This window comes from Mesorhizobium sp. M1A.T.Ca.IN.004.03.1.1, assembly GCF_003997555.1.
Taxonomy (GTDB): domain Bacteria; phylum Pseudomonadota; class Alphaproteobacteria; order Rhizobiales; family Rhizobiaceae; genus Mesorhizobium.
The window spans coordinates 100,778-156,696 of the sequence record NZ_RZTV01000011.1 but is presented as its reverse complement, the minus strand read 5'-3'; the positions used below and the strand labels follow the sequence as shown (position 1 = coordinate 156,696).

The 55,919-nt window shown below is 61.5% G+C and carries 57 protein-coding genes and 3 pseudogenes (1 of these 60 cut by a window edge); 30 read left to right on the top strand and 30 right to left on the bottom strand.

The window, feature by feature from the left end; translation table 11 throughout:
• Nucleotides 1-26 precede the first annotated feature (26 nt).
• The gene (locus tag EOD29_RS26245; protein ID WP_245475440.1) at nt 27-212 is read right to left on the bottom strand and encodes a hypothetical protein; all 186 of its coding nucleotides are present in this window, start codon (nt 210-212) and stop codon (nt 27-29) included.
• A 439-nt stretch (nt 213-651) separates the two neighbouring features.
• Here EOD29_RS26245 and EOD29_RS26240 point away from each other — a divergent pair, with 439 nt between their 5' ends.
• A complete protein-coding gene (locus tag EOD29_RS26240; RefSeq protein WP_127248364.1) occupies nt 652-855 on the top strand; it encodes a hypothetical protein in 204 nt (67 codons plus the stop codon).
• A gap of 104 nt (nt 856-959) precedes the next feature.
• Here EOD29_RS26240 and EOD29_RS37300 read toward each other — a convergent pair whose 3' ends face one another.
• The 6 genes from EOD29_RS37300 to EOD29_RS37290 form a co-directional block, all read right to left on the bottom strand.
• Complete coding sequence (locus tag EOD29_RS37300) at nt 960-1,247, bottom strand: hypothetical protein (protein ID WP_245475439.1); 288 nt, start codon at nt 1,245-1,247, stop codon at nt 960-962.
• A 54-nt stretch (nt 1,248-1,301) separates the two neighbouring features.
• On the bottom strand, nt 1,302-1,442 hold the full coding sequence (locus tag EOD29_RS37930) for a hypothetical protein (RefSeq protein ID WP_281059230.1): 141 nt from the start codon (nt 1,440-1,442) through the stop codon (nt 1,302-1,304).
• A complete protein-coding gene (locus tag EOD29_RS37295; RefSeq protein ID WP_281059229.1) occupies nt 1,439-1,741 on the bottom strand; it encodes a hypothetical protein in 303 nt (100 codons plus the stop codon). Before EOD29_RS37295 ends, EOD29_RS37930 begins: the two co-directional genes overlap by 4 nt.
• Before the next feature lie 142 nt (nt 1,742-1,883).
• Entirely contained in the window at nt 1,884-2,018 is a 135-nt protein-coding gene (locus EOD29_RS26230; protein ID WP_127248363.1) for a DUF768 domain-containing protein, read from the bottom strand.
• A gap of 196 nt (nt 2,019-2,214) precedes the next feature.
• Nucleotides 2,215-3,051: a universal stress protein gene (locus tag EOD29_RS26225; protein WP_127248362.1), complete on the bottom strand. Its 837-nt coding sequence runs from the start codon at nt 3,049-3,051 to the stop codon at nt 2,215-2,217.
• 110 nt (nt 3,052-3,161) lie between these two features.
• On the bottom strand, nt 3,162-3,554 hold the full coding sequence (locus EOD29_RS37290; RefSeq protein ID WP_245475438.1) for a hypothetical protein: 393 nt from the start codon (nt 3,552-3,554) through the stop codon (nt 3,162-3,164).
• A 19-nt stretch (nt 3,555-3,573) separates the two neighbouring features.
• Between EOD29_RS37290 and EOD29_RS26220 the strand changes: the two genes are divergently transcribed.
• Nucleotides 3,574-4,593 carry a bifunctional aminoglycoside phosphotransferase/ATP-binding protein gene (locus tag EOD29_RS26220; protein ID WP_245475437.1) on the top strand — a complete coding sequence of 340 codons (1,020 nt, stop codon included), beginning with the start codon at nt 3,574-3,576 and terminating at the stop codon, nt 4,591-4,593.
• Nucleotides 4,594-4,611: 18 nt separating this feature from the next.
• Here the strand turns inward: EOD29_RS26220 and EOD29_RS26215 are convergent, their stop codons facing one another.
• Entirely contained in the window at nt 4,612-7,293 is a 2,682-nt protein-coding gene (locus EOD29_RS26215) for a bifunctional acetate--CoA ligase family protein/GNAT family N-acetyltransferase (protein ID WP_127248361.1), read from the bottom strand.
• 150 nt (nt 7,294-7,443) lie between these two features.
• Here EOD29_RS26215 and EOD29_RS26210 point away from each other — a divergent pair, with 150 nt between their 5' ends.
• The 5 genes and pseudogenes from EOD29_RS26210 to EOD29_RS26190 all read left to right on the top strand — a co-directional run bounded on the left by EOD29_RS26210 (nt 7,444) and on the right by EOD29_RS26190 (nt 11,253).
• Nucleotides 7,444-7,830, top strand: coding sequence for a DUF302 domain-containing protein (locus tag EOD29_RS26210; RefSeq protein WP_127248360.1), 387 nt, complete (start codon nt 7,444-7,446; stop codon nt 7,828-7,830).
• Nucleotides 7,831-7,841: 11 nt separating this feature from the next.
• On the top strand, nt 7,842-9,701 hold the full coding sequence (locus EOD29_RS26205) for a heavy metal translocating P-type ATPase (protein ID WP_127248359.1): 1,860 nt from the start codon (nt 7,842-7,844) through the stop codon (nt 9,699-9,701).
• A 14-nt stretch (nt 9,702-9,715) separates the two neighbouring features.
• Nucleotides 9,716-10,170: pseudogene (trxC, locus tag EOD29_RS26200) on the top strand (thioredoxin TrxC).
• 82 nt (nt 10,171-10,252) lie between these two features.
• Nucleotides 10,253-10,639, top strand: coding sequence for a hypothetical protein (locus EOD29_RS26195; RefSeq protein ID WP_127248358.1), 387 nt, complete (start codon nt 10,253-10,255; stop codon nt 10,637-10,639).
• A gap of 23 nt (nt 10,640-10,662) precedes the next feature.
• Nucleotides 10,663-11,253, top strand: coding sequence for an NAD(P)H-dependent oxidoreductase (locus EOD29_RS26190; RefSeq protein WP_127248357.1), 591 nt, complete (start codon nt 10,663-10,665; stop codon nt 11,251-11,253).
• A gap of 20 nt (nt 11,254-11,273) precedes the next feature.
• Here the strand turns inward: EOD29_RS26190 and EOD29_RS26185 are convergent, their stop codons facing one another.
• Entirely contained in the window at nt 11,274-12,257 is a 984-nt protein-coding gene (locus EOD29_RS26185; protein WP_127248356.1) for a zinc-dependent alcohol dehydrogenase family protein, read from the bottom strand.
• Between the two features lie 471 nt (nt 12,258-12,728).
• Between EOD29_RS26185 and EOD29_RS26180 the strand changes: the two genes are divergently transcribed.
• The gene (locus EOD29_RS26180; RefSeq protein WP_127248355.1) at nt 12,729-13,373 is read left to right on the top strand and encodes a helix-turn-helix domain-containing protein; all 645 of its coding nucleotides are present in this window, start codon (nt 12,729-12,731) and stop codon (nt 13,371-13,373) included.
• A gap of 123 nt (nt 13,374-13,496) precedes the next feature.
• On the opposite strand, the gene EOD29_RS37285 is transcribed toward EOD29_RS26180, so the two are convergent.
• Genes EOD29_RS37285 through EOD29_RS26165 form a run of 3 tightly spaced genes read right to left on the bottom strand, consistent with a single transcriptional unit; the run spans nt 13,497 to nt 17,231 of the window.
• On the bottom strand, nt 13,497-14,600 hold the full coding sequence (locus EOD29_RS37285) for an HAD-IC family P-type ATPase (protein WP_245475445.1): 1,104 nt from the start codon (nt 14,598-14,600) through the stop codon (nt 13,497-13,499).
• Between the two features lie 8 nt (nt 14,601-14,608).
• Complete coding sequence (locus tag EOD29_RS26170) at nt 14,609-16,411, bottom strand: HAD-IC family P-type ATPase (protein WP_245475436.1); 1,803 nt, start codon at nt 16,409-16,411, stop codon at nt 14,609-14,611.
• A gap of 10 nt (nt 16,412-16,421) precedes the next feature.
• Nucleotides 16,422-17,231, bottom strand: coding sequence for a universal stress protein (locus tag EOD29_RS26165; protein ID WP_127248354.1), 810 nt, complete (start codon nt 17,229-17,231; stop codon nt 16,422-16,424).
• A gap of 261 nt (nt 17,232-17,492) precedes the next feature.
• Between EOD29_RS26165 and EOD29_RS26160 the strand changes: the two genes are divergently transcribed.
• Both EOD29_RS26160 and fixJ read left to right on the top strand, forming a co-directional pair.
• A complete protein-coding gene (locus EOD29_RS26160; RefSeq protein WP_127248390.1) occupies nt 17,493-18,980 on the top strand; it encodes a PAS domain-containing sensor histidine kinase in 1,488 nt (495 codons plus the stop codon).
• Nucleotides 18,970-19,581 carry a response regulator FixJ gene (gene fixJ / locus EOD29_RS26155; RefSeq protein ID WP_245475444.1) on the top strand — a complete coding sequence of 204 codons (612 nt, stop codon included), beginning with the start codon at nt 18,970-18,972 and terminating at the stop codon, nt 19,579-19,581. Before EOD29_RS26160 ends, fixJ begins: the two co-directional genes overlap by 11 nt.
• 351 nt (nt 19,582-19,932) lie before the next feature.
• Here fixJ and EOD29_RS36565 read toward each other — a convergent pair whose 3' ends face one another.
• A complete protein-coding gene (locus EOD29_RS36565; protein ID WP_206520499.1) occupies nt 19,933-20,082 on the bottom strand; it encodes a 3-ketoacyl-ACP reductase in 150 nt (49 codons plus the stop codon).
• A 377-nt stretch (nt 20,083-20,459) separates the two neighbouring features.
• Between EOD29_RS36565 and EOD29_RS26140 the strand changes: the two genes are divergently transcribed.
• Complete coding sequence (locus EOD29_RS26140) at nt 20,460-21,011, top strand: Hsp20/alpha crystallin family protein (RefSeq protein ID WP_127248352.1); 552 nt, start codon at nt 20,460-20,462, stop codon at nt 21,009-21,011.
• A gap of 128 nt (nt 21,012-21,139) precedes the next feature.
• Here EOD29_RS26140 and EOD29_RS37925 read toward each other — a convergent pair whose 3' ends face one another.
• Nucleotides 21,140-21,268 carry a hypothetical protein gene (locus EOD29_RS37925; protein WP_278118961.1) on the bottom strand — a complete coding sequence of 43 codons (129 nt, stop codon included), beginning with the start codon at nt 21,266-21,268 and terminating at the stop codon, nt 21,140-21,142.
• A 236-nt stretch (nt 21,269-21,504) separates the two neighbouring features.
• On the opposite strand from EOD29_RS37925, the gene hemA reads away from it, so the two are divergent.
• From hemA to arcC, 9 genes are all read left to right on the top strand, one after another.
• Nucleotides 21,505-22,782, top strand: a complete 1,278-nt coding sequence (gene hemA / locus EOD29_RS26135) for a 5-aminolevulinate synthase (protein ID WP_127248351.1) — start codon at nt 21,505-21,507, stop codon at nt 22,780-22,782.
• A gap of 47 nt (nt 22,783-22,829) precedes the next feature.
• Nucleotides 22,830-23,297: a DUF2267 domain-containing protein gene (locus tag EOD29_RS26130; RefSeq protein WP_127248350.1), complete on the top strand. Its 468-nt coding sequence runs from the start codon at nt 22,830-22,832 to the stop codon at nt 23,295-23,297.
• A 3-nt stretch (nt 23,298-23,300) separates the two neighbouring features.
• Entirely contained in the window at nt 23,301-24,014 is a 714-nt protein-coding gene (locus EOD29_RS26125; protein ID WP_127248349.1) for a phosphoribosyltransferase, read from the top strand.
• Between the two features lie 10 nt (nt 24,015-24,024).
• A complete protein-coding gene (locus EOD29_RS26120; RefSeq protein ID WP_127248348.1) occupies nt 24,025-24,474 on the top strand; it encodes a pyridoxamine 5'-phosphate oxidase family protein in 450 nt (149 codons plus the stop codon).
• 91 nt (nt 24,475-24,565) lie between these two features.
• Nucleotides 24,566-25,810, top strand: a complete 1,245-nt coding sequence (locus tag EOD29_RS26115) for an MgtC/SapB family protein (RefSeq protein WP_127248347.1) — start codon at nt 24,566-24,568, stop codon at nt 25,808-25,810.
• A gap of 122 nt (nt 25,811-25,932) precedes the next feature.
• Entirely contained in the window at nt 25,933-27,399 is a 1,467-nt protein-coding gene (gene arcD / locus EOD29_RS26110) for an arginine-ornithine antiporter (protein ID WP_127248346.1), read from the top strand.
• A 10-nt stretch (nt 27,400-27,409) separates the two neighbouring features.
• Entirely contained in the window at nt 27,410-28,624 is a 1,215-nt protein-coding gene (locus tag EOD29_RS26105) for an arginine deiminase (protein WP_127248345.1), read from the top strand.
• 11 nt (nt 28,625-28,635) lie between these two features.
• The gene (argF, locus tag EOD29_RS26100) at nt 28,636-29,637 is read left to right on the top strand and encodes an ornithine carbamoyltransferase (protein WP_127248344.1); all 1,002 of its coding nucleotides are present in this window, start codon (nt 28,636-28,638) and stop codon (nt 29,635-29,637) included.
• A 1-nt stretch (nt 29,638) separates the two neighbouring features.
• On the top strand, nt 29,639-30,541 hold the full coding sequence (gene arcC, locus EOD29_RS26095; RefSeq protein ID WP_127248343.1) for a carbamate kinase: 903 nt from the start codon (nt 29,639-29,641) through the stop codon (nt 30,539-30,541).
• Nucleotides 30,542-30,567: 26 nt separating this feature from the next.
• Here arcC and EOD29_RS26090 read toward each other — a convergent pair whose 3' ends face one another.
• Complete coding sequence (locus tag EOD29_RS26090) at nt 30,568-30,933, bottom strand: SHOCT domain-containing protein (RefSeq protein ID WP_206520498.1); 366 nt, start codon at nt 30,931-30,933, stop codon at nt 30,568-30,570.
• Between the two features lie 269 nt (nt 30,934-31,202).
• Here EOD29_RS26090 and EOD29_RS26085 point away from each other — a divergent pair.
• Nucleotides 31,203-32,338, top strand: a pseudogene (locus EOD29_RS26085) (MFS transporter).
• 42 nt (nt 32,339-32,380) lie between these two features.
• Here EOD29_RS26085 and EOD29_RS26080 read toward each other — a convergent pair.
• Both EOD29_RS26080 and EOD29_RS26075 read right to left on the bottom strand, forming a co-directional pair.
• Nucleotides 32,381-33,343, bottom strand: coding sequence for an alpha/beta hydrolase (locus EOD29_RS26080; protein ID WP_127248342.1), 963 nt, complete (start codon nt 33,341-33,343; stop codon nt 32,381-32,383).
• A 102-nt stretch (nt 33,344-33,445) separates the two neighbouring features.
• The gene (locus EOD29_RS26075; protein ID WP_245475435.1) at nt 33,446-34,024 is read right to left on the bottom strand and encodes a hydrolase; all 579 of its coding nucleotides are present in this window, start codon (nt 34,022-34,024) and stop codon (nt 33,446-33,448) included.
• An 84-nt stretch (nt 34,025-34,108) separates the two neighbouring features.
• Here EOD29_RS26075 and groL point away from each other — a divergent pair, with 84 nt between their 5' ends.
• The 5 genes from groL to EOD29_RS26050 all read left to right on the top strand — a co-directional run bounded on the left by groL (nt 34,109) and on the right by EOD29_RS26050 (nt 40,387).
• Entirely contained in the window at nt 34,109-35,731 is a 1,623-nt protein-coding gene (groL, locus tag EOD29_RS26070; RefSeq protein ID WP_127248341.1) for a chaperonin GroEL, read from the top strand.
• Between the two features lie 69 nt (nt 35,732-35,800).
• Nucleotides 35,801-35,989 carry a hypothetical protein gene (locus EOD29_RS26065; RefSeq protein ID WP_127248340.1) on the top strand — a complete coding sequence of 63 codons (189 nt, stop codon included), beginning with the start codon at nt 35,801-35,803 and terminating at the stop codon, nt 35,987-35,989.
• Nucleotides 35,990-36,087: 98 nt separating this feature from the next.
• Nucleotides 36,088-36,834, top strand: coding sequence for an ABC transporter ATP-binding protein (locus tag EOD29_RS26060; RefSeq protein WP_127248339.1), 747 nt, complete (start codon nt 36,088-36,090; stop codon nt 36,832-36,834).
• Nucleotides 36,828-39,194, top strand: coding sequence for an ABC transporter permease (locus tag EOD29_RS26055; RefSeq protein ID WP_127248338.1), 2,367 nt, complete (start codon nt 36,828-36,830; stop codon nt 39,192-39,194). The genes EOD29_RS26060 and EOD29_RS26055 overlap by 7 nt, the downstream gene beginning before the upstream one ends.
• Before the next feature lie 2 nt (nt 39,195-39,196).
• Nucleotides 39,197-40,387: an efflux RND transporter periplasmic adaptor subunit gene (locus tag EOD29_RS26050; RefSeq protein ID WP_127248337.1), complete on the top strand. Its 1,191-nt coding sequence runs from the start codon at nt 39,197-39,199 to the stop codon at nt 40,385-40,387.
• Between the two features lie 153 nt (nt 40,388-40,540).
• Here EOD29_RS26050 and EOD29_RS26045 read toward each other — a convergent pair whose 3' ends face one another.
• From EOD29_RS26045 to EOD29_RS36085, 11 genes and pseudogenes are all read right to left on the bottom strand, one after another.
• On the bottom strand, nt 40,541-41,656 hold the full coding sequence (locus tag EOD29_RS26045) for an AI-2E family transporter (RefSeq protein WP_245475434.1): 1,116 nt from the start codon (nt 41,654-41,656) through the stop codon (nt 40,541-40,543).
• A 48-nt stretch (nt 41,657-41,704) separates the two neighbouring features.
• Nucleotides 41,705-44,317: a cation-translocating P-type ATPase gene (locus tag EOD29_RS26040; protein WP_245475433.1), complete on the bottom strand. Its 2,613-nt coding sequence runs from the start codon at nt 44,315-44,317 to the stop codon at nt 41,705-41,707.
• Nucleotides 44,318-45,926 (bottom strand): annotated as a pseudogene (locus EOD29_RS26035) (MBL fold metallo-hydrolase). It abuts the gene before it with no gap.
• A gap of 10 nt (nt 45,927-45,936) precedes the next feature.
• Nucleotides 45,937-46,695 (bottom strand): universal stress protein, encoded by a 759-nt coding sequence (locus EOD29_RS26030; protein ID WP_245475432.1) that lies wholly within the window; start codon nt 46,693-46,695, stop codon nt 45,937-45,939.
• A 124-nt stretch (nt 46,696-46,819) separates the two neighbouring features.
• The gene (locus EOD29_RS26025) at nt 46,820-47,647 is read right to left on the bottom strand and encodes a universal stress protein (protein ID WP_127248336.1); all 828 of its coding nucleotides are present in this window, start codon (nt 47,645-47,647) and stop codon (nt 46,820-46,822) included.
• Between the two features lie 71 nt (nt 47,648-47,718).
• Nucleotides 47,719-48,144: a DUF3775 domain-containing protein gene (locus EOD29_RS26020; RefSeq protein WP_127248335.1), complete on the bottom strand. Its 426-nt coding sequence runs from the start codon at nt 48,142-48,144 to the stop codon at nt 47,719-47,721.
• A 28-nt stretch (nt 48,145-48,172) separates the two neighbouring features.
• Complete coding sequence (locus EOD29_RS26015; RefSeq protein WP_127248334.1) at nt 48,173-48,883, bottom strand: Bax inhibitor-1/YccA family protein; 711 nt, start codon at nt 48,881-48,883, stop codon at nt 48,173-48,175.
• Between the two features lie 128 nt (nt 48,884-49,011).
• Nucleotides 49,012-50,268, bottom strand: coding sequence for a Do family serine endopeptidase (locus EOD29_RS26010; RefSeq protein ID WP_164763841.1), 1,257 nt, complete (start codon nt 50,266-50,268; stop codon nt 49,012-49,014).
• 146 nt (nt 50,269-50,414) lie between these two features.
• The gene (locus EOD29_RS26005; RefSeq protein ID WP_127248332.1) at nt 50,415-50,747 is read right to left on the bottom strand and encodes a cytochrome c; all 333 of its coding nucleotides are present in this window, start codon (nt 50,745-50,747) and stop codon (nt 50,415-50,417) included.
• Between the two features lie 735 nt (nt 50,748-51,482).
• Nucleotides 51,483-51,866 carry a phasin family protein gene (locus EOD29_RS25995; RefSeq protein WP_245475431.1) on the bottom strand — a complete coding sequence of 128 codons (384 nt, stop codon included), beginning with the start codon at nt 51,864-51,866 and terminating at the stop codon, nt 51,483-51,485.
• Nucleotides 51,867-51,885: 19 nt separating this feature from the next.
• Nucleotides 51,886-52,053, bottom strand: coding sequence for a hypothetical protein (locus EOD29_RS36085; protein WP_164763840.1), 168 nt, complete (start codon nt 52,051-52,053; stop codon nt 51,886-51,888).
• A gap of 192 nt (nt 52,054-52,245) precedes the next feature.
• Here EOD29_RS36085 and EOD29_RS25990 point away from each other — a divergent pair, with 192 nt between their 5' ends.
• The 4 genes from EOD29_RS25990 (at nt 52,246) to EOD29_RS37275 (ending at nt 54,966) form a co-directional block, all read left to right on the top strand.
• Nucleotides 52,246-52,779, top strand: a complete 534-nt coding sequence (locus tag EOD29_RS25990; RefSeq protein WP_127248382.1) for a flavin reductase family protein — start codon at nt 52,246-52,248, stop codon at nt 52,777-52,779.
• A 239-nt stretch (nt 52,780-53,018) separates the two neighbouring features.
• On the top strand, nt 53,019-53,711 hold the full coding sequence (locus EOD29_RS25985) for a universal stress protein (protein ID WP_245475443.1): 693 nt from the start codon (nt 53,019-53,021) through the stop codon (nt 53,709-53,711).
• 248 nt (nt 53,712-53,959) lie between these two features.
• Entirely contained in the window at nt 53,960-54,175 is a 216-nt protein-coding gene (locus EOD29_RS25980; RefSeq protein WP_127248330.1) for a hypothetical protein, read from the top strand.
• A gap of 89 nt (nt 54,176-54,264) precedes the next feature.
• Entirely contained in the window at nt 54,265-54,966 is a 702-nt protein-coding gene (locus EOD29_RS37275; RefSeq protein WP_245475430.1) for a plastocyanin/azurin family copper-binding protein, read from the top strand.
• Nucleotides 54,967-55,145: 179 nt separating this feature from the next.
• Here the strand turns inward: EOD29_RS37275 and EOD29_RS25970 are convergent, their stop codons facing one another.
• Complete coding sequence (locus EOD29_RS25970; protein ID WP_127248329.1) at nt 55,146-55,550, bottom strand: host attachment protein; 405 nt, start codon at nt 55,548-55,550, stop codon at nt 55,146-55,148.
• A gap of 233 nt (nt 55,551-55,783) precedes the next feature.
• Nucleotides 55,784-55,919, bottom strand: the end of a protein-coding gene (locus tag EOD29_RS25965) for a metalloregulator ArsR/SmtB family transcription factor (RefSeq protein WP_245475429.1). The gene runs 206 nt beyond the window's last position; the window shows 136 of its 342 coding nt (coding positions 207-342); its start codon lies off the right edge, out of view; its stop codon occupies nt 55,784-55,786.

The following is a 55,919-nucleotide window of genomic DNA, read 5'->3' as shown; positions in this document are numbered from 1 at the left end:
GTCCCTGCGCAGGCATCTTCGCCGTGTCAATCGGCCAGGCCACCCCCACGATGCTGCATCGCTTCGCTCACAAGGTGAAACACGCTATCGACCTCTTCGTATATTTCTTTGGGCGCGATGCCCTGACGCCCGGCAGAAGCAAGGAGTTCAACGACAAGATCGGCAATGGTTCCAGGGTCGTCGGTGCTCACGTTTGGCAGATGGTCTGCCATCCATCGGTCCAGAAATTTCAAAGCGCGCGCGCTCATGCGGGGGAAAAGCCGGCCGCGATCTTAGGGTTCCTTGCTCGAGCAGCGTCACAATGAGGGACGAGCGGGGCTCCGGCGTCTCGCGGAACCAGCGGCGCGCCTCGGGATGAATCGCGCCGCGAAACCAAACCTGCCGACGTGCGGAAGGTTCCCCGATGCGACCGAAGTCGGAGCAACTGACGCTTTGGTCCCAAAGCTGAAACTAAATCCTCGCCATAGCATTGGATGGAGCCGGCGAGGAAATGCGTCACCTTCCTCGTGGGCAGCCGCTAGATCGATGCTCGCTATCCCGTTGGGGTGACGGGCATCGTCTTTTACCTGCATTATTCGGGTCGCCGCTTCGCCCAGGAACAAAGCTCCCTCGATCTCTGTTCAGAAGGGAATGGACGGAGCGAGGTCGCACATGAAGGCCTATCGGGTGGAAGAAATGGACCGGCACAGCGTCGTGGCGGGTCGTAGCATCAACGCCAATACTCCATGGGTGGCAGCGGAAATGGCCACAGGCAGTGAGGTCACGAACGCACGCGGTGACGAACGGCGCTGGATCCGGGTCACGAATGAGGCAGACGGGGTTGTCAACAGGTACGCGTTCAAGGACCGGCGGTGACCTTCTATTCCTCGCGAAAGTCGTGCAGCTTCGCGTGACGTAACGTGTGCTCGCCGCGCAGGAATTTCACCTGGCCGGTAATGCCTGGCTCAACCCATTCGACATCATCGGCGAAGGCACTCGGTACCCTCTGCGCTGGCTAGGAGGTCCTGGCTGCCTGGACACGCCTCCACAGCCGTTCCCTGAGGCCGCTGGGCAGCGTTATAAACTGCCATGCCGGCATATCGGCCGCCAAGCGCCATGATCGCCGCTGCGGGCTCCCCAGGCTCCCGCTTGATGCCGAGCAGATCGAAATCGCCGATCTCCCAGCACTTGGTCTTCACCCAGAAATCCTGTTTACCGCTGCGATAGCTGCTGGTGCGGCGCTTCGAAACCATGCCCTCGAGGCCCATGTTCTCGACGGCTTCGAAGAAGGCGGCGCCGTTGCCCTCGACATGGTCGGAATACTAGATGATGCCTTTTGCCGGCTCGATCAGGTCCGATAGCCTGGCCTTCCGCTCGATCAGCGGCAGAGCACGAATATGCTCGCCGTTGAGGTAGAGGAGGTCGAAGGCCACAAACGCGAGCTGTTCGGCATTCCATGTCATGCGCGAATGCATCTCATGGAAGTTCGGCCGCCGTCGGGATCCGGCGCGATCACCTCGCCGTCGATGATGAACGATTCCGCTGGCAGCTTTTCGGCTGCGGTGACGATCGGCCAATAGCGCTGGGACCAGTCATGCCCGTTTCGCGAGAATGCCCTCACAGCTGCCCACTCGCGGACGAGCTGGGTGCGGAAGCCGTCATATTTGATCTCATGCAGCCAGTCGTCGCTGACAGGCGGTGTTTCGACCTGGATAGGCTCAAGCGGCTTGATGAACTTCAACCGCTCTCTGGTATTACGCATGCATATACCCAACAACGGCGATTCAAGTCGCGCGCGGCCGATCGGTTCCAAGCATTTTAGCGAATTTGTATGTAGTATCCGTTATTCGCGGTCTACCGCGCCAAGCTTCTTCGCGGTTCGCGATGGCTTCGAAGATCGCCTCCTAGACGCTATCGACTTCCTCGTGGATCTCGGCGGCCGGGATGCCTTCTCGCTCGGCCGCCGTCACCAGCTCATCGGCTAGGACGGTCACGGCGAGGGGATCGTCAGTCGTCGCGTTCGGCAGGTGTTCTGCCATCCGTCGGTCGACGACGTTGATAACCTAGTGTGCTCATCAGAGCCATAGGTCCGCGCCGGCGTTTGGGGGGCGAATATTCAACCAAAAGAACCCTGCTAATATGTTCCAGGCGCAGCGATCCTGCCCTGCCGACAAACATCGAAAGGCCCACGCTGGCGAAATCTGTCGAATTTTCACCAGTCGCTGAATGCGTTTGCTAACGAGCCATAAGAACCGGGAGGCCGGCGTCGTCAATCAAAGACCGGGTGACGCCGCCGAACATCCGCTCGCGCAAACGCGAATGGCCGTAGGCGCCCATGACCATGAGCTCGGCGCCAGTGTCGACGGCGTGCTGGCGCAGCACGTCGGCGACCGAGTGGTTTGAACTTGGCAGTCGGTCCACAGTCACCTTTACATCATGACGGGAGAGATAGGTCGCCACATCCGCCCCGGGTTCCGCACCGTGGTGCCGTTCGCCCTCGATCGGATCGATCATGACGATGCGCACCTCTTCGGCTGCCGAGAGGATTTCGAGCGACTCACGCACGGCGCGCGACGCCTCCAGGCCGGCGTCCCATGCCACGAGGACACGTTTCGGCTTCAACGTCGCGGACGCTCCTTTGGGAACAAGCAGGATTGGCCTTCCAGACGAAAACAGCGCGCCTTCTATGACTTTCTCCTTGAGCGTTTGGCTCGTCAGCAAGTCTGGCCCAAGGACAGTTAGATCGGCGTAACGCGCTCGCCGGCCAATGACCTCGTCCGCCCATGCATGGTCCGGGTAGTCATCACTCAGGTCCGTCGATACGGGGCTCGCCGACAGAATTTTGGAAACGGCCGAATTCCGTTTCTGCAGCATTTCCATTTCGGCTTCTCGCTCCGCGAGCCAAGCCGGCGAAACCACCTCGGCATATGCTCCACCAGAGGGAGGCGCCGCAATAACCAGAACAAGCACCGAGAGATGAGCGTTGATTTCTTCGCACAGGCGGGTGGCAAGCTTCAGATCTTCGTCTCCCTGATCGGCCCCTGTAACCGTAAGCAATGTCTTGAATGGCATGGCGGCAACTCCTTGTTTCGGGAAGTTCATCGAGGTCGTAGCCGTAGCCAGGTGTTCGGAAACCGTCCTTGCGCTGAATCAAACCGATCCCCTCTCGAGATTGATCTCGGTCAACGTTTGCGTGTGCGACACGCATTAGCGTGAGCCAATGGTTGGAGGCGGATCAAATGAGATTCGGGACGACGATGGGTTTCCTGGCGCTGACCCTGAGCGCCGCGCGTCTCTATCTCGACGTCCACAACATCACACGCGCGGGAGACAGGCTTGCCCTGGATGGATCGGGCGAACTGGTCGACGCCGTTATCGAGATGGTTCGCTTCGATCAGTCGCAGCTCCTCGATCGCATGGCCGCCGCGGGGAAGTTGACTTCCGCGCTGCTGACGAGCGTGGCGCGCATGATTGCGCAATACCACCGCGGCGCCGACGTGATCCATGCCGGCGGCGGATCGGCGAACATCGGCGGCGTGCTTGAAATCAATTCGGCCGGATTTGCGACAAGTCATGTCTTCGACGGCAAGGAGATTGAAACGCTCGACGCAACTTTTCGCGCCGGCCCTCGCCCGCCATGCCGGCCTGCTCGACCGGCGCGAGGCGGCGGGCCGCGTCCGCCGCTGCCATGGCGACCTGCATCTGCGCAATATCTGTATCCTCGAAGGCGAGCCTCGCCTGTTCGATTGCATCGAGTTCAACGATCAGATCGCCACCGTCGATGTGCTTTACGATCTCGCATTCCTGCTGATGGACCTATGGCATCGCGGTTTTCCGGAGTTCGCCAATCTGGTGATGAACCGCTACCTCGACGATGCCGACGACGAGGACGGCTTCATCCTGCTGCCTTTCTTGATGGCGGTGCGGGCGGCGGTGCGCGCTCACGTGACCGCGACCCAGGTCGAGGAGGGCAGCCAGAACTCGACAAAGCTGGTCGCCGAAGCGCGATCTTATTTCCGACTCGCTCACATCCTGCTTACCAAAACGCCGCCTCGACTCGTCGCGATCGGCGGTCTGAGCGGGTCAGGCAAAACGACGGTGGCTGCGGCGCTTGCGCCGCAGGTCGGCGCGCCACCCGGCGCCCGGATCGTCGAGAGCGACCGCATCCGCAAGGCCATGCATGGCGTGGCCGCGGAAACGAAGCTGCCAGACAAGGCCTACCGCCCCGGCGTGTCTCAACGCGTCTATCGCCAGATCGCCTGGCGTTCGGAGCTGATCCTTGCCGAAGGCGGGTCCGTCGTCGCCGACGCGGTATTCGACAAGCCGGAGGATCGCGAGAGGATCGAGCGCGCCGCAAGCGAGGCAAACGTTCCGTTTGCGGGATTTTGGCTGGTGGCAGATCCGTCTGTACTTTGGCGTCGTGTCAGCGAGCGAAAAGGCGGACCTTCGGATGCCACGGTCGACATCCTGTCACGGCAATTGCAGCGTGACGCCGGCGCATTGACGTGGCGCGAGGTCGAGGCGGACCGAAGGGTGGCCGAAATCACTGCCGAGATGGTGCCCTTGATTGAAGGCAAGGTCTCAGTTGCAAGCAGCCTCAGAAAGACGGGATGAGATAGGCACTGCCGCCGCTTAGCTGACCTCCAGCCTCGCTACGGACAAGCCCGGCTCGCTCGCATGGTGCGCAACCGAAAAGCCGAACTCCCGGCACATTGTGAGCATCTTGCTATTTTCGTTGAGGATTATGCCTTCGATACGACCGGTGCCATCAGCCTTCGCATAGTCAATGAGCTGTTTCAGCAGGTCCCATCCGAGGCCATGGCCCTGCAGGTCCGACCGGACGAGCAAGGCATATTCACCGGTCCTGTGATCGGGGTCGCAGGAAAGCCGACCGATTCCGGCCAGCCCTCCGGTGTCCTTTTCCAGCGCGACGAAAGCGATGTCGCGGTCATAGTCCAACTGGGTGAGCCGCTTCAGCATCTGGTCCGGAAAGTTCTTGCGCAGTGACAGGAAGCGTAGCCGCAGATCATCGGGCGAAATCTTGGCCAGGAACGCGGGATAGAGCGTTACGTCCGACGGCATGATCGGCCGGATGTGGAAGGAGAGGCCGTCGGATAGAAAATCGCGACTCCACTCCGACGGATAGGGTCTGATCACAAGAGCCGGATTTGGCGCTGCTTCATCCACCCGGCTCGGATCGATTTCGATTCGGGCGTCGAGCGCTATCGCACCCTCTGCGTCCGCCAGTAGAGGGTTGATGTCGAGGGACGCCAGGCAGGGAAAGTCGACGATCATTTGCGACAGCCCGTTGAGCGCGGCGATGATCGCGGCTCGATCGGTTGGCTTGCGATCGCGATAGCCGGCAAGCAGGCGGCCTATCCTGGTCGCGTCGATCGCGTCGGCGGCCAGCACGTCGTCAAGCGGCGGCAGGGCGATCGCGGTGTCGTTCACAACCTCGACAGCTGTGCCGCCGGCGCCAAACAGAATAACCGGCCCGAACATCGGGTCCAAGCTCATCCCCAAAATGAGTTCCTGCGCATGTTTGCGCGCGACCATTGCTTGCACGGTGTAGCCGTCCGGCTTCGACCCCGCCGCCAGCGCACGCAAGCGCGTCTCGATCGACCGCGCGGCCTCCGCGGCCTTCTCGGGGGTGGCAATGTCAAGAACCACGCCACCAACGTCCGACTTGTGCGAGACCGCCTTCGATAGCAATTTGACGACCACTCTTTCCGAGCTTTCGAGAAGCTTGCCGGCTGCCCGCGCCACTTCCGCAACCGAGCCGGCGACAAGGGTTCTCGGCACGGCGATACCGTAGGCGGCGATCGCCGCCTTTGCTTCCGGCTCCGTCAGCATGCGCCGCCCTTCGCTGGCCACCTGCCGGAAAATCGCATGAGCCGCGGCCTTGCCGTCGACCCGGTCATCACCTTGGTTCGAGGGCGTCCGCAGGAGCGCCCGCTGGGCCCGCGACCATTCGCTGAGATAGGACGCCGCGATCGCCGCGTCCTCCGGCGTCTCGAAGCTGGCGATGCCGGCTTCCGTCAGGACGCGTCGGCCCTCTCGCGCGGTATGCTCGCCTAGCCAGCACGCGAGAAGCGGCTTTCCACCGATCTCGCCCTCGTCGCCAAGCTCGGCCACCGTCCTGGCCGCGTTTGCAGAAGAACCAAGCCCGGTGGGGCAGTTCATCACCAGGATGACGTCCGTCCCCGGATCCTCCGCCAAGGCTTCGAGCGCTGCCCCGTAGCGCTCCGGCGCCGCGTCCCCGACGATGTCGATCGGGTTCGCATGCGACCAGGTTGGCGGCAGCACATGGTCGAGCCGTGTGAGCGTCGAAGGCGCAAGTTCAGCCAGCTCGCCGCCACGATCGACGAGCTTGTCGACGGCAAGAACGCCGGCACCGCCGCCATTGGTGACGATGCCAACGCGTGCTCGCTCGAGCGGAGCGTGGCGCGCGACCGTCTCGGCGGCATCGAGCAACTCCGCGAGATCATCCACACGCAGCACCCCTGCCCTGCGCAGGGCGGCGTCGACCACCCTGTCCGCGCCCGAGAGCGCGCCTGTGTGTGTCGCCGCTGCCCTGGCCGCCTGCTCGTGCCGGCCAGGCTTGATTGCTATGACCGGCTTGAGGCGCGCCGCGGCCCGCGCGGCCGACATGAACTTGCGCGGATTGGGTATCGTTTCGAGATACATCACGATGGCTCGCGTGTGGAAATCACCCGCCAGCATGTCGAGGCAGTCGCCGACGTCGACGTCCGCCATGTCGCCAAGCGAGATGATCCGGGAAAAGCCGACATTGTTCTCTGCCGCCCAGTCAATCAGCGATGTAGCGATCGCGCCGGACTGCGAGATCAGCCCGATGTTCCCCGGCCTGGGCCTCATCTGTGCAAAGCTTGCGTTGAGCTTCGCCGGGGGAACCATCAACCCAACGGTGTTCGGCCCAATGATGCGCATGAGCGAGGGTCGGGCGGCATCCAGCATTGCCTGGCGCAGCCCGTTCCCTTGATTGAGCCCCGCGGTAATGACGACGGCTACTCGTGTTCCCTTCTCAGCCAGCTCGCGCACGATACTGGGTACGGTGTCGGGAGGGGTGACGACCACGGCCAAGTCGGGAATGCCCGGCAGATCGGCCACCCTGCCATAGCAACGGTGGCCGGCCACCTGCGAGTATTTTGGATTGACCGGCCAGATCTCCCCTTCGAAACCGCCGCCGACGATGTTGTCGAAGACAACGCGACCGACCGAACCGACGCGCCCGGTCGCGCCGACGACGGCGACGGATTTCGGTGAGACCGCGTATTCGAGATTTCGGACTGTCATCTCGCGAGCCTCCTTGCCGCTACATTCACTGAAGGCGCCATGCGTTCATTGCGCTGGATCAAAGCATCGCCGCTCCCCTTGCGGCTAGCTAGAGCTACGCTGCAACCAAGCTGCTCTGCTGGGGAAGGTTGTCCGCCGAAGGAGAATCCGATGACTTATTACTTCAGCAAAAGCCTCGACATGCCGTTCGCCGCGGCGGTCGAACACGTCACCAAAAGGCTTGCCGGCAAGGGCTTCGGCATCCTGACCCGGATCGATGTCCAGCATACGATGAAGGTCAAGCTGGGCGTCGACCTCAGGCCATACATGATCCTCGGCGCCTGCAACCCGCATTTTGCGTGGCGCGCGCTGCAGGCCGAGGACAAGATCGGCGCGATGCTGCCTTGCAACGTGATTGTGACCGAGATCTCGCCGGGCAAAGTCGAGATTGCCGCTGTCGATCCGGCAGCGGCAATGGGAGCCATCGAAAATCCGGCACTTGCCGCAACAGCAAAGGATGTTCGGCTGTTGCTGCAGGAATTGATCAGCGAACTTTGACGGCCGACGCCATGGACGAGCCCGCACTGCGGCGTGCGCTGCTGATCATCGCCATAGTGGGTCTGGTACTTGGGCTTGGAGTTTGGCGGAGCGGTATTGGTCCTCTTTCACCCGAAACAATCTGGACTGCGGCAACCCTGCCCGTCGTAACCGGGCTCGCAATCTCCATCTTGCGCGATTTCTGGATCGGCCGGATCGGCGTCGACGCGATCGCGCTGGTTTCGATGTCGGCGGCGCTGCAGCTTGGACAGCCTCTGGCGGCGGTGGTTGTCGCCATAATGTATGCCGGCGGCACGGTGCTGGAAGACTTTGCGCGCGGCAGGGCGGAACGCAATCTCAGAGCGCTGACCGACAGGGCGCCGCGCGTGGCGCATCGCAAATTCGCACATGGCACCGACGCGGTTCCGATCGAGCAAGTGGCAGTCGGCGACGAGCTTCTGGTTCGCGCCGGCGAATTGCTACCGGTCGACGGGATCCTGATCGACGCTTCGGCCGTGTTGGATGAATCGACCGTCTCCGGCGAGCCCCTGCCGGAGCGTCGCGGCGCCGGCGACGCATTGCGCAGCGGCACAGTCAATGCTGGCGAAGCCTTTGTCATGCGGGCTTCAGCCGTCGCCGACAACAGCACTTACGCCGCGATCGTGCGGATGGTCGCGGCGGCGCAAACGGCCAAAGCGCCATTCATCCGCATCGCTGATCGTTTTGCACTGCTCTTGCTTCCGGTCACGCTGCTGCTCGCCGGTATCGCCTGGCGACTTTCAGGTGACCCGATCCGCGGCCTCGCGGTGCTGGTGGTCGCCACGCCCTGTCCGCTGATCCTCGCGGCGCCGGTTGCATTCATCGGGGGCGTGTCGCGCGCTGCCCGCGCCGGCATTCTGATGAAAGGCAGCGCGGCGCTTGAGGCGCTCGCCCAGATACGCACCGCAATCTTCGACAAGACCGGGACCTTGACGCTTGGCGGCGCCGAGCTGATCGAGATCGACGTCGCTCCGGGCCAGCATGCGGATGAACTGCTGCGGCTGCTTGCCTCGCTGGAACAGGCCTCCCACCATGTCCTTGCGGATTCGATCGTTCGCATCGCCCGCCATAGAAAGCTGACGCTTTCCCAACCTTGCGATGTCTGTGAGCATCGCGGAGAAGGCCTCAAGGGTCTGGTGAATGGGATCTCCGTCGCCGCCGGGTCGAGGCCACTTGTTCTTGGGGGCGAACAGCTGCCGAGATGGGCGAAAACTGGAGAAAAACGGCACCGGAGCGCCCAAGTGCTGAGGGTGTTCGTGACTTTGGACGGCCGACTTGCCGGTATCTTCACATTCGGAGACGCCATACGCGCGGATGCTGTCGAAACGGTTGGCGCTTTGCGTTCGGCAGGCGTCACACGGATAATCATGCTCACGGGTGACGATGGTGCAGCCGCTGAAAAGATCTCCGCCTCGCTCAAACTCGACGCCGTGTTTGCCGATGCCACGCCGGCGGACAAGGTCGGAACGGTCGAGGCTGAGAAAGCGACGGCGCCGACGATGATGGTCGGCGACGGCATCAACGATGCTCCTGCGCTCGCCGCGGCGACCGTTGGCATCGCGCTGGGAGCTCGCGGTGGGACAGCGGCATCGGAAGCCGCCGATGTTGTCCTGCTGACCGATAGCCTGCAGCCAGTTGCGCAAGCATTGCGAATCGCCAGGCGCACGCGCGGCATCGCCCTGCAGAGCATCATCATCGGACTGGCCCTTTCGGGCGCCGCGATGATTGCGGCCGCCATGGGGCACCTGACGCCGGTGGCAGGCGCCTTGCTTCAAGAGGGGATAGACGTCGCCGTCATCCTCAATGCGCTGCGTGCGCTCGGCGAGGGGCGCTTGGAACACAAAAGGAAGTAGGAGCTGGAAAGGCGATGACGCAGGATAATCTGGTAGTTTGCACCAAATGCGGCGTGGTCAATCGCCTGCCGCCTAGCCGCAACAGCTCAGACGCCAAATGTGGGAAGTGCGGCGCCCTGTTGTTTTCGGGACTTCCGCAGGACATCAACGCGGCGAACTTCGATCGTCAGGTCGAGCGCGGCAGTCTGCCCGTCCTCGTCGACGTCTGGGCTCCCTGGTGCGGTCCCTGCAAGATGATGGCGCCGGCCTATGAAGCGGCTGCCAAGGACCTTGAGCCTCACATTCGGCTGGTCAAGCTGAACTCCGACAAGGAGCAGGCCATTGCGACGAGGCTGGCTACTCGCGGCATCCCCACCATGATTCTTTTCACCATCAGCATGAGATTGCCCGTATCTCGGGTCCGATGAGCACCAGCCAGATCGTCAATTGGGTTCGCAGCCACGTTCCGACTGGGGCAACTGAGCTCTAGCCAGCAACCGAGCCCCCGTTTGATCCTGGTCAAGGTGGCGCCCCCGGCGCTGCGTTAGGAATTGCCTGAAAAGGAGTATGCCATGACCACGTTGCAGGATCTTACCCCGAACTTCAGGACCATCCGCCTGCTTCTGGCTCGCGAAAAGAGCCATCCTGAGGGCGATCGCGAGGAAGGCTATGACGTGCTGGCCCCTCTCACCGATGAGGGACTGTTGAATGCCGACGAATGGAAATCGCACAAGGGTTTCTGCCGTGTCCGTCGCTTCCGCACCGGTGAAGACGATCTCATCGGCCGTTTGCGCCGCAAACCCGGCGGGCAATGGTATTTTGACTATGCCGAGGGTGATCGTGACGACGAGGTTGGCTTCGATCTTGGCGACGAACGCTTTGTGACCGGAGAATACGTCTCGATCACTCGCAACGGAGCCATGCACACATACCAGGTCGCCCGCGTGGAACGACCCTAGCAGTCCTTGGTGGGAGCGAAGTAGTGCCCCGCCGTATCCTGATTATCATCGGCCACCCCGATCCGTCTCCCGACCGGCTCTGCCGGGCCTTGGCTTCCTCATATGCCGAAGGCGCTGAGCGCGCCGGCCATACCGTGCGGAAGATCGATCTGGCCTTGCTGGACATCCCGCTCGTTCGGACCATGCAGGAGTTTGAGCACGGAGCGATCCCCGACAGTCTCAAGGAAGCTGCCGAGGCGGTCGTCTGGGCGGAGCATTTCGTCTTTGTCTTCCCGCTTTGGCTGGGCACAGTGCCGGCCCTGCTGAAGGCATTCCTCGAGCAGGTGATGCGACCGGGAACGGTGTTCGCTTACCCCGCCAAAGGCGAAGAGTTCGCCAAATCCCTGCTGCGGGGCCGCTCAGCCCGGCTGGTCGTGACGATGGGCATGCCAGCGACCATCTACAGGATCTGGTTCCTCAGCCACGGGATAGCTGGCATGCGCCGCGGCATCCTCAACTTTGTTGGCATTAGGCCGGTAAGGGAAACGCTGTTCGGCATGGTCGCGAGCGCCAGCGAGGCGAAACGGGCGAGCTGGCTCAAACAGATGCAACGACTGGGCGAACGCGCGATTTAACTCATCTGGTCAGTCGGACGTCACGGCACCAGAACAGCGGCGCCGCTCAGCCTGCCCATCCGCAAATCGTCCAGCGCCTGGTTGGCCTGCGCAAGCGGATAGACTTCTGTGTGCGTGCGCACCTGAGCCCGCTGCGCTATCGGGAAGAATTCCTCCGCATCGCGGCGGGTCAGATTGGCGACTGACACCAACTCTCTTTCTTCCCAGAGAAGCCGGTAGGGCATCGACGGGATGTCGCTCATGTGGATACCGCCGCAGACCACGCGACCGCCTTTGCGCACCGCCCGCAACGCCGCCGGCACCAGGTCACCGACAGGGGCGAAGATGATCGCGGCGTCAAGCCCGACGGGAGGCAACTCGTCGGACGTCCCTGCCCAGTCAACGCCCAACGAGCGCGCGAATTCCTGTGCCTGAACATCGCCAGGCCGCGTGAAGGCGAAGATCTGACGTCCCTGCCAAACCGCAACCTGCGTGATGATATGCGCGGCGGCGCCGAAGCCGTAGATCCCCAGCCGCTTGCCACCGCTCGCCTTCTTGAGGCAGCGCCAGCCGATCAGTCCCGCGCATAGGAGCGGTGCCAGCGACCCTGGATCCGCCGTGGCATCGAGATCGACCGCGAAACGCTCGTCGGCAACGACGTGACTGGCAAAGCCGCCATCGCGTGTGTAGCCGGTGAATAGTGGAAGATCACAAAGATTCTCGGCGCCGGCGACACAATAGGGGCAATGCCCGCAGGTATGTCCCAGCCACGGAACGCCTACTCTCTGGCCGAGCCGGGACGGTGACACGCCCTCGCCAACGACGTCCACGATGCCGACGATTTCGTGGCCAGGGACAAGTGGCAACTTTGGCCGCGGCAGATCGCCGTCGACGACATGCAGGTCGGTCCGACAGACGGCGCAGGCTTCGACCCTAAGCCTTATTTCGCCCGGTCGCGGCGTAGGGTCAGGGCGATCAATAGCCTTCAAAGGCGAACCGGGCTTCTCCAGCACCATTGCCTTCATGACACACCTTGATGATTGGGACAAAGTCCTTCCGCGCTCGACAACAATCGGAAGTGCGCTGCCTGGCACGGATCGGCCCTATTGCCTGCGTTTCACTGTCTGCGACCGCGCGTAGCGGCCTAAGCCGTCATTCGCTGGGACGTGACCGTGCTTCCTTGCCAAGAGCATTTCGAAATAAAGACCCAAGGCGGCAAGATAGGCGAGGCCGAGTATCCCAGTCCAGATTTCGACGGTGTCGGAGGTCATGGCCATATTCCCATCGATTGGTTCTGACCGGATAATCGCCCAACGATCCGTGCCGACCTTGATCGTGGTCAATCGCATAGTGCGCGCGAATCGCTCGTCGAGGACTCGATCGATCGGGCGCTTTGATTCTCGGCTCTAGGTATTTTCCCGTAGGGACATAACCGAATTTCGGCGTGGCGAGATTTGCGCGATTTCTGTGGTCACGAATTCACAGGGACCACAGCCATGTACGCTCAAGCCTCCGCCAAGATCGAACTGCCATCCTATCTTCCCCATCAGAGCTCCGCGCTCGTCTTTGAAGGGCCGGCAGCGCCGGTCAGCTTCTTTCCGGCAGGCGCCGAGATCTACGCTCAGGGTGAAAAGGCGGGCGCCCTCTACCAGGTCGAGTTCGGCGCGGTCCGCGTCCATCGCCTGCTCGCCGACGGCCGCAGGCAGATCAGCGCATTCCATCTGGCGGGAGAGACATTCGGCTTCGAGGCCGACGTCACCCACCACTTCTTCGCCGAAGCGATCAATGCAACCGGCGTCCGGGTCTATCGCACTCCCTCGGGCATGGACATGTCCCGCCAGCTCCTGCCGCTCGCCCTCAAAGGCCTGACCCGGGCGCAGGAACACCTCCTGGTGCTCGGCCGCCAGAACGCCATCGAGCGCGTCGCGGCATTCCTCGTCGAAATGTCGGAGCGCCAGGGCGGGTTGAAGCAGGTGGAACTGCCGATGTCGCGCAACGACATCGGTGATTATCTCGGCCTCACGATCGAAACCGTCTCGCGGGTCTTCACCCGCCTGAAGGAGAAAGGCGTGATCCGTCTGCTCAGCCTTCGCAGCATCGAGATCCTCAAGCGGGACACGCTGCTGGCGATGGGGGAATGAAGCATTCGAGCCATCAGTCCTGAAAGGGACGACAATGACAAGCACGCTCATCACGCACACCGGATTTCGGTTCGAAGTGCGCCGCGCACGCCCTGATGACGAAGCCAATCGTCGCGGAGTTCTTCAAGCATGTGACGCCAGAGGATTTGCGCTTCCGCTTCCTCGGCGCCGTGCGGGAGGTGTCGCATGAGCGTCTGGTGGCGATGACCCGTTCCGACGATCCGCACATCCATAACTTTCTCGCCCGTAAGCAGCCCACACCCTCGACACGGGATGATTGGCGTGAACGTCACCCGGGCCTTCGTCGGCGGTTGACGTCGCACTCCTAGACATCTGGCCGTCCATCACGAACCGCAGCCTTCGGCTCAGCCCGGGGTGCGGATTGGCGCGGCCCGGTGCGGATTTGAGGGCGTAGTTTTTCCGGCTGGATCTGGCTCGGCTGCCATGTTCGAAAAGCCAACTCTTCGTAAGCTCGGATACGAACAGGTAGAGCGCAGTGATCGTGAGCAGCCCTGCCATTACCGGTGTTGCCAGAGGCACAAATCCGAACCATCCGGCGAACGGTGTGAAAGGAATGGCGGTAGCGACAACACCGACACCGATGGCAAGGCCAGCAAGCAAGAGGCTCGGACGGCTACGCCACAGTCTCCTCCGGGTCCGCACGACGAGCACGATAGCGAGTTCAGTGAGGACGGATTCCACGAACCACGCGGTCTGAAATGTTGCTGCCGTGGCATGAACGGCCAGAAGCAGGAACGCGAAGGTTGCAAAGTCGAAGAGGGAGCTCACCAGTCCGAAACTCACCATGAAACGTCGCACGAACCGAATATCCCAGTGACGTGGCCGACGCACCTGATCGACATCGACATTGTCACCCGCGATCGCGAGAGCCGGTATGTCGGAGAGGAAATTGTTCAGCAGGATCTGCTTGGCCAGCAGCGGCAGGAACGGCAGGTAAAGCGAGGCGGCTGCCATGCTGATCATGTTGCCGAAATTGGCGCTGGTCGTGATGGAGATGTACTTCATCGTGTTGGCGAAGGTCTTGCGGCCATCGTCGACGCCCCTCACCAGTACGCCCAAGTCGCGCTTGAGCAGGATGATGTCCGCGGCTTCGCGCGCCACATCGACGGCCGTATCTACCGAAATGCCGATATCTGCTTCATGGAGCGCCGGCGCATCGTTGATGCCATCGCCCAGATAGCCGACCACGTGGCCGCTCCGGCGCAGCGCCTCGACTATGCGCTCTTTCTGGTTCGGGTCGATCTCGACGAAGAGATCGGTATTGCGGACACCGGCCAGAAGCCGTTCTTCGTCAGCTTCGAGAGATCCTCGCCGGTCATGATCCTGTCGGCCCGCAGCCCCACGGCCTCCACCAGATGCGCCGCGACATAGCGGTTGTCGCCGGAAATGACCTTCACGCCGATGCCTCGGCCGGCAAGCGCCGAGAGTGTCTCCCTCACCCCCTCCTTTGGCGGATCGAGAAACAGCAAGAACCCCGCGAACGCCATGTCAGCCTCGTCGTCACGGCTGAAGCCCGCCTTATCCTGAAATCGCCGGACCGCCAGGCCGAGAACGCGATAGCCTTGCGCGCTCCAGCGTCTGAATCGTTCGTCGATTGCCTCGCGTTCCGTCGCGCCTAGGGGTGTCAAGCCACGCGAACCTTGCACGAAGCCGCAAGCGTCGAGGACGTTCTGCACGGCTCCCTTGGTGATAAGGATCTGTTCGCGCTTGCTGTCCTGCACTGCGACCGACAGGCGCTTGCGAAGAAAATCGTAGGGGATCTCATCGATCTTGGTGAACCCGGACAAATCCTCCCGTCCATGCGTTACGCTTGCAATCGCCTCGTCCAGAGGATTCTTCAGGCCCGTCTGCAGAGTCGCGTTGAGCCGGGCGAAAAGCAGGACGTCTGTTGATGCATTACCCTCGACGTCGAACGATCCATCGAGGTGGATGACACCCTCCGTCAGCGTCCCGGTCTTGTCGGTGCACAGCAGATCCATGCTGCCGAGATTCTCGATCGCATCGAGACGGCGCACGATGACACCACCGGCGGCCATCGTCCGGGCGCCCCGGGCCAAGGTTACGCTGATGATCGCCGGAAGCAGTTCGGGCGTCAGACCAACCGCCAGCGCCAGTGAAAACAAGAGCGATTCGATGAAGGGCCGGTTGAGCATCACATTGGCGAAGAACACCAGGATGACGATCACCAGCATGATCTCGGTCATCAGATATCCGAACATCCTGATGCCGCGAGCAAACTCGGTCTCGGGTATCCGTCGCTCCAATGCTTCGGCGATCGACGCGAATTCGGTGTGCGCCCCCGTGGTGACGGCCAGCACCTTTGCCGTTCCGCTGCGAACCGAGGTACCGGTGAAGACGGCATTGGTCCGCTGCGCGATGCCGGCTTCGGGCGCGGAGCGGCCGGCGGACTTCACGACGGGAAAAGTCTCGCCGGTCAGAACGGATTCGCTGACGTTGAAATCCCGCGACTCCAGGATGACGCCGTCAACGGGAATCAAGTTGCCAGCCGACAGGCAGACGACGTCGCCGGGAACGATCTCCTCGACATCGACGGTGCGTTCGAAACTGTCCCGAAGCACGGTCACCTTACGGGAGATTCGGTTCCGCAGCGCCTCCATCGCTCGCGAAGCGCCATACTCCTGAGTGAAGCTGAGGACGCAGCTGGCAAGCACGATCACGCCGATGATAGCGGCTTCATGCCCCTCCCCGACGAACGCCGAAACAGCAGCGGCAAAGACCAGGATCAGGACCAACGGGCTGCGAAACTGCCGCGCGAATACGCTTAGCGCCGATCCGCCGGCCCGAGGCGCCAGTGCATTGCGACCGAATTTGGCCAGCCGGATTGCGGCGTCAACGCTCAGCAAGCCGGACGTGGAGGTTTCCAGCTGGGCGACCAGCTCATCGGTGGTGAGCGACCAGTATGCAGCCTCGACGTCGCCGGAAAAGCGGCTGATCGGTCGCTCCTCACCTGGAACACCGTCCAGCCGATCCGGCCTATCTGCCGTGGTGGTCACCATGGTCGTGCAGTCAATTTGAAAGCAGGCGGCTGATGCTGCTCTCGCCGATCAGGGAGCGTGTGATGCCGCCAAAGGCCCATTCCCTGAGCCGGCTGTGTCCGTAGGCCCCGGAAACGATCAGATCGGCGTGGATCGAACGAGCAAATGTCACCAGCGCCTCGCCATCCGCGGTACCAGCGATCACGTCGGTTCGCGCCATGATGCCATGCTGCTCCAGAAACACCGCCACATCGGCGAGGCTGTCGCGAACATCCTCACCCGAGGCAGTCTCCATCGTGGCGACGACAACCTGTTTAGCCTTGGCGAGGAGCGGCAAGGCATCGGACAAGGCTCGTCTTGCCTCCCGGCTGTCCTTCCAGGCAACCAGGACGGTTTTCCCGACCAGGTGTTCGGCATTGCCCGCCGTAACCAGCACGGGGCGGCCGGCCCCGAGCACCAAGCTTCCTATATCCAGCGCGCGAAAGACATCGTCGTTGCCATCTCCGGTCACGATGAGATCAGCTGAACGGGCTACCAGTCCCAGGGCGCGAGTCGGACCGCAGATATATTGCTTCCATTCGCTGCTGATGGAGTGCGGAACAAATCTCTCGAAGGTGTCGCGCAGTTCGGCAAGACGCTTCTCGATCTCCTGCCGTTTTACCTGCATGACCTCGCCTTCATAAACCAGGCCTTCACCCGTGGCCACCAAGGGCGGAACATCTGCAGCAGCGAAGCCGATGAGATGAGCATCGAAGCGATGCGCCATTTCTGCCGCCAGCTTCACGATAGGTCCTGGGTCTGCATCAACGGCCAAGTTGACGACAATCGTTTTGTAGGACATGCGCGCACTTTATAGGGAATGAGGATCCCTAATGCTCCTTCGGGAAGCGAAGCACTTTGATTAGGGTCAAAATGCGAGAGCGAGTTGTTTGCGAATGGATGCTTGGGTGCTAAATCTGCCACCGGCAGTGTTCTCGATGCAGGGCAAGATGTGACAAAGAAGGGGTCAGCTTCTTCCGCGGACGTGGTCGCCAAGTCGCCCGTTCCGTCAATTCCTCCGGCAAGGCATGACGATGTGCCCGGACGTCAGCTTCTCGCGCGGATGTTCGACCAGGCTCCCGGCTTCATGACCCTGCTGAAGGAACCAGGCCACGTGTTCGAATTCGCGAACGCAGCCTACAGACGGATGGTCGGTGAGCGGCAGGTCATCGGCAAATCCGTGCGAGAAGCGTTTCCCGATCTGGAGGGTCAAGGCTTCTTCGAGCTGCTGGATCGCGTCTACGAAACCGGCGAACCCTATGTGGGTCGAAGCGTCAAGGTCGTCTATCGGAACGTCGAAACAGGCGCCGCCGAGGAACGGATCCTCGACTTCGTCTATCAGCCCGTCAGAGCGGCCGACGACCAGATCACTGCCATCTTTGTTCAAGGCACCGACGTCAGCGACCTGTCGTTCGCCAATGCTGCGCTGCAGCTGCGCGAGGATCACCTGCGTTCGATCCTGGCGACAGTTCCCGATGCGATGATCGTCATCGACGAAAATGCAAACATCCAGTCCTTCAGCACCGCGGCGGAGATGTTGTTTGGCTACGAGGCCGGCGAGGTCATCGGGCAGAACGTCAAGATGCTGATGCCCTCGCCCTACCGGGAGGAGCATGACGCATACATGCAGCGCTACCTGAAGACGGGAGAACGCCGCATTATCGGACTTGGCCGCACGGTGACCGGGATGCGCAAGGACGGATCGACCTTTCCGATGGAACTGGCTGTCGGCGAAATGCATCCGGGAACAGGGCGCTTCTTCACCGGCTTCTGCCGCGACCTGACGGATCGCCACAGGACTGAGGCCAGGATGCAGGAGCAGCAGCAGGAGCTGCTGCACATGGCACGTTTTACCGCGCTCGGCGAAATGGCCTCGACATTGGCGCATGAGATAAACCAGCCGCTGACGGCCATCACGAACTACCTGAAGGGCAGCCGGCGCCTCTTGGAAAAGAGCAATGATCAGCACGCGGCCCTGCTCAGGGACGCCGTCGAAAAAGCGGCCGAGCAAGCCCTGCGCGCTGGCGACGTTATCCGTCGCCTCAGGGATTTTGTCGCCAGGGGAGAAAGCGAGCGCCAGGTTGAGCGCCTGCCGTCTCTGATCGAAGACGCCTCCTCGCTCGCGTTGGTGGGCGCCAGGGAAGCGGATGTGCGTGTCACCTACGAGCTTGATCCAGCCGCCGAACTTGTTTTGACCGACCGCATCCAGATCGAACAGGTGTTACTGAACCTGATGAGAAACGCGGTGGAGGCCATGCAGGGTGCGCCGCGCCGAGAGTTACACATCGTCACAGCGGCCAGGCACGATGGCATGGCGGAAGTCGGCGTGATCGACACCGGGCCGGGGCTGGCGCCGGAGGTATCAGCCCAGCTCTTCCAACCTTTCGTGACCACCAAGAAACAAGGAATGGGCGTGGGGCTGTCCATTTGCCGCACTATCGTCGAGTCGCATGGCGGGCATATCTGGGCCGAGTCAGTGCCCGGTGGGGGCACAGCGTTCCGGTTCACCTTGCGCGCCGTCGAAAAGGAAGAGGTTGCCCGTGGCCAGTGATGTCGTGCATGTGGTCGACGACGATATCGATGTGCGCAAGTCGCTGGGTTTTCTCCTTGCGACAGCCGACTTTGCCGTACGCCTTCACGAATCCGCGAGCGCGTTTCTGGCAACGGAAACGAAGGAGATTGACGGCTGCATCGTAACCGATGTGCGCATGCCCGGCATAGACGGCATCGAATTCCTTCGGCAACTGAGAGGACGCGGCCATGCCGTTCCGGTCATTGTGATGACAGGGCACGCGGATGTTGCTCTAGCCGTCCAGGCGATGAAGGAGGGAGCCGCAGACTTCATCGAGAAGCCGTTCGACGACGAGGTGCTGATCGAGGCGATCCGGTCAGCCCTGGGCAGTCGCAATCATGCTGTTGCCACGCATCCGCAAGCAGTGGAGATCCGTGCGAATCTTTCCAAGCTCTCGGAGCGCGAGCGCCAGGTGCTCGACGGGCTTGTCTCCGGATTGCCGAACAAGACGATCGCCTATGATCTCGGCATCAGTCCGCGCACCGTGGAAATTCACCGCGCGAACGTTATGAGCAAGATGGGCGCTGGGAGCCTGTCACATCTGGTGCGCATGGCTTTGATAGCCGATCCGAAGACGTAGAGCGGTTCAGCGTTTCGCGAAACCGCCCAACCGCTCTAAGTATTCTGCGCAATTCCAGACGGAGAACCGACACACCTTCCCTGGAATTGCTCTAGTGTGAACTCTGCATTGGATCCCAGTCACTCTTCTCGGGATCCCATGGACGCCAGTGGGTGGGATGAACGTCGACCCGTGCGCCGGTAGCGGCGTTTTTCCAGCCCAAAAGCTCTTTCCTACAAGGGAATACGAGCACATGCGCACCGTCCTGATCAAAGACAGCCAGTTGAAGACTGGGGCCAGATGGCGCGCTCGCGATGGGATTCCACATCGAGCTATCCTGATCCAAGGAATGGTCTGACGCTTTGACTTGAATCATTTTTCGAACGGCACGACTTTCCATCGCCGCGCATCGGTTCTTTGATGCAGGGCCTCGGGCTCCACGGCGAGCCAGCTCAAGGCAATGGCCGCGCCAATTCCAGACCCTGCCCCGGTAACGATCGCCGTCCTGCCTTTGAAATCCATGGTCGTGGCTCCGTTGATGGAGCAGCAGATAGCGATCGCCGGAGCGCGTTGCCTTGGCTGCCGTCAAATCGAGATCATGGTCTGCCACGCAGCATCACCCGCGTTGGTGCCAACCCGTCCTCGCTTTGTTTGACGCGGATCAAAGATCGCAGCTCAAAGCGGTGCTTCGATGTTTGCCTCGATAGGCTGAGCATGGCTTGACCACACGCGCGCGACGATCCGCGCCACACGCGGAAATCGCGAAGTGATGGGACGGGTCTCGCAAGGACGCCTACCGAGCGGGTCCGCTGGCCTCGGCTCTAACGCCTCGTGGCAATCCTGGTGGGAAGAGCAGAGGCAGCGGCACTTGCCGATCAACCTGTTCTATGGAGAGAACCATGGCCGAAGCCGCCACCAAACTGCCCGTGAAAACCGAGAAAGCCGCTCCTGCGTCGCCGAGATCCGACAACTGGACGACGCCGCTCGAGAGCTTGCGTCGCGAGGTCGACCGGCTTTTCGACGACTTCCATCCCTTCCATCCCTTTGACTTCCGGCGGCCGTCCTCCCGCTCGCTTTTCGGCCGCGACCTGCCCACGTTCCGCAGCACTGCCTGGCCGGTAGCTCCGGCAATGGACCTGGTGGAAAAGGCCAACGGTTTCGAGATTTCGGCTGAACTGCCGGGCATCGACGAGAAGAACGTCGATATCAAGCTCGCGAACAACATTCTGACCATCAAGGGCGAGAAGAACGAGGAAAAGGAAGAGAAGGAGAAGGACTATTATCTCTCGGAGCGCCGCTATGGCTCCTTCCAGCGCTCGTTCCAGTTGCCCGAAGGAGTGGATGCCGACAAGATCGACGCCAGCTTCGCCAAAGGCGTGCTGACCGTGAAGCTGCCGAAGACGGCGGAAGCCCAGAAAGCTGAGAAGAAGATCACCGTCAAGGCCGCCTAACGGCGCCTGCGAGAGCCAGTGCACGGGAAGGTGCGCTGGCCCTGCTTTTCCAGCTTGGCTGTAATTGGCTTATCCAGGCTGATCGCCGGCTTGGAAGGAGCATTCCTCTTTTCCGTGTCAGCTTGCCGTTACGCGATTTCAAGCTTGCTCCACTCGCGCGCAAGCAAGTCTTCAATGACCCGCATCACCGGGCCATTCTCCCGGGCGAGCAAATCTTCGAAATGGGCGATGTTGGCCCGCGTAATGAATCTGTCCACGACAATCCCTCGAATGTCGTTTTGACGTTCTCATTTCAAACCGGACGTAGCGTGCATCCCACCCCGATTTGTTCACATTCTGCGGCCCCTCGGACTTCGGCGCCTGGCAAGACCGATCGGCAATGTTTGCAGGTGCGTGCATGGGAATTTGATCTGGCTCAATGTGAGCACCGCGCTCACGCGGCAAAAGCTATTGAAGGATTTGCCACGGTTTTCTCCTAAACAGGACTTCGGACATGAACTATCAGCGGTTCTTCGAAGATGCGATCGACCAGCTCCACGCCGAGCGTCGCTACCGCGTTTTCGCCGACCTGGAGCGCATCGTGGGCAAGTTCCCGCGCGCCGTCTGGCGTTCCAACGGCCGCGCCCAGGAAATCACCGTATGGTGCTCCAACGACTATCTCGGCATGGGCCAGAACGCCGACGTCATCGCCGCCTTCCAGAACGCTGCCGGCAAGATGGGATCGGGCGCCGGCGGCACCCGCAACATTTCGGGCACCTCGAACCCGCTGGTCGAGCTCGAGCATGAGCTCGCCGACCTGCATGACAAGGAAGCGGCACTGGTCTTCACCTCCGGTTTCGTCTCCAACGAGGCCTCGATCTCGGCCATTGCCCGGCTCTTGCCCAACTGCCTGATCATCTCGGACGAGCTGAACCATGCCTCGATGATCGAGGGCGTGCGCCGCTCCGGTGCCGAAAAGAAGATCTTCCGCCACAACGACGTCGCGCATCTGGAAAGCCTGCTGCAGGCCGCCGGGCGCGAGCGCGCCAAGCTGATCGTGTTCGAAAGCGTCTATTCCATGGACGGCGACATCGCGCCGATCAAGCAGATCGTCGAACTCGCCGAGCGCTACAACGCCATGACCTATATCGACGAGGTCCATGCTGTCGGCATGTACGGACCGCGCGGCGGCGGCATCACCGAGCGCGAAGGCCTGGCCGACCGCATCGACATCATCCAGGGCACGCTGGCCAAGGCCTTCGGCACGCTGGGCGGCTACATCACCGGCACCAGCGCGGTGATCGACGCCGTGCGCTCCTATGCGCCGGGCTTCATCTTCACCACCGCGCTGCCGCCGGCGATCGCGGCCGCCACCACCACCTCGATCCGGCATCTCAAACGCTCGCAGGCTGAGCGTGACGCGCAGCAGCGCCAGGCGGCGCGCACCAAGCAGGTGCTTGCCGCCGCGGGCCTGCCGGTGATGGAATCGGCCACCCATATCGTGCCGGTGCTGGTCGGCGACCCCGAGCTTTGCAAGATGGCCAGCGACCGTCTGCTCGGCGTGCATGGCATCTACATCCAGCCAATCAACTATCCGACGGTGCCGCGCGGCACCGAGCGGCTGCGTATCACGCCGACGCCGTTCCATTCGGACGCGCTGATCGCCGAATTGCAGGATGCGCTGGTCGAGACCTGGGATGCGCTGGGCATTCCCTACGGCGCGGCCGGCAGGCCTGCTGTGGCGAAAACCGACCGGATCATTCCGCTGCTCATGGCGGCGGCGGGCGGCTGAAATCGAGGACGTCGAACTTTGATCCGACGCAATGCGCGGAGCTTACAATGGAGGAAAAAAGGAAACCACGTTCAGGGATGCCAGCTATGATACACTCCGTTTCGCACACTTCAATCACACATGCCGCCGAGCAGGCGCAGCAATGGGTAAGCGAGCTTGCCAAGGACCTGGATTGGAACGAACAAAGTGCGTTCCGGCTGTTGAAGGCAGTCCTGCACACTTTGCGCGACTGGCTCTCGCCACAGGAAACGGCGGATCTGTCGGCACAGTTGCCTACCTTGATCCGAGGAATCTATTTCGAAGGGTGGGATCCGCCCAATCCCGTGTGCGAGCATAAGAAGCGCGACTTCGTCATCTGCATCAGGAAGAGCTTCGGTTACGAGCCGGAGATCGACGTCGACAAGGCTATTGGAGCGGTGTTCCGACTTCTCGACCGTCACATTTCCCATGGCGAGATCGTCCAGGTCCGAAACTCGATGAAGAAGTCGCTGCGTCAACTCTGGCCGGAAGGATGACCGATGTTTCGCGATCGCCAGGACGCTGGGGAAAAGCTTGGTGCCTCGCTGGAGCGCCTCCAGTTGCAGGATCCAATTGTACTTGCCTTGCCGCGTGGCGGCGTTCCTATAGCGGCCGAAGTGGCCAAGGCTCTCGAGGCACCCTTGGATCTGGTGATCATTCGTAAAGTCGGAGCGCCAGGAAATCCAGAACTTGCCGTGGCCGCCATCGTGGACGGAGATCCTCCGGACGTCGTTCTCAACCGAGAAATCGTCGAAGCTTACGCTCTCGATGACAGCGCCCTGCGTGCTTTGATCGCGCAGGAACGGCCGGAATTGGAGCGACGCCGGGCATTATACCGCGGGAAGGAGCTGCCCCTGTCAGTGGCCGGCAAAACGGTGATTGTCGTTGACGACGGGGCGGCAACCGGAACGACGATGAAGGTGGCCATTCGTGCGTTGAAGCGCCGCTCCCCGCGAAAGATAATCGTAGCGCTTCCGGTCGCACCGCCGGAGACCGTTGACGAGCTCGCGCAGGAAGCGGATTTGACGATCTGCCTCAACCAGCCTGCCCGCTTCCGGGCGCTCAGCTATTATTATGGCACCTTTCCGCAACTCTCCGACAGCGAGGTGCTTGATATGGTGGCGCTGGCTCGCGACGATCGCCGCAATGCTGTCGAAAGAGCACGTTCCGGCGCAAACGCCGCAAGCAAATCGCGGCATGAGGCCGGCACCTAGGAGTTCCGCGATGCAGATCCGCACCCTTTCCACTTTGGAATGCACCAAGCTGCTGATGGCCCATCGCGTCGGTCACCTGGCCTGTGCGAGGGACGGGCAACCCTACATCGTGCCGTTCTACTATGCCTATGCAGACAATCGCCTCTATGCATTCTCGATGATGGGCAAGAAGATCGACTGGATGCGCATCAATCCGCTTGTGTCGGTGCAGGTCGACGAACACAGCACCACCCGAGGTTGGAAAAGCGTCGTCGTCGACGGCCGCTATGAGGAACTTTCCGATCGGACCGGACACCAGGTGCAGCTTGATCACGCATGGTCTTTGCTGAGCAAGCACGCCGACTGGTGGGAGCCAGGCGCGCTCAAGCCGACCGCATCCCCAGACGCGGAGCATCTTCCTCATGTATTCTTCAGCATCTTCGTCGTGGAAGTTTCGGGCCGCGAGGCGTCGGAGAGCTAACCCTTCGACAGCGCGGTCATGCGGAAGCCGTGCCAAGCCAACTGCCGGTCGATGCGGCTGGCCGCATATGCGGCCGACCTGAGGCCCCGCCATGGACTCGCTCATAGTCCAACTTGGTGTCGCCCTGACGATAGGCCTCCTCGTTGGATTGGAGCGCGGCTGGCGAGAGCGCGATGCACCCGATCGGAGCCGCACTGCGGGCATCCGGACATTCGGCATTACGGGACTTCTCGGCGGTGTCATCGCGGCGTTGGCCGAAGCGCTCAATGCGATTTCCGTATTGATCGCCGGCTTTCTCGTCTTTGCCGGCCTCTTTGCCTGGTACAAGGCGCGCGAAGCTGCGCATGACGAGGATTTCAGTGTTACGACCGTTATTGCGGGTTTGGCTGTCTTTGTCCTTGGAGCGCTCTGCGTAGCGGGCGATTTCCGCGTTGCAGCCGCGGGTGGCGCAGCCCTCGCCGCACTGCTTGCAAGCCGCGAGGTTCTGCACGGACTCTTGCAGCGCCTTACCTGGATAGAGCTTCGCTCGGCATTGATACTCGCGGCGATGACCGTGATCGTGCTGCCTCTGCTCCCCGACCGCACATTGGATCCCTGGGGCGGTTTCAACCCGCGCGAGATTTGGCTCCTGACAGTGCTGATGGCCTCGATCTCCTTCGCTGGTTACGTCGCAGTACGCGTCCTCGGAAACGCACGTGGCTTGATTGTCAGTGCCCTTGCCGGCGCGGTCATCTCATCCACCGCTGTTACCTTGTCGCTGGCTCGCACGGCCAACGGAGCGAACAGCTCCTTGTCTTTTGCAGGCGCCGCTTCTCTGGCCGCCATGGTCTCGATCCTGCGTGTCTGCCTCGTTGTCACGATGATGACGCCAAGTGTGGCATCGTTCATCGCCACCCCCGCGCTTGCGGCGGCCCTGGTATTCGCCGCCTGCGGAGCGATCGCATTGGCAATTCAGGGCCAAGAGCCGGAGACCCCTGCCGCAACGCGCAATCCGTTCGAAGTGGCGCCGTTGCTGGCTTTTGCAATGCTTTTCGCGGTCGCCTCGACGGCGAGCGCTGCATTGGCTTCGCAATTTGAGGAACGAGGCCTGCTTGCGGGTTCTGCGGTCGCGGCAGCGTTCGATGTCGACGCTTCGGTGCTCAGTGCTCTACGCCTGGTTAAGCAGTCGATCCCGGTCGAGACGATCGGACACGCCGTGCTGACGGCGCTTGCGGCAAACGCTGTTGGACGCCTGTGCCTGGCGGCATTCGCAGGACCGGCGAGGTTCTGGCTGCCCGTGGCCGGCATGACTTTGATTGCGGCAGCTGCGGGTTACGGCGTCATACAACTCCTGTAGGTCCATACGAGCTTGTCTGCGCTGAACGGTCCCCGGCAACGAGCTGGATTTGACCAGCGTCAAGGCCGCCGACCTCTCCTTCCTGTTGAATGCGCCCATCACTCCAAAGGTGGGAGGGCCCGATGGCCACAACAGACATCAATGTCCCTATCCAGGAAGCCGCAACCACAGCATCGACGAAATTAAGGCTGGGATCGCTTACGGCACTCGTCATCGGCTCGATGGTGGGCTCGGGCGTCTTCAGCCTGCCCCAGAATATGGCGGCCGGCGCTGGTCCACTTGCTATCCTGATCGGCTGGACGGTCACGGCGGTCGGCATGCTCGCGCTGGTATTCGTCTACCAGTCGCTGGCGGTGCGCCGACCGGACCTCGATGCCGGCCCCTACGCTTACGCCAAGGCCGGCTTTGGCCCCTTCATCGGCTTCAACAGCGCCTGGGGCTATTGGATCAGCGCATGGGTCGGCAATGTGTCCTACGCGGTAATCGTCTTCAGCGCGTTGTCCTATTTCTTCCCCGCCTTCGGTGACGGGAACACGTGGCAGGCAGTGCTCGGCGCATCGATCCTTTTGTGGATCATCCATTTCCTCGTTCTTGCAGGCATTCGCCAGGCTGCAATCGTCAACACCTTCGTGACCGTGGCCAAGATCGCTCCGGTGGTCCTTTTCGTCGGGGTTGTCGCGGTCGCCTTCAAGCTCAATGTTTGGTCGCTCGACTTCACTGGACTCGCCAACGCTTCCCTCGGTTCGATCGCCACTCAGGTGAAGAGCACGATGCTGGTGACGCTGTGGGTGTTCATCGGTATCGAGGGCGCCAGCGTGTTCTCCGCGCGGGCGGAGCGCCGCAAGGACATCGCCACCGCGACAGTACTAGGCTTCTTCACCTGCCTCGCGCTTTATGCGCTGGTATCGCTGCTTTCGCTCGGCATTTTGAGCCAACCCGAACTGGCCGCCCTTAAGAACCCATCCATGGCGGGCGTGCTGGAGGCAGTTATCGGGCCTTGGGGTGCCGTGCTCATCAATCTTGCGCTCGTCGTCTCGGTCGTCGGCGCCTTCCTTAGTTGGACCCTGCTTGCCGCCGAGATCCCGCATGTCGCCGGCAAGGACGGAACGATGCCGAAGTTCTTCGGCAACGAGAGCGAACGCGGCGTCCCCTCGACCTCCCTGCTCATCACCAACCTGCTTGTCCAGGGCTTTCTGGTGATCACACTCTTCGCTCAGAGCACCTACCAGGCGCTTTTCTACATCGCCTCGGCGGCAATTCTCGTTCCCTACATCTTCTCGGGCGCCTTTGCCGCGAAACTTGCGCTGACCGGGGAGAGCTATGAGAGCGGCGAGCGGCGTTCCGGCCCGCTCATCGCCGGCCTGCTGGCAACGATCTACGGGCTGTGGCTCGTCTATGCGGCGGGGCCTGCGTACTTGTTCATGTGCGCGATCCTTTATGCACCGGGCATCATCTTCTACGTCTGGGCCCGCCGCGAGGCCAATCAGCGCGCCTTCCACCCCGTGGAGGCGATCATCGCAGTCGCGCTCGTCGCCGTCGCAATCCTTGCCGTCTACGAGATGTGGACCGGCGCCGTCAGCGCGCTTTGAGAGTCGTCCCATGGCAAATCTGGGGGTTCATTCGGAGGTCGGTCGCCTGCGCGAGGTAATGGTCCACAGGCCGGATCTCAGCCTTCGCAGGCTGACGCCGGACAACTGCAAGTCGCTGCTGTTCGACGACGTGTTGTGGGTAAAGCGGGCGCGCCAGGAGCACGACGTCTTCGTCGATGCCTTGCGTGAGCGCGGCGTGGTGGTTCATTCGTTCGGCGAACTCCTCGCCGAGACCATGGGGATCGGCAAGGCGCGCGACTGGCTCCTTGATCGCCGGGTGCACGCCGGCGTGGTTGGCCTTGACATGGTCGACGAGATGCGAGGCTGGCTGAACGAAATGTCGGCCGGCCTGCTGGCAACCTGTCTGGTCGGCGGCATCGCTCGCGCCGAGCTGCCGTTCGAACCCAAGGGTTTGACGGGAAGAACACTCGCGCCTCAGGACTTCGTCCTGCCGCCATTGCCCAACCAGCTCTTCACCCGCGACAGCTCCTGCTGGATCTACCGCTCTGTCTCCGTGAATGCCATGTACTGGCCTGCCAGGCGACCGGAAGCGGCCAATGTCGAGGCGGTTTATCGCTTTCACCCGCATTTCCGTGACAGTGGCGTTCCATTCGTGTCACCCCAGGCGGGAACAGGTATCAGCCTGGAAGGCGGCGACGTCATGCCCGTCGGCGGCGGCGTCGTTCTCGTCGGGATGGGGGAGCGCACCACGCCGCAGGCAGTCGGCGATCTCGCCCGCAGCCTGTTCGCGGCCGGCGAAGCCACACATATGATCGCAGCGCTGATGCCGCGCGACCGCTCCTTCATGCATCTCGACACCGTCTTCACCTTCTGCGACCGGGACCTTGCCACCATGTACCCGCCGGTGGTCGACAGGCTGCGCTGCTTCTCGATCCGGCCCGGAGACGGCAATGCGGCGGTGGAGGTCAAGGAAGAGAGCGCCCCCTTCACAAAGGTCGTGGCGGAGGCTCTGGGCTTGAAATCGCTGCGGATCATCGCCACCGGCGGCGACCGCTACGAGGCCGAGCGCGAGCAATGGGACGACGGCAACAACGTCGTCGCGGTCGAGCCGGGCGTCGTCATCGGATACGACCGCAACGTCTACACCAACACCCTTCTGCGTCGCGCCGGTATCGAGGTGATCACCGTCGAGGGCGCCGAGCTCAGCCGCGGCCGCGGCGGCGGCCATTGCATGACCTGCCCCGTCGCACGCGACCCGATCTGAAAGGACATCCAATGTCGATCAACCTGCATGGCCGCTCGGTGCTTTCACTGGATGACCTTTCGGCCGAAGAGATCCGCTTCCTTCTGAAGCTGGCCGCCGATCTGAAGGCCGCCAAGCAGGCTGGGCATGAGATACCCCGCCTGGTTCGCAAGAACATCGCCCTCATCTTCGAAAAGGATTCGACCCGCACACGAACCGGGTTCGAGGTGGCGGCCTATGATCAGGGCGCGCACGTCACCTATTTCGGCCCGTCCGGCAGCCATATCGGGCACAAGGAATCCATGAAGGACACAGCTCGCGTGCTCGGGCGGATGTATGACGCCATCGAGTATCGCGGCTTTGCCCAGCACCAGGCCGAAATGCTGGCGGCGCACGCCGGCGTGCCTGTTTACAACGGCCTGACGGATGAAGCGCACCCGACGCAGACCCTCGCCGATTTCATGACGATGCGTGAGTTCACGCATAAGCATCTGTCGGACATGACCGTCGCATTCGTCGGCGAGGGACGCGACAACGTCGCCCAGTCGCTGGCATTGGGAGCCGCCAAGGTCGGCATGGACATGCGCGTCGCATCGCCGCAGGAGCTGTGGCCAGACCAGGAATTCTGCAACCATGTCAGGGGACTCGCGGAGCGCAGCGGGGGCCGCTTCCGGCTCGATGAAGACATGAAGGGCTGCGTCCAGGATGCCGACTTCATCTACACCGACGTCTGGATGTCGATGGGCGAGGACAAGTCCGGCTGGCCGGAGCGCATCCGTCTTCTGACGCCCTATCGGGTGACGAAAGAAGTGATGGCGGCCAGCGGCAATCCGCATGTCAAGTTCATGCACTGCCTGCCGGCATTCCACGACACCGAAACCGAAGTCGGAGCCTATATCGCGCGCGAATTCGGCATCGACTGCATGGAGGTGACCGACGAGGTGTTCGAGTCTGGCGCCTCGATCGTCTTCGACCAGGCGGAAAACCGGATGCACACGATCAAGGCGCTGCTCGTCGCAACGATCGGCAACTGACATGCTGATCGTTGCGGCTCTCGGCGGGAACGCGCTGTTGCGGCGCGGCGAACCCATGACCGCCGAAAACCAGCGCAACAACGTCAAGCGCGCCGCGTCCGCCCTCGCCGCGCTGATTGACGAAGGCCATTCGCTCGTGATCACGCATGGCAACGGTCCGCAGGTCGGGCTGCTCGCGCTACAGTCGGCGGCCTCGTCCGGCGGCGCCTTCCCACTCGACGTTCTTGGTGCGGAAAGCGCCGGCATGATCGGCTACATGATCGAACAGGAGCTTGCCAATCTCGCCTCTCAACGACTGTACGCTACACTGCTGACGCAGGTGAAAGTCGACCCACGCGATTCCGCATTTTCCAACCCGACAAAGCCGATCGGCCCGGTCTATGACGAAGCGACGGCGCGGCGGATCGCAGGAGAGCGCGGCTGGTCCATTGCGCCCGATGGCGATAAATGGCGCAGGGTTGTGCCCTCGCCCCGTCCGGTCGAGATTCTGGAAGCGTCCGTCATTTCCTTCCTGATCGACCATGGCGTCATCGTCGTCTGTACCGGTGGCGGCGGCGTTCCTGTTGTCGCGCGCGAAGATGGTGGCATGGTCGGCGTCGAAGCCGTCATCGACAAGGATCTGGCCAGCTCGCTGCTGGCGCGCCAGCTGAAGGCCGACATGCTCTTGATGCTCACGGATGTGGACGCAGTCTATGTGGGCTACGGCACGCCGGATGCCCGCGCACTGCGCAATGTCGGCGCCAAGGAACTGTCAGGGAAAGATTTCCCCGCCGGCTCGATGGGGCCCAAGATCAGTGCCGCGACCGAGTTCGTTCAGGCAACGGGCAATCCCGCGGCGATCGGCCGGCTAGAGGACGCGACGGAGATCGTCAAGCGGCGTCAGGGCACCTGGTTCGAAGCCTAGCCTCGTTTTGGATGCCCTCTCGGAACTTATTCGCCGAGCACACGACGCCTTTCCTCGAACTCCTCCTTGTCGATCTCGCCACGCGCAAATCGCTCCCTGAGAATGTCAAGCGGTGCGCGGCCCGCGACCGGGTGATGCGGCGACATTGGTCCCGACCACGGTCCGCCCAGCCCGCGGACGAGAAGGACCGCGGCCGCCACCAGCACCGCGAGGAAGAGCATCATGAACAGCGGACCGAAAATCATGGCATACCAACCTCCGCCCCACCACATCATGTGGGGTCCCCATTCGTACCTTCCGATGTCGGACGGCGCCTGCGCCCACGCCGCAATGGGCAAAAGGGCCGGAACTGCGCTCGCAACCGCGACGGACTTCATCAAAGCCTTCTGCATTGGCTTGCTCCAACTTGAATGAAAACCATTCTACGCCGTCGATCGGGATCCACTTTGCGCGAGATCAACCGCGTTCGGGGCGTGCCGTGTATCGTGCGCACGGCAATACAATGAGATGGACGGGGCCGCCGGATTCGCCATGCCGAGCGCATGATCAAAGTCGAACAGCCGAAGAGAGCGATGGAACAGTCGAGACTCCGCAAGCCACCCCTGTCCGCTTGAGGACCATCCCAGCGGGGATCTGGGCGCTGGGCTTCGTCTCGCTGCTGATGGACGTCTCATCGGAGATGATCCACGCCTTGCTGCCTGTCTATCTTGTCACCGTCATGGGAGCGTCAATGGTGGCGGTCGGCACCATCGAAGGCATTGCCGAGGCGACAGCTGCCATCACTAAGGTCTTTTCGGGCGCGCTCTCGGATTGGCTGGGGAAACGCAAGCTGCTGGCGGTCATCGGTTACGGCCTCGCCGCTTTCACCAAGCCGGCATTCCCGCTGGCTTCCTCGATCGGCTGGCTCGTGGCGGCTCGCTTTGTCGACCGCGTTGGAAAAGGCATTCGCGATGCTCCGCGCGATGCCCTGATCGCAGACATCGCCCCCGCTCATGCGCGCGGCGCAAGCTTCGGGCTTCGCCAGGCGCTCGACACGGTTGGCGCGTTTATCGGACCGCTCCTGGCAATCGGTCTCATGTGGCTGACTGCCAACCAGTTTCGGACCGTGTTCTGGGTCGCGGTCGCTCCCGGCCTTCTGGCGGTCGCGCTGTTGGTCGCAGCCGTCCGTGAGCCGGCTCGGCGCGCCGACCTGCGCCAAGTGCGTGCTCCCCTGAGCCTGCCCGAGCTCAAGCACCTAGGATCGTCCTTCTGGCTGGTCGTCTCAGCGAAGCGTTTCTCATACTGCGCGCGCAAGGCACGGGTTTGCCGATCGTGCTCGTCCCGCTGGTGCTGGTCGTCATGAACGTGGTCTACTCGCTCGCAGCCTATCCGGCCGGGGTGCTCTCCGACCGCGTCAATCGTCTGACGATGCTTATTCTCGGCTTCCTGATCCTCATTGCCGCGGACTTCGTGCTGGCATTTCCCGAAAATCTGGTCGGCGTAGCGCTCGGCGTGGCTCTCTGGGGCCTGCATATGGGGCTAACGCAAGGGCTTCTGGCAACGCTCGTCGCGGATACGGCTCCGCTGGAACTGAGGGGCACGGCCTTCGGGATGTTCAATCTGTTGGGCGGGCTGGCGCTGCTGGCAGCCAGCTTGCTGGCGGGCACGCTCTGGGATTTGTTCGGGCCGCGGATGACCTTCCTGGCAGGCGCGGCCTTCACGGCGCTAGCGCTCCTTGGACTCGGCCTGGTGCGTTGGCTGATGCCGACCCTTGGACGTAATGGGAAGGCGGAAGAAGGCGCGGTGTCCGACTCCTAACGCCGATGCAGAACAGCCCTTGTCGGCGTCCGGGCCATCGGATCACCGAATCACGCCCGCTCCCTCCAGGAACACGCGGACCGCGTAGCGAACCTGCTGCGCGTGTCCAACCAAAAGATGTCCACCGGTCTCATAGACGACCAGCTTTGCACCGGGGATCCTAGCAGCTGCGAATTCGGCTGCCGGCAGCGTGTTGAACAGGTCATCGCGCGCGGAGATGATCATTGTCGGCGCGGTGATTTCCTTCAACGGCAGCTCACGCAGTTCGGGGACGCTGTCGATCTTGATTCCGGGAAAACGCAGCGACAGCGGCTCGACGCTCCTGACGAAGCTCATGACGCGCTCCCTCTCGGCTTGGGGTGCGACCGCTACCAGCGCCGGCCGAACGCCGAAAAAGCGAATGAGTATCGACGGTGCGACGGTCTCAGCGGCCCACCAGGCGAAATCGCCGCCGGCATTGACGGCCCAGAATGCGAACCTGTTGCCGAGGCTCACATTAATCGAAACGGGACTGGTGGGCGAATAAAGGGCTGGGACGACCAGAACGAGAGCGGCGACCCTGTCGGGGTGCCGCAGTGCTAGCTCGACCGCCGAACGAGCGCCGGCCGAAACACCGACAACCACCGCTTTGGGGACGTTCAGTCTTGAAAGCAGCGCTGCGTGCGCGTCGGCCTGCACGGCTGGAGAGGCGTCTCGCGGCACGGGCGTGCGCAGATAGCCGAAGCGCGACGGCGCGATGACCCGAAAGCCCCCACCCGCAAGATCAGCAGCAAGGGCGAGTCCCAAGTCAAAACCGCCGCCAGCGCCGTGGATCGACAGCAGCGGAATACCCGCGCCGCTGTCGGCATATTCGATCGGGCCGATGTCGAGGTTGGCGACCAGACTGCCTTGGCTGACGGCGTGGCGTAAACGACCAAGCTCGTTCCTGTAAAAAAAGAGAGCCACACCGCTAGTGGTCGCAATGGCGATGAGCATGACCAGCAGGAAACCGCCGATTCGACTCATTGCCAAGGCTCCTCCAAAGGACGAGCGAAGATTGACCCGGATGACGCAAGCAAGCGGATATCCCAATCCTTTGTGGCACCGCAAGGCGTTGACCAGCGGGAGCTAAGCCACGGCGGCGACGCCAACGACGTAGTTCTTGCCATAGGCCGCTGCGCATTTTGGGCAGGTCGTATAAAAGAAATACACGTCGCTGGCTTTGGGATTGCGCTGGCGCGCGAGTTGAAGCATTTCCTCATGCCAGCCCCTCACCTGCTCGAACGCCCCTTCGAAAACCCTGGTGATGAAGTCGCCCGTCAGCGTTGTCATTTCCTCCTCGGGCACCACCTTCGATATCGAAAAAAGGTGTTCGGTTTTCCAGGGCGAGAGATCGCGGCTGAGGACGATGAACTGACCTTCGGCCGAGGCGCCGGCCTCGTCGATGTGCTCGTTGACGCGCGCGAAAACGCTGCCCATGTTCACCGGAACATGCATGACGCTGTGGGTTGTCGCCCTGACGAACGGCTTGTCGGCGAAGTGCAGTTCCTGGTCGTCCCAGCCACCCGGGTTGAACCTAGGACAGCAACCAGTCGTGTTGACGCTGGCATCGTAGTGCGGTGTTTCGTTTGTCCGCATGACTGCCTCCTGATGTGAGCAGACGGCAGCAGAGCAGCCAAACACCTTGTCGACATTGATCGCGGTCAACACGCAGATGCGTCAATTGATGCGCATCAAAGCCGGTCGGCGATAAGAGAGCTATGTAAACCGGCCTGACACCCGGAGAAGACCATGGCTCACAAACAGGTATTGTTCCGCTCAGCGGCACGCGAAAAGATTCTTCGCGGCGCGACCCAACTAGCCGATGCAGTGCGGGTGACGCTCGGTCCACGTTCGAAGTCGGTTCTGATCGAAAGGAAATGGGGCGCGCCTATCGTCTGTAATGATGGGGTGACGATCGCCAAGGAATTCGACCTGAAGGACCCGGAAGAGAATCTCGGCGCGCGCATGTTGAGGCAGGCGGCCGAGAAGACAGGCGACATGGTCGGTGACGGAACGAGCACGTCAACGATCCTCGCTCATGCGATGTTTGCCGATGGCGTGCGCAACGTCGTTGCTGGTGCCAGCGCGATCGACATCAAGCGGGGACTCGACCGTGCAGCGAAGCGCGCAATCGAGACGCTCAAGCAGATATCGCGGCCTGTCTCGACGAGGCGCGAGAAGGAACAGGTGGCGACGATTTCCGCCCACAATGATCCTCTCATCGGTGAACTGATCGGTCAGGCGATGGAGAAGGTCGGCGGCGAAGGTGTCATCACGGTCGAGGAATCCAAGACCACCGAAACCGTCCTCGACGTGGTTGAAGGCATGCAGTTCGACCGCGGCTTCCTTTCTCCCTACTTCGCGACTGATACCGAAAAGATGGAAGCGGTGCTCGAAGACGCGCTCGTGCTTATCGTCGAAAAGAAGATCTCCACGCTCAACGACCTCATCAAGCTGCTCGAGGCCGTGGCGAAATCAGGTTCACCTTTGCTTGTGATCGCGGAGGACGTCGAGGGCGAGGCGCTTGCCACGCTCATCGTCAACCAGGTCCGCGGCACCTTCAAGAACTGCGCCGTGAAGGCGCCGGGCTTCGGCGACCGCCGCAAGGCCATGCTGCAGGACATTGCCGTCCTGACAGGCGGGCAGGTGATTTCTGAAGACCTGGGTCTCAAGCTCGAGAGCGTTGCAATGGCCCAGTTGGGGCGCGCCAAGCGCGTGGTTGTCGACAAGGACAACACCACGATCATCGGTGGCAGCGGCGACCAGAAGGCCATAAGAGGGCGCGTCGAGCAGATCAGGCGAGAGATCATCGATACGACCAGCGACTATGATCGCGAGAAGCTTCAGGAGCGGCTTGCCAAGCTCGCGGGCGGCGTGGCCGTCATCAGGGTGGGCGCACCGACCGAGGCCGAGATGAAGTCCAAGAAGGAGGCCCTCGACGACGCCATCAGCGCCACCAAGGCGGCTGTCGCGGAGGGCATCGTTCCTGGTGGCGGATTGGCGTTGCTCCGCTGCATTGGTGCTGTAACTGAGGAAGAAGCGCGTTGCGAAGGCGACGAGCGCACCGGCATCCAGATCCTGAAGCGCGCGCTCGAAGTGCCCGTGCGCCAGATCGCCGAGAATTCCGCCGTCGACGGCGGCGTGGTCATCGCCAGGATGATCGAAGGCAAGGGAAATTTTGGCTTCGATGCCGGCCGCAAGGAATATGTCGACCTGGTCGAAGCCGGCATCATCGATCCGACCAAGGTTGTCCGGATCGCTCTGGAGAACGCCGTCTCGGTCGCCAGCGTACTGCTCCTCACAGAAGCGACAATGACCGAGATTCCGGAGCCGGCCAAGGAGCGCACGCTTGAACCGGAAATGTCGATGTAGTCGGGGCGAATGACGCCGAATGACAGGAAGCGATAGCAGAGGCGCCACAACAGAGAACGGGAGTGCAGCATGGCACAGAGAATGGACAGGATCGAGGTCGGCATGGATCTCGCCGTAAGATGCCGCGTTACCGAGACCTGGCAAGATGATCTAGGCGACCAATGGGTCAAGGTCCTCATCGAGGGGTATGAAATGCCGGTCAAATTGAAGGCGGTCCACTTCTACCCCTTCGATGATCACGACGTTGCCCGCGCCTAGTACGACATCAATACCGGCCAGCGAAGATCCGAGACAACACTCTCAGGTACCTGCCCAGTTTTGGCAGCGCTGTTGCCTCGGCGAGACCGGAGTTCCACATGCAAGGCCGCGAGCGACAGGCGGAAAGTTCAGCGGTGCTGCCGCGCCCGGTGTTTACGGCTCGCGGGCTGAGCAAGGTCTACGGCTCGGGCGACTCGCAAGTGACCGCCCTGAAGAATGTCGATCTCGATATTCGCCAAGGCGAGTTCATCGTTCTTCTTGGGCCCTCCGGGTCGGGCAAGTCGACCCTTCTCAATATCCTTGGTGGACTGGACCCTCCAACGTCAGGCTCGGCAAAGTGGCATGATCACCAACTGACGGGAGCTGGTGACGATGAGCTAACGACGTACAGGCGCGAGCATGTCGGCTTCGTTTTCCAGTTCTACAATTTGATACCCAGCCTCAGTGTCGAGGAGAATGTGCGGCTGGTTGCGCAGATTGCCAGCGCTCCGATGAACCCCAAGGAGGCGCTCGAACTTGTCGGATTGTCACATCGCGCACGCCATTTCCCATCGCAGCTGTCAGGCGGGGAGCAGCAGCGCGTCGCCGTGGCACGCGCGATTGTAAAGCGACCCGACATCCTGCTTTGCGACGAGCCGACCGGCGCCCTCGATGTGGACACCGGCCGGCTGGTTCTTGCAGCGATCGCCAAGGTGAACGCGGAGCTCGGCACGACGACCATCGTGATCACCCACAACTCGGCCATCGCTGGAATGGCTGATCGCGTCCTGCGGCTTAGCGGTGGGCGCATCGTCGGGGAGGAACCGAATCCGAACCGCATCACCGCCGAGGACGTGCAATGGTGAACGTACTCGACATCAAGGTGCTGCGCGATCTCTGGTCGATGCGGCTTCAGGTTCTCAGCATCGCAATGCTCGTCGCCGCCGGCGTGGCCGTCTTCGTGATGTCCGTGTCGAATTACCGGGCGCTTGTTGGCGCCAAGGAGAGCCACTACCGCTACGAGCGCTTCGCCGACCTCTTTGCCGGCATGACGCGCGCGCCGCTGGTCATCGCCAACCGACTGCGTGAGATCGATGGGATCGGCATCGTCGAACCGCGGGTTGCGAAGCCGGTGCGGATAATTCGCGAGGACACGAACCTGCCGATCTCGGGCCGCATCATCTCGCTGCCAGCCGAGGGGCAGCCGCTGCTCAATCGTCTCCACCTAGTGCAAGGGCGCTGGCCCGACCCGTTGCATCCGGAAGAGGTCATCATCAACGCAGCCTATGCCGAGGCACGTGCCGTGCGGATGGGAGAATCCATTGACGTTGTCCTCAACGGGCGCCTGCAGGATTTTCGCGTCGTCGGTTCCGCCTTGTCGCCCGAGTTCGTTTTTGCCACGCGGAGCGCGGTGCCGCTTCCCGACGATCGGAACTACGTCGTGCTGTGGGCCGCCGAGGATGCGGTGGCCAGTGCGTTCGACATGAAAGGCGCATTCAACGACGTGGCGATGACGCTGGCCCCGAAGGCAAGTCTTGCGCCCGTGCTGGATGAGGTGGACCGCTTGCTGGCTCCATACGGGGGAACCGGAGCCTACGATCGCGGCGATCAGCCCTCGCACCGCTTTCTTGAAGACGAGTTGGCGGAGCAGGAGACATTGAGCATCTTCATGCCGTCCGTCTTCTTCGGCATCGCGGCGTTTCTGCTTAACGTCGTCATCGGCAGAATGGTCGAGGCGCAACGCGGACAGATCGCTTCGCTCAAGGCGTTGGGATTCACCAACGGCACCATCGCGCTTCACTACTTCAAGTTGGTCACGGCCATTGCGTTGCTGGGATCGGCCATAGGCCTCGTCCTGGGGTGCTGGTTCGCCATTGGCGTCGTGGGCAGCTATCGCGCCTTCTTCCGGTTTCCTTCGCTGGGGGCGCGGTTCGAGCCGTGGCTTCTCGTTGCCGCAACGCTGGTCAGCGTCGTCGCCGCGAACCTTGCGGCTGCGACATCGGTGTATCGAATAGCTGTGCTTCCACCCGCCGAAGCCATGCGACCCGCAACGCCGCCTGCTCTCCAGACCTTCGCGTGGCTCCAGACGACAGGGACCCGCGTCATTCCCCTGCAGTATATCATTGCGGCCCGCACAACGCTGGGCAGGCCGATCAGGACGCTGTTATCGACTATCGGCATCGCCCTTGCCATTCCACTTATCTTGTTCGGGCTCTACTGGTTCGACGCCATCGACTACATGATCGATGTCAGCTTCAGCAGGGTCGAGCGCGGCGACGTCTTTCTCACTTTTACCGAACCTGTTTCCACGGACGCACTGTACGAATTGATGGCGCTGCCCGGAGTGCTGAAAGCCGAAGCCCAAAGAGTCGTTCCTGTCAGATTGCGCACAGGGTACCGGACCTATCGCACGTCCGCCATCGGCCTCGATTCCGGCTCCGAGCTCAAGATTCCAAGGGACAAGGTGCTGCAGCCAATCTCCGTTCCGGCAGACGGGATCATGCTGAGCCGGCAGATCGCGAGCCAGCTCGATCTCCATGTGGGAGACACAGTGTCGATCGAGGTGCTCGAAGGCACCAGGCAGATCAGAGAAGTGGCAGTCCGCAGGATCTCCGACGACATTCTGGGATCGTCGGTGACCATGGACCGCAGCGCGCTCAATCACGTGATGAGGGAAGGTCCTGTTGCAAACGTCGCGGCCCTCAGGATTGACCCGGCTCAATCCGAACTGGCCTGGTCCAGGATAAAGTCGATGCCGAGGATCGAGGGAAGTTCGGTAAAGGCTCTCTGGTTGGCGCTATTCAACGACACGATCGGCGGAATGGTGCTGATCGGCGCGCTGATCCTGGCGGGGTTCGGAATGCTGATCGCGATAGGCGTAGTCTACAACAGCGCACGCATTGCCCTGCAGGAGCGCGCCTGGGAACTAGCCGGTCTGCGCATTATCGGGCTAACTCGGTACGAAGTGTCGGCAGTCGTTGTCAGCGAGCTTGTCGCCGAGCTTGTCGTGGCGATTCCATTGGGACTTCTGATCGGGCGCTACCTGATCGAGCTGATTGCCTCCGCGCGAGCGAGCCAGTCGTTCCAAATTCCCGCTGTGATCGATCCGAGCAGTTACGTCATAGCCTCGCTCCTGGTGATCGCCGCGGCCTTCGCCAGTTTCATCATGATCCACCGAAAGATCGATACGCTCGATCTGGTAGCCGTCCTCAAGACCCGAGACTGATCATGAAGCACCGGCCTGCCTCGTTCGTTGGTGGAGTGTTGCTGGTGTTGATCGCGGCGGCGGGCCTCTATTGGCTCCTCTTGCCGCAGCCGATACTTGTCGAGACCGCCGACGTCGTGACGACGACGTTTCAGGACACGATCGAAGAAGACGGCCGCACGCGCGTGCGCGATCGCTATATGGTGTCGGCGCCTTTGTCGGGTCGCGTCCAGCGGCTGATGCTGAAGGCCGGTGATGTCGTGCATACCGGGCAAAAACTGGCGACCATCACACCGCCTGTTTCTCCTTTGCTGGATTTACGAGTGCGACAAGAGCTCGAGGCCCAGGTCGGCGCGGCCGAGGCTGGTGTCGAAGAGGCCGAAGCGCTCCACGAGCAGGCGAAGGTCCTCTTGGCTCAGGCTGGCGCGGATCTCGATCGCACCAAGCAGCTTGCCCAGCGCAATGTGGCGGCCGTTGCGCAATTGGAAAGAGAGCAAGCGCTGTTTCAGTCCGCAAGCCGGCAGGCGGATGCCGCCGAGCGCCGCTCGCATGCCGCGACTCATGTCCTGGAACAGGCCCGCGCAGCACTTCAATCCGTCGGCAATCCAAATCCGGGTGAAGGTTTTTCGGTGCTGTCACCCATAGACGGACGCGTTCTCAGGGTCGAGCAGGAAAGCGAGAGCGTGGTCTCGATGGCGGCCCCTTTGGTCGAACTGGGGGATCCGGGCGACCTCGAAGTCGCGGTGGATGTGTTGACGACCGATGCCGCCCGTATAAGGCAGGGCGACAAGGCGACCATCGCGCGATGGGGCGGGCCTTCGGATTTGCAGGGCGTCGTGCGGCGTGTCGAGCCTTCCGGCTTCACCAAAATCTCCGCGCTCGGCGTGGAAGAACAGCGCGTCTGGGTCATCATCGACATAACCTCGCCGCGACAGACCTGGACCAGCCTCGGAGACGGTTACCGTGTCGAGGTCAATATCGTGGTCGAGCAGATTGGCGAGGCAACTGTCGTGCCGATGGGAGCACTGTTTCGGCGCGACGACGCATGGAACGTCTTCGTTGTGGATCAAGGCCGAGCACATCTTCGGGAGATCAAGGTTAGTCGGCTTTCGGCACGCGTTGCCGCCGTGGCCCAGGACATAAATCCCGGTGACATCGTCGTCGTCTACCCGCCCTCTGCGCTTGCCGACGGGAGCAAGATCAGGGTCAAGTAAGAGCTGACTTCAGCGCATCCCAAAGATGGCTTGGGGACGAGATCGAGATGGCTATTCCCCGATAATTGTTGGCAACCCAGCGTCACCTTTCACTTCCTCGCGCGTTCGCTCGCGGCCATTGTTTTGGGACAGAGCAATGCGAGGTCATTCCCGTTACTTGTGACTGCCACTTCTCTCGCCCACAGCCCATATCTCGACAAGCAGCAACGTCACCGTAACGGCCAGCGAGCCAAGTATGAACCCCGGCGGCCCGAACAGGGCGAGTCCACCTATCATCGATATGAACGCGGGAATGGTGTGAAGCCTCAACTGGTTTCCGACCAACATCGGGCGAAGGACATTGTCGATGCCGCCTACAACAATGCCGCCCCAGCCTGTGAGGATGAGGGCCTTACCCCAATCGCCATCAAGCGCGAGCAGGACTGCTGCCGGTATCCATACGATGAAAGAACCCAACACCGGGACGACGGAAAGCAGGCTCATCACCACGCCCCACAGAAGGGGCGTCGACAATCCGAGGATCCAGAACATCAGACCGCCCAAAGAACCCTGAACGGCCGCGACGGCCAGCGTCCCGTAGACCGTGGCGTGCACGGTGTCGAACACCCGCTGAAACAGTCGCTCGGTGTCGATGCTCTCCAGCGGCATCCAATCGCGGGACAGGCGTGCGACTGCGGTCCGATCACGCAGGAAATAGAACAGCATGTAGAACGTCAGGAAGACTTCAGCTACCTGCAACACCGAGCCCTTGACGAATGTCGCACCGGCATTGCTCAGCCATGTTGCGAGGCTCGCCATCATCGAGGGCAGATCGACCTGTTGATCTATCCACCTTCCGATGGGTGCGATACCGGGATGGGTTTCGAGGAGACGTTGGATCTCCCCATCAGCCACCCGAGTTCGGACGGAGGCTGCCCCGGAAGCAGCTTCCTCGACCAAACGCTCTACCAGGAAAGCTGCCGGAACGGCGACGAGCAGCACTATCGTCAAAACCGAAACCATCGCCGCAAGGTTGGGATGCTTCAACTTCGTCTCGATCCAGGCATGGAAAGGGGCAAAGAGGATTGCCAGTGACAGAGCCCACGTGATCGCGCCCAAGAATGGCAGGGCCAGAAGAACGCATACGACAATCCCAACGATCACTGCGGCGGCTAGCACCGCCGTGCCCGCGCGGCTGCGGCGAACCAGAGGATCGTCGTCGCTCATGTTGCCAACACCGAAACGGCTCGTGCGGGCGTTTCCTTCACGTTCCACCTTGTTGCCAACCAACTCTTCTCCAACTGACGACTGGTAGTGGACTGGCTCATTGAATCGGCGCTAGGCCTTCAGTTGCTGCCTCCAGAGTGGCTTCAGCAACTCCAGGATTGCCAGCACGGCAAATCCCGCGGCAATTGTTACCGCCAGATCGTTAAGATGCAGCGGTCCGAAGCGGAAGAGACTGGTGGCAAACGGCCAAAGAAGCGTGCCGCCCAGCATTGAAGCAACGGCCACGACAACAATCATCAGCGACCGGTTCGGCCTGTTAAGCGCGGTCAAAAGGGATGCGCTGAACGAGCGGTTGACAAAAATCAGTCCCACGATGCTCAGCACCAGCGAGAAAAAGGTCAGCGCCCGGATTTCGTTCTCGGCCATGCCCTGCTTCAGGGCGACAAGGTAGATGCCCGCGAGGAGCGCGAAGGTGAGCGTCCCCTGGATCAGTCCCCACCCGATCAACGCCCCGGAGAAAAGTGGCGTATCCGGATTGCGGGGCGGACGGCGCATGACATCGTCTTCTTCCCTTTCAGCCTCGAAGACCAGTGAGCAGACGGGATCGATCACCATCTCCAGAAAGGCGATATGGATCGGCCCGAACAGGATTGGCAGGCCAAAAAGCAAAGGCAGCAGCGAGAGACCCGCGATCGGCACATGGACCGCGAAGATGAACCCCACGGCCTTGCGCAGATTGTCGAAGATGCGGCGGCCAAGCCGAACGGCTTTGACGATCGAGCCAAAATCGTCGTCGAGCAGGACGATCGAAGACGCCTCGCGCGCAACGTCGGTGCCACGCCCACCCATGGCAATCCCAATATTTGCTGCCTTGAGGGACGAGGCATCATTGACCCCGTCGCCGGTCATGGCAACGATTTCACCGCTCGACTTCAGCGCGCTCACGATGCGAAGTTTCTGTTCGGGCATGATGCGCGCGAACACGGTTGCGGTTTTTACACGCATTGCCAGCTCGTCGTCACCGAGCGCTTGCATCTGACTGCCGGTCACCACGCTTTCGGCATCGAGGCCAGCCTGACGCGCGATCACCTTGGCGGTTGCCGGGTAGTCGCCGGTGATCATCATCACCCTGATGCCGGCGGAACGACAGTCGCCCACGGCTTCGGGAACCCGTGCGCGCAACGGATCCATCAGGCCGACCAGCCCGAGAAATTCGAAGTTGAAATCATGTTGCGTATCCGGCAAGTCGGCGCCGCGATGAAAAGCGCGGGCCACGCCAAGCACCCGTAACCCCTCGGCCGCCATGGCTTCGACCAAGCCCTGCAAGACCATCAGGTCTCTGGCACTCAGATGGCACAGCGTCGCGATCGCTTCTGGCGCACCTTTTGCCGCAACCAGCGAATTGCCATCGCCGCCTGTCGACCGCCAATCATTCGACATTGCCAGCAGGCCGGGTCGAAGCGGATATGCGTGAACCAGTTCCCAATCCGGCTTGTCCAGAACTCTGTGCTTGCGCAGCCGTTCCTTGCCGAGTTTGTGAAATGCGATTTCCATGGGGTCGAAAGGGATCCGCGCGCTGGCGAGCACGCCAGCCTCGACCATATCGGCGAATGCCGCCGGCAGGTCGGTCTCCGGATGGTCGGCCAGCCGCAACCGCCTTCCGTCCGCCGACCGCAGTTCGGCGATGGTCATCCGGTTCTCTGTAAGGGTTCCTGTCTTGTCGGTGCAAAGGATCGTGGCGGAGCCGAGCGTTTCAATCGCGGCGGCCCTGCGGGTCAGGACGCGCGCCTGCGAAATGCGCCACGCTCCCATGGCCATGAAGATCGTGAGCACTACGGGAAATTCTTCCGGCAGCATGGACATGCCGAGCGCGATACCTGCAAGCACGGCGTCAAGCCAACCGCCTCGCAGAAGCCCGTAAAGCAAGACCGCGACGACGCTGACTGCACCGCCGACCATCGCGAGAATGCGTACGACGCGCCTCATTTGTCCCTGCAATCGCGGCGGCTCTGCCTCCATTGAACTCAGCGAGTATCCGATCTTGCCAATTTCACTTCGTGGCCCAGTCGCAAGGACTTCGCCAATCCCTGAACCGCGAACGATCAGCGAACCCGAGAATAAGAAGGGCAGGTCGTCACCGCCTGGCCGACGCTCGATCGTTGGCGAGCCGCCGTCGGTGGCAATCTTTCGGACCGGTACGGATTCGCCTGTCAGCAGGGATTCGTCGCTCTGAAGATCCTGGCTTTGGAGAAGCTTGGCGTCGGCAGGGACCCGGTCACCTTCGCCGAGCACGACGAGATCTCCCCGAACGACCTCACGGCCCGCTATCCGCTTGCGTTCACCAGCACGTATGACCAGGGCGCGAGGACTGGTGAGGTCACGCAATGCTTCAAGGACGCGCTCGGTGCGCGTCTCCTGGATGATGGTTATGCCGATCGACATCGTGCCAAATGCCAGCAGGATCAGCGCTTCCTCCAGGTTGCCCAGAAGCAGATAGACGAAGCCTCCACCGAGCAGGAGGGCCAGCATCGGTTCGCGAATGACCTCAAGGGCTATTCTAAATGGCGTGCGCCGGCTGGACCTGGGCAACTCGTTCGGCCCCTCGGCGAGAAGCCTGGCCTGAGCCTCGGTTTCGCTGAGGCCGCGCAGGCGTTCTCCAATCTCCGAATCGCCGGCCCCACTTTGCGTTTTCTCGATACAGGGGGCTCCCATCAACTGCTGCATCTAATCGCCCCGGGCAGTGAGTGCTCGCTGCATTTGCCTGATGATCTTGGCTCGACCGCGTTCGTCCGCCGCCGAGTTGACGGCCTCGCTCACGTCCAGCAAGAGCTTGGAGAGATCGTTGTGCCAGTCAAGACGGCCGACACTCTCCGGCTTCAGCCTGCGAGCATGGTTGATCTCGATTGGCACGCAGCCCGCCGGGCTCAATCGAAAGGCGTCATCAAGCTGTGGCTTGATGATCCTGTCCCCCGGAAAAGATCCCTTGAGGCGCTCTGCGAGGCCTGCAAGACCTTCGTCTTCGCTGTGGGTCAGGAACAGCGATTGCCCGACGGGGCCGCGAGCCATTATCCAATCCAAGAGCTCGGCTGCATCCGCATGAGCGGAGTATAGATCGAACAGGGTAACGTTTGCCCTCACTTCGATTTCCTCGCCCGCCCTGGATACGCACGCGCCGGGCGCCATCAAGCAATATTCTGCCCAGCGAACCCTGGACCTGATATCCAGCCATCATGACGGTGGCGTTCTTGCGCCAGAGGTTGGCCTTGAGATGATGGCGTATGCGCCCCGCATCGCACATGCCGCTTGCCGCTATCACCACGAAGAAGCCTGTCAGGCGATTGATCGCCTTGCTTTGCTCCACGGTATCGGTGAACCGCAATTCGGCGGAAATCAAAGCCTGACGCAAGACGTCGCCGTTCTCGATTTCATTGGCATGTCTCTGGAATATGGCGCTTGCGCGCGTGGCCAACGGCGAATCGACGAATATTGGGGCTCTGGGAACCTCGCCGGCTTGCATGAGCAGATGAAGGTCAACCAGCAATTCCTGCGTCCGCTCGACGGCGAAGGACGGAATGATCAAGGGACCGTTCGCCCGTGCGGCGCCGCGCACGACGTCGCCGAGCATCCAGCGTCGCCGGTCAGGCGAAACGTCGGGGCGATCCCGGCTGCCATAAGTCGCTTCGCAGACGAGATAGTCGACCGCGGAAGGACCCTGCGGGTCGGTCTGGAGCAGTTTGTGCCCCGGACCTATGTCGCCCGAAAACACGATGCGGATCGGCGAGCGCCCACCTCCATCAATTTCCAGCTCGACTGACGAGGAGCCGAGCAGATGGCCTGCGTTCCAGAAGCGGAAGCGGAGACCTTGGGCTGCGGTCGTCCAGTCGCCATACTCCGCAGCCCGAAACAGATGCATGCATGCGGCCGCATCTTCCTGACGGTAGATCGGTTCAACCAGCGGCCTGCCGCGCTGGGCGTTGCGGCGATTGAGATAGTCCACCTCCGTTTCCTGGATATGCGCGGCGTCCGGCAACATGACGGAGCAAAGATCGATCGTGGCGGCCGTCGCGTAGATCGGTCCGAGAAAGCCTAGCTTGACCAGCTTGGGCAGCAGACCGCTGTGATCGATATGCGCGTGGGTCAGGATGACCGCGTCGATCGCATCCGGCGAAAATGGGAATGCGCCGTAGTTCAGTTCCCTTTCGGATTTCGAACCCTGAAACAAGCCGCAATCGATCAGGAGGCGCCAATGTGGCGTTTCAATTTCGTAACATGACCCTGTCACGCAACGCGTCGCGCCATGGAAGCGCAAGACGGGATGCTGATCGCGATCCACGATCGTACACCTAATGCGACATCAAGACCGGCAAGCGCAGATCCGCCAGGATGCCTTCCGTAGCCCCACCAAGCACAAAGTCTCGAAGCCGGGAATGGCTCCATCCGCCCATGACGAGGAGGCTGCCATTGATCCTTATGGCATGGTCCTCGAGCGCGGCGCCGATTTCATTGTCCCCGGCGTGGATCGACTCCGACCTGGCCCGGAGACCCCGCGCCGCGAGGCCATGCGCCAGCCTATCGCCGGTATCTTCGCGCGGCAGCGCCTTCTCATCCGTCACCGTGATGATCGATATCGTCGATGCCCGCTCCAGGAACGGCCTGGCGTCGGCCACGGCCCTTGCAGCCACGCGGCTGCCGTCCCAGGCGATCACAACATGATCGAGCGCACCGACATCTTCGTCACCCGGAAAAATCAAAGTCGGCCGGCCGGAGCTGAACACTACCTCCTCCGCGGTCGCGCGGATTGACTCGATATTGCGCGTCCATCCGACCATGCAGAGGTCAAAATACCGCCCTTCCCTGGCGGCCGTTTCGCGCATGAAGGCGGGCTGGGCTTTCAACTCCTGGCTCGTCAAGGTCACTTTGCATCGCGCAGCTTCGGCCGCGACTGTCTCCAGCAGGGCCTTGCCCCGATTCCTGCTGGCCGCGTTGGCCTCGCGGATCTTCGCGGGGAGGTCGAGCAACAAGCTGGACAATGCGTTCGAGACATCCGGAATGTCGACGTTGATGACCGCCGCATCCAGGGTGGCGCCGAGTTGGTTGGCCACGGCCACCGCGTTCGAAGCAACCTTCGACCCCGGCGGGTCCGGATAAGTCGGCAGGAGCACGGATGTTAACAGTTGCATGGAGTTATCTCCTTCAAGGTGCAGGGACGTAGACTGCCGCAGCCTTTCAGTTCGACAGCAGCCTGTGGAACGAGCCCGAGCTGAGCAAGGATCGCGTCGCGCCGCCAAATGCCCATTCGCGGAACCGGCTATGGCCATAACCGCCGGCCACGATGAGATCGGCCCCGATGCGATCGGCCTCGACGATGATCGAGTCGCCGACCGAGATCCCTCCGCCCTCAAGCAGCTGGGATCTCGCCTTGACGCCATGCTTCATCAAGAAGCGCACTACGTCCGCCGCGCCATCCCTGGCGACGACCGTTCCGTCCTCAGCCGCGTTGAAAACGGTCACTTCCTTGGCATTGCGCAGGAAGGGCATCGCATCAACCACTGCCCGCCGCGATTCGCGGCAATCCTTCCAGGCGACCATCGCCCTCTCGCCCTTGAAGGCTGCAAGGCCGTCGGCCGCAAACAGAACAGGTCTGCCCGTGGACAACACCAACGCGCCAGGGTTTATGGTTCTTTGGTAGTCGCCGGCGGCAGCCGCAGTCGGAGCGCCGGTAATCACCAGATCGGCCGCGCGCGCGTGCAGGGCAACGGCGCGCGTAGGATCATTGAGTTCCGCGCGCCATGACGCGCGCTCGTCGTTGCCGACGACGTTGAGGAACTCCTCCTTGAGCTTCTTGATGCGCTCCTCGATTTCGTGGGTTCGGTAACGCAGAACCTCTGCCACCAACGGGGAGGATTCGCTAGGCGAGACCAGAGTGGAGGGTTCGGCAGCGGCCACCGCGATGAGATCCGCCTCGAATTTCTTCGCGATCTGCTGTGCAAAAAGCAGGCGTGGGGTGGCCGGAGCATCAATATCGAGCTGAACCAGTATCGTGGTGTAGATCATATCCGGACTCCATGAGAGACCGGTAGCTCAGCATGGGACAGAGCCCCGTGCTTTGATGCACGTCAACTTCTTCAGCCGGAGCATGACAGTCCGATGGCATCGAGGCCCGCCTCGAGATGATCGCCGAGAAGCGGATTGCCGCAGAGATAGTCGGCCGTGTGTCGGTTGTGAGCATAGGCGGCCTGCTGGCGAACCTCGTCCCAATCGACAGTCTGGCCGTCGTCCCTGCCAAGCCACGTCAAGGCGACGAGATCGATCTGCTCATCGACGGAGAGCTCCGAGATCAGCGACCCCAGTTCTTCGCGCACGGGGTCGTCATCATGATCCTGAAGCACAGCAATTTCATTGTCGTCCGTCGGATTCGATCCCGTGTCCGGCTCGGTGACGGCCACCTTGACGTCGAACCCATGTGCCTTGGCGATAATGAAGCAGACTTTCGCGACGGGGATCGTCAGTTCAGGTGCCTCGATATCGTCACTTCCCACTCCGCGTCTCATCGGACATTTCCTCCGTAGCTCGCCAGCATTATTCGCGTCGGTCCCGGGTGAATCGCAGCATCATCAGGAACAGATTGATGAAATCGAGGTATAGCGTCAGCGCCCCAATCAGCGCCTTGTTAGAAATCGCCTCGCTTTGGGCACGCTCCAAATAGACGGATTCGATCCGCTGCGTGTCATAGGCAGTCAAGGCCGCGAACAAGATCACCCCCACAAGCGATATTGCCGTCTCCAAGATGGATGACGCAAAGAGCAGACTGATGAAACCAGCCAGGATGAAGCCGACCAAGCCCATGAACAGAAACGAACCGAGACGCGTCAGATCGCGCGCGGTTGCGTATCCGTAGAGACTGGTGGCGCTGAAAGTGCCCGCGGCGGCGAGGAAGGCCTTCGCGATAGCCACATCGGAATAGGCAAGGAACACGCCCGAAAGAGATAGTCCCATGAGAACAGCATAGATCCAGAAAGCCAGCTGCGCGGCCGCGGGCCTCATCGTGCCGATACGGATACTGAGGAAAAAGACCACTCCAAGCGGTGCCAGCACGATCAGCCAGATAAACGGCGTCGCTGCGAGCTCGTGATAGAGATCCGTCGAGATCGCCAGATAGCTTGTGACCCCGCTGACTCCCAGTCCACCTGCCATGAGATCGTAGACCCGAAGCATGTAAGCTCGCAGGGCTGGATCGACGTCTTGGGGCGGGTAGCCGAGAATATCCGGGCTTCGGGCGTCACTGAACATTTGGCTGCTCCGTCAGCGCTTACCGCCAAGCATGCCACAGCCCCAGCCGGATGGGATTGATGCGGATCAAGCCGACATATTGCCCCAGCAGAATGCATGTCGCGAATGTGCTAGGGCGGACCTGCGGCTCACGGAATGACGACGTACTGGATACCGCCGGCATGGAAGATCCCGAGCAGCAGCAGCTTCTCGAACCGGTTTGCCTGTCGCGCCACCTGCGTGGCGGAGTGCACCGGTTGCTGATCGACGCTCACGATGAAATCGCCGGCGATCAACCCTGCCCTCGCAGCGTCGCTCTCGGAGTCGACAGCCAGGATCTCCGCGCCGTCCGCTTGGCCATAAGCCGCAGAATCGGGCGAGATATCGGCCAGTGCTACCCCGGCAAGCAACCCCTCGCCTTTGACCTGCGCCGTGCTAACTGTGTTTGCTTCCTGCAGCTCCACCGGCAACTCGAGGAGCTTGTTGTGCCGGTCGATCGTGAGCGTGGCCTTTGCGCCAGCACCGAGCAGTCCAAGCGCTGTTCGAAGGTCAACGTCGCTGCGTATTGCCCGACCGTCCACGGCAACGACGACATCGCCAGCAAGGATGCCGGCGCTGCTTGCCGCAGATCCGGTCATGACCCGGCTGACGAGCGCGCCCGCAGAAATCTTCAACTTGAAGGCCTGGGCCAGCAACGGCGTGAAGTCCTGTATCAGCATGCCGAGCTCCCCGCGCCTGATCTTTCCGTGGGCGATCAACTCCCGCACCGCGTCCTTTGCCATATTGGATGGAATCGCAAAGCCTATCCCGACATTGCTGCCGGCCGGTCCGAAAATGGCGCTGTTGATACCCACCAGCTCGCCCCGGAGGTTCACGAGGGCACCTCCCGAATTGCCGGGATTGATCGACGCATCGGTCTGGATGAAATTCTCCAGACCGTCGGAACCAAGGCCCGATCGCCCCAATGCGCTGACAATGCCTATGGTGACGGTCTGGCTCAGACCATAGGGATTTCCGACGGCGGCAACGTAGTCGCCGACCCTGAGCTCGCTTGAGTCTCCCAGCGGCAGCGAAGTGAGCCTGTCGGCCTTTATCTGAACAACCGCCACATCGCTCGGCTGATCCATGCCGATCACCTTGGCCGGAAACGATCGGTGGTCCAGCAAGGTCACCGTGATCTCGTCGGCATTTTCAAGCAGATGACTGTTGGTCAACACATACCCGCTTTTTGCGTCGACGATCACGCCTGAACCGGCCACCTGGAACGAGCGTTCGTTTGCCGTGGGTTGCTCAGGAAGCCCGAAGAACTTTCGCAGGAAGGGGTCGGACAACATCGGATCGGATTCAGCGGTGCCCCTCCCTTGGATGGCAATGCTGACGACACTGGGAACGACGCGTTCAAGCATTGGAGCCAGCGATGGTATCTCATTGCCAACGCGAGATGGGTCGGCCGCCCAGACAACCGAGTTTGTGTACAGGACACAGATAGCTGCAAGCACCAGCACTGCGCGAAGAGTTTTGGGCTCCTCGCCGGCCGACCGCTGACCCCTCGTCATCGGCTTAGGCTCCTGATGTAGGCGACAATGGCCTCGATCTGCTGAGGATCAGCGACAAATTCCGGCATGTCCGGGTGACCCGTCGATATCCCTTCCGCCAACGCCTCTTCCAGATCCTCGATCGGATAGCGCCGGTGCAACAGTCGAAAAGGCGGTGCGTCCGGATGCGAACTTTTGCCGGTCGGTCCTGTTGCGTGGCAACGGGCGCAGTTTGCTTCCACGAGCTTCCTGCCATGGGCAATCTGCAGATTGTCTTGCGCCCATGCGAATGGCCCGCCAGGGAAAATGGCTATAACCACGACCATTTTTGATAGCGCCAGGCGTTTCATGGCCTCCGAATACGCGACGAATGAGCGCCGGACCTTGACTTGGCTCAAACTGGCGAAACCGTCCTGTCGTTCGAGCACACGCGCCGGGTGCCGTGCAAACTGTCTTCGAGTTGCCTGAGGCGGCGGCGACCCGGCCGAGCGCAACCTCAGCACTCGAATGGCTATCAACCAGTCGATCCAGACTGTCCATCAGGAGCCATGTTCTATGGTCGCCTCTTTCGCCCAATCGTCTGGATCCGGACGAATATCCGCATGGCTGCAACTGAGCTTTCTATAGGAACGGCCCGGGTGCCCAGGCTCGGAAACGATGCCCCGCCGCTGGTCAGGACGAAGTCGATGTCGGTGTCGAGGAGATGGATCAACTTGAATACCGAACGCCATGGCGCGACATGGTCCGTCTTAGAACACCGGGACCCTGATGTCTTCCACATGAAAGGCCTGCCGGCAACGCAAAGGCGCCCTTCGATAAGGTCATTGCCCAGATAGAGTTGTCGTTGCGACTGCATGCGGTAAGGCATGCGGGTCGAATCGGCATTCCAAGCCATGAGATCGGATCGCGATAGATGTTCCCGGCTTCTTCGTCTGGGGGTGGCAACACCGAGGAATCGGTTGCGTTCACAACCTCACCGCGCTCAGGTCTTGGTGGCGCTGTCGAATCCCTCGCCCCGGCGCCGATTCTCCGAGCTGAGGTTCGACTGGCGACTGGTTTCCCCTCTCTTCCTCGGCCACAACATTTCAGGTCGCAAGCGTGGCCGCGGCCATGTCGTCGATAGTTGTTTCCCCATCCTTGCGGACCTGGTCGGCTGTCTCCGAAGCAAGTCTGGCGCCGATGGATGCGAATTTGCCAGCCTCATTCGCATAGTCGGACGTAGCGTTCTGGATGAAGTTCACGAATATGTCGAACGCATCGACGAATCCATCACCGCCAGTCAACTCCTCAACAAGTCTGAGGTCATCCTCGAACCGCCGCTTAAGGAAGGATAGGCCTTCGATCTGGTAGCGCAGCAGGGCGCGGACCGAGTGTGCTTGCATCGCGGCCGTCGCGCGCAAGAATTTTTGGCCGGTCTGGGCGAAAGGCAGCAGCTGGGGCGCACGAAACTCTTCCGGGTTCCTGGTCAAGGTGGTTTCCCTCCTTGTTTCAAATTTCGTCTTCGAGCTGATGGAAGCGGGAGCGGCGTTCGAAGCCATGGCTGGCGGGCGAGCGCCTGCTTCTCTTGAACGATGCCAGCTCGAAATAGATCGCAACTCCGGCAAGAAAGCCGAGGCTGAGCACAGCGCCCCAGAGGAGGATATCTTCAGCGGACATAGGTGGATTCCTTGTTCAACCTGATCAAACATGGCTGGCCGAGCTTAAGTTGGCATTGATCGTGATCAATCGGGCTTATCGCCATTCGGTCCCGCATTTCGGGTTTTGATCGTGATCAAGGCGAAGGAAGGCAATGGCCGCGACAAGGTCGAAATCGACAAGCCTGTTGCGGATGCCAAGCGAGAGATGGATATGAGGGAATTGCCGCTTGCCGAAGTCTATCGCCTTATCGAACCTGGTCCCGTCGTTCTGCTCTCGACCCGATCCGAGCAAGGCCGCTCGAATGTCATGACCATGTCGTGGCACACGATGGTGGCGGTCGCGCCGCCGACGATTGCCTGCGTCGTGTCAAGCAATGACCGCTCGTTCTTCGCCTTGCGTCAAACGAAGGAGTGCGTGATTGCGATACCTGAAGTCGGCCTTGCCGAGAAGGTCGTGAAGGTCGGCAATTGCTCCGGCAGGGATACCGACAAGTTCGCAACGGCATGGTTGACGCCGCTTCCCGCCGAACGGGTGTCGGCGCCACTTGTGGCTGAGTGCTTCGCCAACCTCGAATGCCGCGTGGTCGATACCAGGCTGGTCAACAAGTACAATATGTTCGTGCTGGAAGTCCTCAAAGCCTGGGTTGATCCAGGTCAGCCAAAGCCGAAAACCATCCATCATGTCGGCTACGGCACCTTCGTCGTCGATGGTGAGGTAATCCATTTCGAATCGCGGATGCCATGAAGCGTTGCGCGCGCAGAGGCGATTTTGATCTGCATCAAGGCACGAGTGCGTCCTCGAAGTAGGGTTCCGCTCATCGAAGAAAGATCGAACCGAAGGCGCGTGCGATGGGTTACAAGTCAATCCTTCTAAACCTCAATATTGATGGGCCGATCGAACCGCTTACACGGATAGGTGTAAGCTTAGCCAAGCGCTTTGACGCCCGTTTGATCGGATTCTGCGCGGCGGATGCTCCGTTGCCGGTGACCATGGCGCCCGAGGGTGCGGCGGTCGCCGCCGAGATTTGGGAACAGTCAAGGGATGAAATCCGACGCCGCCTCGCCGACCTGAGCGGCGAGTTCGGCAATCTCGTGGCGGGAGCGGTCGAGACAGGCTGGCACGGAGAGATCGAAAATCCGGATCGTGCCGTGGCCCGGAGAGCCCGCATGGCCGATATCGTCGTCACCAGCGCTTCCCAAGGCGCATCTACGGGCGACTCTTATCGCACGGCCGATCCAGGCTCGCTGGTGCTGCGCGCCGGTCGGCCGGTCCTGGTCGCCGCCCATGGCGCGACGGATCTGCCGGCACGCAAGATCGTGGTGGCCTGGAAGGACACCCGTGAAGCTAGACGTGCGGTTGCTGACGCTGCGCCGCTCATGACTATGGCGAGCGAGGTCACGATCGTGGCGGTCGATCGCCATCCCGACGACTGGATCAGGGACAGCGTCAAGGACGTGGCGAGCTTCCTGGCCGGTCACGGCATCAAGCCGCGCACAGAGATCATCAAGACGACCGATGATGAAGGCAATCGCCTCGTCGATTTCTTCGCCTCGGTGAATGCCGAGCTGATCGTGTCGGGCGCCTATGGGCATAGCCGGTTGAGGGAGTGGGTTTTCGGCGGCGTTACCCGCTCGTTGCTGGACGAGGTGTGGCTCAATCGGCTGATGTCGAGCTGACGCCGCTGCCTAAGGGCACACCTGCATGATGACGGCGGCAGCCGTCGGATAGAGCATGGTGATCCGCAGCGCGAGGAGTGAGGAAATCGCCCGCCTGATCGCATGGCCGCAGTGAAGCATCGCTACCACTAAGGGAATGCGCGGGGCCGCTGCAATGGACTCTTTTCGACGCATTGACCGAAATCAAATTCTTCGCGTCGAAATCCTTCATATGTGGCGCAACCAGGCGCTAAAGGTAACGCCGCTCAATGAGAAATGCCGTCGCGAGGCTTGTCGACACCTGCAATGCTGAAAGAAGCAAGGGATCGGACTTTCCAACCATCTGGAGAGATGTGCTGAAGGCTCATCCTTGCGTGCTCGGGCAGCCGGTGCAGGACAACGGGGAGGACGGTCCCCTGCTGAGGATTCCCTTGATCACCGGCCAGGTCCTCGTGTTCCTGGGTTCGCATTTTTCTCTCTGGTGAATTTCCCACTGCCGGGTGGTCCTGACGGTTTGGTTGCATCCTGTCCAACTTGACGAGGATCAAGGTTGTTGCGTCCCTGACCTGTCTTGATGCCGCCAGCGATCACTCGGGACGCTGCCGATCTCCCGGGCGGCTGTCTCGGCCGCGTAAACATTGTCGACTGTGATGTCGATCGCCAACCGACCGGGCGTTCGGGCCGGCAGCGAGGTCGTCAGCGGGTTGTCAGGCTGTGCTTGCTAGACAGCGCTCGCGACCAATCATCTTCCAAGCAGCCCGCCTTTGTGGTCGCCGGACGGCGGATAGGAGCACTTTCGATGCAGTTTTTGAAAATTGGACTTGCGTTGACCACGCTGGCCGTTGCGGCGCCGGCGTTCGCGGATTCCACGGTCAACGTGAAATTATGGGACAAGAACGGCGACATGAACGCCGACGCCAAGATGGGAATGGGCATGCCGGCGAATATGAGCATGGCAATGATGAAGATTCAGGTCGACAAGAAGGTCGTGCCGGCTGGCAAGGTGACCTTCGATGTGACCAACACCTCCCAGGCCACGGTCCATGAAATGATTGTCGTGCCCGTGGTAGACCCAAAAAAGACAACGCTGCCATATATTTCGAACGAGAACCGTGTCGATGAGGATGCGGCCGGCCATCTGGGCGAGGTCTCGGAACTCGATCCGGGCAAGTCGGGTTCGCTGACGCTCGACCTGAAGCCGGGCTTCTACGCGGTCTTCTGCAACATCCCCGATCATTTCATGAACGGCATGTGGGCCACCATCAAGGTTCAGTAAGACGACACCGAGCACGCCCGGCGATGACCCGCGGCGTGCTCGCCCAGCCAAGTGCAGGTCGCGAGCTGTGAGAACGTCATCGCAATGGGTATCGCGTCCGTGCGCGGCCTAACGAGCCTGCCGCCGCAAGCCTTCCAGTGGTTGGACGTGCCTACGCCAATCAAGGCGAGTGGATAGGGTCAGGCGGTTTCTATGGCGCTTTTGATCGACATCACCGAATGCTTGACGAAGTCCTTGCCGATTTCGCCGACGAGTTTGGCGCTCAATGACGGCTGATAGTGCCTCCGCATCTCACCGAGCGTGCGCGGATCGGCGATCACCAGTATATGCTCGCAGGCTTTCTCGCGAGCCTTGTGATTGAGATAGCTCGCGATGGATGCGGCGAAGTCGTCCTCGCCCAGCCGGGACTCGTCCGGATTGGCGGTTGAACTGCGATGCCTGCCGCCGGATCCGGCGTGGGCCACTTCAAGGACCGAATCCTCGACTTCGATCAGGTCGAGACGAGGTTCGTGCCCCTTGTTGTGAAACAGCCGCAAGCTCTCGCCATCCGTAACCGCGACGAGGGTGCCGTTATTCAGGATCATGTGTTCCTCCGATGTGGGATCAGCCGAGCACTCTGGCGCCGCCCGATCACTTCTGTTGCCAGGCAGGTAAGCCCGGATCGCCTCGCATCGCTTTGACCTTGATCAATGCCGGGCAAGGCCATGCAATGACCGGCTAGAGCAATTCCAGGAAAAGTGTGAGCAGTTTTCCGTCCGGAATCGCGTAAAAACAAAGACTTAGAGCGTTTCACCGTTTCCGTGAAACGTGAAACGCTCTAAGTCGGGCAGAAGGCGGAATGGAGCGCCTCGATGACAGTCAACACCTCCGGGCGGGTGATACGGTAGTGAACCGTCGTCCCTTCGCGGCGAGCCTCGACCAGCCCGTCGGCCCTCAGCCGCATCAGCTGTTGA

What these genes read in the sequence shown, in the direction of transcription:
- EOD29_RS26245 (WP_245475440.1), bottom strand. Translation starts at nt 212, where the DNA reads ATGGCAGACCATCTGCCAAACGTGAGCACCGACGACCCTGGAACCATT.
- EOD29_RS26240 (WP_127248364.1), top strand. Translation starts at nt 652, where the DNA reads ATGAAGGCCTATCGGGTGGAAGAAATGGACCGGCACAGCGTCGTGGCG.
- EOD29_RS37300 (WP_245475439.1), bottom strand. Translation starts at nt 1,247, where the DNA reads ATGGGCCTCGAGGGCATGGTTTCGAAGCGCCGCACCAGCAGCTATCGC.
- EOD29_RS37930 (WP_281059230.1), bottom strand. Translation starts at nt 1,442, where the DNA reads ATGACATGGAATGCCGAACAGCTCGCGTTTGTGGCCTTCGACCTCCTC.
- EOD29_RS37295 (WP_281059229.1), bottom strand. Translation starts at nt 1,741, where the DNA reads ATGCGTAATACCAGAGAGCGGTTGAAGTTCATCAAGCCGCTTGAGCCT.
- EOD29_RS26230 (WP_127248363.1), bottom strand. Translation starts at nt 2,018, where the DNA reads ATGGCAGAACACCTGCCGAACGCGACGACTGACGATCCCCTCGCCGTG.
- EOD29_RS26225 (WP_127248362.1), bottom strand. Translation starts at nt 3,051, where the DNA reads ATGCCATTCAAGACATTGCTTACGGTTACAGGGGCCGATCAGGGAGAC.
- EOD29_RS37290 (WP_245475438.1), bottom strand. Translation starts at nt 3,554, where the DNA reads ATGACTTGTCGCAAATCCGGCCGAATTGATTTCAAGCACGCCGCCGAT.
- EOD29_RS26215 (WP_127248361.1), bottom strand. Translation starts at nt 7,293, where the DNA reads ATGACAGTCCGAAATCTCGAATACGCGGTCTCACCGAAATCCGTCGCC.
- EOD29_RS26210 (WP_127248360.1), top strand. Translation starts at nt 7,444, where the DNA reads ATGACTTATTACTTCAGCAAAAGCCTCGACATGCCGTTCGCCGCGGCG.
- EOD29_RS26205 (WP_127248359.1), top strand. Translation starts at nt 7,842, where the DNA reads ATGGACGAGCCCGCACTGCGGCGTGCGCTGCTGATCATCGCCATAGTG.
- EOD29_RS26195 (WP_127248358.1), top strand. Translation starts at nt 10,253, where the DNA reads ATGACCACGTTGCAGGATCTTACCCCGAACTTCAGGACCATCCGCCTG.
- EOD29_RS26185 (WP_127248356.1), bottom strand. Translation starts at nt 12,257, where the DNA reads ATGAAGGCAATGGTGCTGGAGAAGCCCGGTTCGCCTTTGAAGGCTATT.
- EOD29_RS26180 (WP_127248355.1), top strand. Translation starts at nt 12,729, where the DNA reads ATGTACGCTCAAGCCTCCGCCAAGATCGAACTGCCATCCTATCTTCCC.
- EOD29_RS26170 (WP_245475436.1), bottom strand. Translation starts at nt 16,411, where the DNA reads ATGGTGACCACCACGGCAGATAGGCCGGATCGGCTGGACGGTGTTCCA.
- EOD29_RS26165 (WP_127248354.1), bottom strand. Translation starts at nt 17,231, where the DNA reads ATGTCCTACAAAACGATTGTCGTCAACTTGGCCGTTGATGCAGACCCA.
- EOD29_RS26160 (WP_127248390.1), top strand. Translation starts at nt 17,493, where the DNA reads ATGTTCGACCAGGCTCCCGGCTTCATGACCCTGCTGAAGGAACCAGGC.
- EOD29_RS36565 (WP_206520499.1), bottom strand. Translation starts at nt 20,082, where the DNA reads ATGGATTTCAAAGGCAGGACGGCGATCGTTACCGGGGCAGGGTCTGGA.
- EOD29_RS26140 (WP_127248352.1), top strand. Translation starts at nt 20,460, where the DNA reads ATGGCCGAAGCCGCCACCAAACTGCCCGTGAAAACCGAGAAAGCCGCT.
- hemA (WP_127248351.1), top strand. Translation starts at nt 21,505, where the DNA reads ATGAACTATCAGCGGTTCTTCGAAGATGCGATCGACCAGCTCCACGCC.
- EOD29_RS26130 (WP_127248350.1), top strand. Translation starts at nt 22,830, where the DNA reads ATGGAGGAAAAAAGGAAACCACGTTCAGGGATGCCAGCTATGATACAC.
- EOD29_RS26125 (WP_127248349.1), top strand. Translation starts at nt 23,301, where the DNA reads ATGTTTCGCGATCGCCAGGACGCTGGGGAAAAGCTTGGTGCCTCGCTG.
- EOD29_RS26120 (WP_127248348.1), top strand. Translation starts at nt 24,025, where the DNA reads ATGCAGATCCGCACCCTTTCCACTTTGGAATGCACCAAGCTGCTGATG.
- EOD29_RS26115 (WP_127248347.1), top strand. Translation starts at nt 24,566, where the DNA reads ATGGACTCGCTCATAGTCCAACTTGGTGTCGCCCTGACGATAGGCCTC.
- arcD (WP_127248346.1), top strand. Translation starts at nt 25,933, where the DNA reads ATGGCCACAACAGACATCAATGTCCCTATCCAGGAAGCCGCAACCACA.
- EOD29_RS26105 (WP_127248345.1), top strand. Translation starts at nt 27,410, where the DNA reads ATGGCAAATCTGGGGGTTCATTCGGAGGTCGGTCGCCTGCGCGAGGTA.
- argF (WP_127248344.1), top strand. Translation starts at nt 28,636, where the DNA reads ATGTCGATCAACCTGCATGGCCGCTCGGTGCTTTCACTGGATGACCTT.
- arcC (WP_127248343.1), top strand. Translation starts at nt 29,639, where the DNA reads ATGCTGATCGTTGCGGCTCTCGGCGGGAACGCGCTGTTGCGGCGCGGC.
- EOD29_RS26090 (WP_206520498.1), bottom strand. Translation starts at nt 30,933, where the DNA reads ATGCAGAAGGCTTTGATGAAGTCCGTCGCGGTTGCGAGCGCAGTTCCG.
- EOD29_RS26080 (WP_127248342.1), bottom strand. Translation starts at nt 33,343, where the DNA reads ATGAGTCGAATCGGCGGTTTCCTGCTGGTCATGCTCATCGCCATTGCG.
- groL (WP_127248341.1), top strand. Translation starts at nt 34,109, where the DNA reads ATGGCTCACAAACAGGTATTGTTCCGCTCAGCGGCACGCGAAAAGATT.
- EOD29_RS26065 (WP_127248340.1), top strand. Translation starts at nt 35,801, where the DNA reads ATGGCACAGAGAATGGACAGGATCGAGGTCGGCATGGATCTCGCCGTA.
- EOD29_RS26060 (WP_127248339.1), top strand. Translation starts at nt 36,088, where the DNA reads ATGCAAGGCCGCGAGCGACAGGCGGAAAGTTCAGCGGTGCTGCCGCGC.
- EOD29_RS26055 (WP_127248338.1), top strand. Translation starts at nt 36,828, where the DNA reads ATGGTGAACGTACTCGACATCAAGGTGCTGCGCGATCTCTGGTCGATG.
- EOD29_RS26050 (WP_127248337.1), top strand. Translation starts at nt 39,197, where the DNA reads ATGAAGCACCGGCCTGCCTCGTTCGTTGGTGGAGTGTTGCTGGTGTTG.
- EOD29_RS26040 (WP_245475433.1), bottom strand. Translation starts at nt 44,317, where the DNA reads ATGCAGCAGTTGATGGGAGCCCCCTGTATCGAGAAAACGCAAAGTGGG.
- EOD29_RS26025 (WP_127248336.1), bottom strand. Translation starts at nt 47,647, where the DNA reads ATGATCTACACCACGATACTGGTTCAGCTCGATATTGATGCTCCGGCC.
- EOD29_RS26020 (WP_127248335.1), bottom strand. Translation starts at nt 48,144, where the DNA reads ATGAGACGCGGAGTGGGAAGTGACGATATCGAGGCACCTGAACTGACG.
- EOD29_RS26015 (WP_127248334.1), bottom strand. Translation starts at nt 48,883, where the DNA reads ATGTTCAGTGACGCCCGAAGCCCGGATATTCTCGGCTACCCGCCCCAA.
- EOD29_RS26010 (WP_164763841.1), bottom strand. Translation starts at nt 50,268, where the DNA reads ATGCTTGAACGCGTCGTTCCCAGTGTCGTCAGCATTGCCATCCAAGGG.
- EOD29_RS26005 (WP_127248332.1), bottom strand. Translation starts at nt 50,747, where the DNA reads ATGAAACGCCTGGCGCTATCAAAAATGGTCGTGGTTATAGCCATTTTC.
- EOD29_RS36085 (WP_164763840.1), bottom strand. Translation starts at nt 52,053, where the DNA reads ATGTCCGCTGAAGATATCCTCCTCTGGGGCGCTGTGCTCAGCCTCGGC.
- EOD29_RS25990 (WP_127248382.1), top strand. Translation starts at nt 52,246, where the DNA reads ATGAGGGAATTGCCGCTTGCCGAAGTCTATCGCCTTATCGAACCTGGT.
- EOD29_RS25980 (WP_127248330.1), top strand. Translation starts at nt 53,960, where the DNA reads ATGAGAAATGCCGTCGCGAGGCTTGTCGACACCTGCAATGCTGAAAGA.
- EOD29_RS37275 (WP_245475430.1), top strand. Translation starts at nt 54,265, where the DNA reads ATGCCGCCAGCGATCACTCGGGACGCTGCCGATCTCCCGGGCGGCTGT.
- EOD29_RS25970 (WP_127248329.1), bottom strand. Translation starts at nt 55,550, where the DNA reads ATGATCCTGAATAACGGCACCCTCGTCGCGGTTACGGATGGCGAGAGC.